General features: G+C 72.9%; 51 protein-coding genes, 1 tRNA gene and 1 other RNA gene (1 of these 53 running past the window's edge). 17 read left to right on the forward strand and 36 right to left on the reverse strand.

Annotated elements, in window-relative coordinates; translation table 11 throughout:
• Positions 1 to 72: 72 nt before the first annotated feature.
• The 4 genes from AB0H28_RS08345 to AB0H28_RS08360 form a co-directional block, all read right to left on the reverse strand.
• Positions 73 to 792, reverse strand: a complete 720-nt coding sequence (locus AB0H28_RS08345) for a hypothetical protein (RefSeq protein WP_358035976.1) — start codon at positions 790 to 792, stop codon at positions 73 to 75.
• Positions 793 to 864: 72 nt separating this feature from the next.
• Positions 865 to 1,071, reverse strand: a complete 207-nt coding sequence (locus tag AB0H28_RS08350; RefSeq protein WP_358035978.1) for a hypothetical protein — start codon at positions 1,069 to 1,071, stop codon at positions 865 to 867.
• Between the two features lie 366 nt (positions 1,072 to 1,437).
• A tRNA-Ala gene (locus tag AB0H28_RS08355) sits at positions 1,438 to 1,510 on the reverse strand.
• An 89-nt stretch (positions 1,511 to 1,599) separates the two neighbouring features.
• A complete protein-coding gene (locus AB0H28_RS08360; RefSeq protein WP_358036597.1) occupies positions 1,600 to 2,190 on the reverse strand; it encodes a YqgE/AlgH family protein in 591 nt (196 codons plus the stop codon).
• A 149-nt stretch (positions 2,191 to 2,339) separates the two neighbouring features.
• On the opposite strand from AB0H28_RS08360, the gene AB0H28_RS08365 reads away from it, so the two are divergent.
• Complete coding sequence (locus AB0H28_RS08365) at positions 2,340 to 3,140, forward strand: S-methyl-5'-thioadenosine phosphorylase (RefSeq protein ID WP_358035980.1); 801 nt, start codon at positions 2,340 to 2,342, stop codon at positions 3,138 to 3,140.
• Positions 3,141 to 3,229: 89 nt separating this feature from the next.
• Positions 3,230 to 4,825, forward strand: coding sequence for a benzoylformate decarboxylase (gene mdlC, locus AB0H28_RS08370; protein WP_358035982.1), 1,596 nt, complete (start codon positions 3,230 to 3,232; stop codon positions 4,823 to 4,825).
• Position 4,826: 1 nt separating this feature from the next.
• Here mdlC and AB0H28_RS08375 read toward each other — a convergent pair whose 3' ends face one another.
• From AB0H28_RS08375 to pruA, 9 genes are all read right to left on the reverse strand, one after another.
• The gene (locus AB0H28_RS08375) at positions 4,827 to 5,780 is read right to left on the reverse strand and encodes a hypothetical protein (protein WP_358036599.1); all 954 of its coding nucleotides are present in this window, start codon (positions 5,778 to 5,780) and stop codon (positions 4,827 to 4,829) included.
• Between the two features lie 141 nt (positions 5,781 to 5,921).
• Positions 5,922 to 6,320 (reverse strand): hypothetical protein, encoded by a 399-nt coding sequence (locus AB0H28_RS08380; protein WP_358035984.1) that lies wholly within the window; start codon positions 6,318 to 6,320, stop codon positions 5,922 to 5,924.
• Between the two features lie 182 nt (positions 6,321 to 6,502).
• Positions 6,503 to 6,878: a transfer-messenger RNA gene (ssrA, locus tag AB0H28_RS08385) on the reverse strand.
• Between the two features lie 106 nt (positions 6,879 to 6,984).
• Positions 6,985 to 7,464 carry an SsrA-binding protein SmpB gene (gene smpB / locus AB0H28_RS08390; RefSeq protein ID WP_358035986.1) on the reverse strand — a complete coding sequence of 160 codons (480 nt, stop codon included), beginning with the start codon at positions 7,462 to 7,464 and terminating at the stop codon, positions 6,985 to 6,987.
• A gap of 128 nt (positions 7,465 to 7,592) precedes the next feature.
• Positions 7,593 to 8,468, reverse strand: coding sequence for a permease-like cell division protein FtsX (gene ftsX / locus AB0H28_RS08395; RefSeq protein ID WP_358035988.1), 876 nt, complete (start codon positions 8,466 to 8,468; stop codon positions 7,593 to 7,595).
• 66 nt (positions 8,469 to 8,534) lie between these two features.
• Entirely contained in the window at positions 8,535 to 9,215 is a 681-nt protein-coding gene (ftsE, locus tag AB0H28_RS08400) for a cell division ATP-binding protein FtsE (RefSeq protein WP_013284225.1), read from the reverse strand.
• 118 nt (positions 9,216 to 9,333) lie between these two features.
• Entirely contained in the window at positions 9,334 to 10,455 is a 1,122-nt protein-coding gene (prfB, locus tag AB0H28_RS08405; RefSeq protein WP_358035990.1) for a peptide chain release factor 2, read from the reverse strand.
• Positions 10,456 to 10,500: 45 nt separating this feature from the next.
• Positions 10,501 to 11,016, reverse strand: coding sequence for a PadR family transcriptional regulator (locus AB0H28_RS08410; protein ID WP_358035992.1), 516 nt, complete (start codon positions 11,014 to 11,016; stop codon positions 10,501 to 10,503).
• 152 nt (positions 11,017 to 11,168) lie between these two features.
• Positions 11,169 to 12,797, reverse strand: a complete 1,629-nt coding sequence (gene pruA, locus AB0H28_RS08415; RefSeq protein ID WP_358035994.1) for an L-glutamate gamma-semialdehyde dehydrogenase — start codon at positions 12,795 to 12,797, stop codon at positions 11,169 to 11,171.
• A gap of 302 nt (positions 12,798 to 13,099) precedes the next feature.
• Between pruA and AB0H28_RS08420 the strand changes: the two genes are divergently transcribed.
• The gene (locus tag AB0H28_RS08420) at positions 13,100 to 14,110 is read left to right on the forward strand and encodes a hypothetical protein (RefSeq protein WP_358035996.1); all 1,011 of its coding nucleotides are present in this window, start codon (positions 13,100 to 13,102) and stop codon (positions 14,108 to 14,110) included.
• A gap of 10 nt (positions 14,111 to 14,120) precedes the next feature.
• On the opposite strand, the gene AB0H28_RS08425 is transcribed toward AB0H28_RS08420, so the two are convergent.
• Positions 14,121 to 14,630: a hypothetical protein gene (locus tag AB0H28_RS08425; protein ID WP_358035998.1), complete on the reverse strand. Its 510-nt coding sequence runs from the start codon at positions 14,628 to 14,630 to the stop codon at positions 14,121 to 14,123.
• Between the two features lie 197 nt (positions 14,631 to 14,827).
• On the opposite strand from AB0H28_RS08425, the gene AB0H28_RS08430 reads away from it, so the two are divergent.
• Positions 14,828 to 15,055, forward strand: a complete 228-nt coding sequence (locus AB0H28_RS08430; RefSeq protein ID WP_114919504.1) for a helix-turn-helix domain-containing protein — start codon at positions 14,828 to 14,830, stop codon at positions 15,053 to 15,055.
• A 102-nt stretch (positions 15,056 to 15,157) separates the two neighbouring features.
• On the forward strand, positions 15,158 to 15,832 hold the full coding sequence (locus AB0H28_RS08435; protein WP_358036000.1) for an Rv3235 family protein: 675 nt from the start codon (positions 15,158 to 15,160) through the stop codon (positions 15,830 to 15,832).
• A 180-nt stretch (positions 15,833 to 16,012) separates the two neighbouring features.
• On the opposite strand, the gene secA is transcribed toward AB0H28_RS08435, so the two are convergent.
• Positions 16,013 to 18,919 carry a preprotein translocase subunit SecA gene (gene secA, locus AB0H28_RS08440; protein ID WP_358036002.1) on the reverse strand — a complete coding sequence of 969 codons (2,907 nt, stop codon included), beginning with the start codon at positions 18,917 to 18,919 and terminating at the stop codon, positions 16,013 to 16,015.
• Positions 18,920 to 19,089: 170 nt separating this feature from the next.
• Between secA and AB0H28_RS08445 the strand changes: the two genes are divergently transcribed.
• A complete protein-coding gene (locus AB0H28_RS08445) occupies positions 19,090 to 20,247 on the forward strand; it encodes a GNAT family N-acetyltransferase (protein WP_358036004.1) in 1,158 nt (385 codons plus the stop codon).
• Positions 20,244 to 21,350 (forward strand): GNAT family N-acetyltransferase, encoded by a 1,107-nt coding sequence (locus AB0H28_RS08450; protein ID WP_358036006.1) that lies wholly within the window; start codon positions 20,244 to 20,246, stop codon positions 21,348 to 21,350. Before AB0H28_RS08445 ends, AB0H28_RS08450 begins: the two co-directional genes overlap by 4 nt.
• A gap of 41 nt (positions 21,351 to 21,391) precedes the next feature.
• On the opposite strand, the gene raiA is transcribed toward AB0H28_RS08450, so the two are convergent.
• The 5 genes from raiA to mtrA all read right to left on the reverse strand — a co-directional run bounded on the left by raiA (position 21,392) and on the right by mtrA (position 27,285).
• Entirely contained in the window at positions 21,392 to 22,036 is a 645-nt protein-coding gene (gene raiA, locus AB0H28_RS08455; protein WP_358036008.1) for a ribosome-associated translation inhibitor RaiA, read from the reverse strand.
• 251 nt (positions 22,037 to 22,287) lie between these two features.
• On the reverse strand, positions 22,288 to 22,989 hold the full coding sequence (locus tag AB0H28_RS08460; protein ID WP_358036010.1) for a ComF family protein: 702 nt from the start codon (positions 22,987 to 22,989) through the stop codon (positions 22,288 to 22,290).
• Positions 22,990 to 22,998: 9 nt separating this feature from the next.
• On the reverse strand, positions 22,999 to 24,816 hold the full coding sequence (locus AB0H28_RS08465) for an LpqB family beta-propeller domain-containing protein (protein WP_358036012.1): 1,818 nt from the start codon (positions 24,814 to 24,816) through the stop codon (positions 22,999 to 23,001).
• Complete coding sequence (gene mtrB / locus AB0H28_RS08470; RefSeq protein WP_358036601.1) at positions 24,813 to 26,504, reverse strand: MtrAB system histidine kinase MtrB; 1,692 nt, start codon at positions 26,502 to 26,504, stop codon at positions 24,813 to 24,815. The genes AB0H28_RS08465 and mtrB overlap by 4 nt, the downstream gene beginning before the upstream one ends.
• A gap of 91 nt (positions 26,505 to 26,595) precedes the next feature.
• Positions 26,596 to 27,285: an MtrAB system response regulator MtrA gene (mtrA, locus tag AB0H28_RS08475; RefSeq protein ID WP_091060316.1), complete on the reverse strand. Its 690-nt coding sequence runs from the start codon at positions 27,283 to 27,285 to the stop codon at positions 26,596 to 26,598.
• Positions 27,286 to 27,495: 210 nt separating this feature from the next.
• Here mtrA and AB0H28_RS08480 point away from each other — a divergent pair, with 210 nt between their 5' ends.
• From AB0H28_RS08480 to AB0H28_RS08500, 5 genes are read left to right on the forward strand one after another with little or no spacing between them, the layout of a single operon-like run.
• Positions 27,496 to 28,338, forward strand: a complete 843-nt coding sequence (locus AB0H28_RS08480) for a hypothetical protein (RefSeq protein ID WP_358036015.1) — start codon at positions 27,496 to 27,498, stop codon at positions 28,336 to 28,338.
• Complete coding sequence (locus AB0H28_RS08485; protein ID WP_358036017.1) at positions 28,335 to 28,967, forward strand: DUF4129 domain-containing protein; 633 nt, start codon at positions 28,335 to 28,337, stop codon at positions 28,965 to 28,967. The genes AB0H28_RS08480 and AB0H28_RS08485 overlap by 4 nt, the downstream gene beginning before the upstream one ends.
• Positions 28,964 to 30,232, forward strand: coding sequence for a DUF4350 domain-containing protein (locus AB0H28_RS08490; RefSeq protein WP_358036019.1), 1,269 nt, complete (start codon positions 28,964 to 28,966; stop codon positions 30,230 to 30,232). Before AB0H28_RS08485 ends, AB0H28_RS08490 begins: the two co-directional genes overlap by 4 nt.
• Entirely contained in the window at positions 30,229 to 31,218 is a 990-nt protein-coding gene (locus AB0H28_RS08495) for a MoxR family ATPase (RefSeq protein ID WP_358036021.1), read from the forward strand. Before AB0H28_RS08490 ends, AB0H28_RS08495 begins: the two co-directional genes overlap by 4 nt.
• The gene (locus AB0H28_RS08500) at positions 31,215 to 32,525 is read left to right on the forward strand and encodes a DUF58 domain-containing protein (RefSeq protein WP_358036023.1); all 1,311 of its coding nucleotides are present in this window, start codon (positions 31,215 to 31,217) and stop codon (positions 32,523 to 32,525) included. Before AB0H28_RS08495 ends, AB0H28_RS08500 begins: the two co-directional genes overlap by 4 nt.
• 65 nt (positions 32,526 to 32,590) lie before the next feature.
• Here the strand turns inward: AB0H28_RS08500 and AB0H28_RS08505 are convergent, their stop codons facing one another.
• The gene (locus AB0H28_RS08505; RefSeq protein WP_358036025.1) at positions 32,591 to 33,553 is read right to left on the reverse strand and encodes a stage II sporulation protein M; all 963 of its coding nucleotides are present in this window, start codon (positions 33,551 to 33,553) and stop codon (positions 32,591 to 32,593) included.
• Between the two features lie 42 nt (positions 33,554 to 33,595).
• On the opposite strand from AB0H28_RS08505, the gene AB0H28_RS08510 reads away from it, so the two are divergent.
• Complete coding sequence (locus tag AB0H28_RS08510; RefSeq protein ID WP_358036027.1) at positions 33,596 to 34,519, forward strand: RDD family protein; 924 nt, start codon at positions 33,596 to 33,598, stop codon at positions 34,517 to 34,519.
• 10 nt (positions 34,520 to 34,529) lie between these two features.
• On the opposite strand, the gene efeB is transcribed toward AB0H28_RS08510, so the two are convergent.
• From efeB to efeU, 3 genes are read right to left on the reverse strand one after another with little or no spacing between them, the layout of a single operon-like run.
• Positions 34,530 to 35,852, reverse strand: a complete 1,323-nt coding sequence (efeB, locus tag AB0H28_RS08515) for an iron uptake transporter deferrochelatase/peroxidase subunit (RefSeq protein ID WP_358036029.1) — start codon at positions 35,850 to 35,852, stop codon at positions 34,530 to 34,532.
• Entirely contained in the window at positions 35,849 to 36,979 is a 1,131-nt protein-coding gene (efeO, locus tag AB0H28_RS08520) for an iron uptake system protein EfeO (protein ID WP_358036031.1), read from the reverse strand. The genes efeB and efeO overlap by 4 nt, the downstream gene beginning before the upstream one ends.
• A 29-nt stretch (positions 36,980 to 37,008) precedes the next feature.
• Positions 37,009 to 38,013 carry an iron uptake transporter permease EfeU gene (gene efeU, locus AB0H28_RS08525; RefSeq protein ID WP_358036033.1) on the reverse strand — a complete coding sequence of 335 codons (1,005 nt, stop codon included), beginning with the start codon at positions 38,011 to 38,013 and terminating at the stop codon, positions 37,009 to 37,011.
• 181 nt (positions 38,014 to 38,194) lie between these two features.
• Here efeU and AB0H28_RS08530 point away from each other — a divergent pair, with 181 nt between their 5' ends.
• On the forward strand, positions 38,195 to 39,556 hold the full coding sequence (locus AB0H28_RS08530; RefSeq protein ID WP_358036035.1) for an ATP-binding protein: 1,362 nt from the start codon (positions 38,195 to 38,197) through the stop codon (positions 39,554 to 39,556).
• A gap of 60 nt (positions 39,557 to 39,616) precedes the next feature.
• On the opposite strand, the gene ahcY is transcribed toward AB0H28_RS08530, so the two are convergent.
• The 11 genes from ahcY to AB0H28_RS08585 form a co-directional block, all read right to left on the reverse strand.
• Entirely contained in the window at positions 39,617 to 41,116 is a 1,500-nt protein-coding gene (gene ahcY, locus AB0H28_RS08535) for an adenosylhomocysteinase (RefSeq protein ID WP_358036037.1), read from the reverse strand.
• 276 nt (positions 41,117 to 41,392) lie between these two features.
• A complete protein-coding gene (gene manA, locus AB0H28_RS08540; protein ID WP_358036039.1) occupies positions 41,393 to 42,553 on the reverse strand; it encodes a mannose-6-phosphate isomerase, class I in 1,161 nt (386 codons plus the stop codon).
• 3 nt (positions 42,554 to 42,556) lie between these two features.
• Positions 42,557 to 43,597 (reverse strand): cation diffusion facilitator family transporter, encoded by a 1,041-nt coding sequence (locus AB0H28_RS08545; RefSeq protein WP_358036041.1) that lies wholly within the window; start codon positions 43,595 to 43,597, stop codon positions 42,557 to 42,559.
• 28 nt (positions 43,598 to 43,625) lie between these two features.
• Positions 43,626 to 44,822 carry an SIS domain-containing protein gene (locus tag AB0H28_RS08550; protein ID WP_358036043.1) on the reverse strand — a complete coding sequence of 399 codons (1,197 nt, stop codon included), beginning with the start codon at positions 44,820 to 44,822 and terminating at the stop codon, positions 43,626 to 43,628.
• Positions 44,819 to 45,025 (reverse strand): Trm112 family protein, encoded by a 207-nt coding sequence (locus AB0H28_RS08555; protein WP_358036045.1) that lies wholly within the window; start codon positions 45,023 to 45,025, stop codon positions 44,819 to 44,821. Before AB0H28_RS08555 ends, AB0H28_RS08550 begins: the two co-directional genes overlap by 4 nt.
• 182 nt (positions 45,026 to 45,207) lie before the next feature.
• Positions 45,208 to 46,155, reverse strand: coding sequence for a hypothetical protein (locus tag AB0H28_RS08560; RefSeq protein WP_358036047.1), 948 nt, complete (start codon positions 46,153 to 46,155; stop codon positions 45,208 to 45,210).
• Between the two features lie 113 nt (positions 46,156 to 46,268).
• Entirely contained in the window at positions 46,269 to 46,952 is a 684-nt protein-coding gene (gene nfi / locus AB0H28_RS08565; RefSeq protein ID WP_358036049.1) for a deoxyribonuclease V, read from the reverse strand.
• Complete coding sequence (locus AB0H28_RS08570; RefSeq protein WP_358036051.1) at positions 46,949 to 47,416, reverse strand: hypothetical protein; 468 nt, start codon at positions 47,414 to 47,416, stop codon at positions 46,949 to 46,951. Before AB0H28_RS08570 ends, nfi begins: the two co-directional genes overlap by 4 nt.
• Positions 47,413 to 51,651 carry a toxin glutamine deamidase domain-containing protein gene (locus AB0H28_RS08575; RefSeq protein ID WP_358036603.1) on the reverse strand — a complete coding sequence of 1,413 codons (4,239 nt, stop codon included), beginning with the start codon at positions 51,649 to 51,651 and terminating at the stop codon, positions 47,413 to 47,415. Before AB0H28_RS08575 ends, AB0H28_RS08570 begins: the two co-directional genes overlap by 4 nt.
• 24 nt (positions 51,652 to 51,675) lie before the next feature.
• Positions 51,676 to 52,032 (reverse strand): hypothetical protein, encoded by a 357-nt coding sequence (locus AB0H28_RS08580; protein WP_358036053.1) that lies wholly within the window; start codon positions 52,030 to 52,032, stop codon positions 51,676 to 51,678.
• Between the two features lie 3 nt (positions 52,033 to 52,035).
• Positions 52,036 to 52,449 (reverse strand): YbaB/EbfC family nucleoid-associated protein, encoded by a 414-nt coding sequence (locus AB0H28_RS08585; protein ID WP_358036055.1) that lies wholly within the window; start codon positions 52,447 to 52,449, stop codon positions 52,036 to 52,038.
• 81 nt (positions 52,450 to 52,530) lie between these two features.
• On the opposite strand from AB0H28_RS08585, the gene AB0H28_RS08590 reads away from it, so the two are divergent.
• Complete coding sequence (locus tag AB0H28_RS08590) at positions 52,531 to 53,763, forward strand: SUKH-3 domain-containing protein (protein WP_358036057.1); 1,233 nt, start codon at positions 52,531 to 52,533, stop codon at positions 53,761 to 53,763.
• 47 nt (positions 53,764 to 53,810) lie between these two features.
• On the opposite strand, the gene AB0H28_RS08595 is transcribed toward AB0H28_RS08590, so the two are convergent.
• Entirely contained in the window at positions 53,811 to 54,470 is a 660-nt protein-coding gene (locus AB0H28_RS08595) for a hypothetical protein (RefSeq protein ID WP_358036059.1), read from the reverse strand.
• 181 nt (positions 54,471 to 54,651) lie between these two features.
• Between AB0H28_RS08595 and AB0H28_RS08600 the strand changes: the two genes are divergently transcribed.
• Both AB0H28_RS08600 and AB0H28_RS08605 read left to right on the forward strand, forming a co-directional pair.
• The gene (locus AB0H28_RS08600; protein ID WP_358036061.1) at positions 54,652 to 55,068 is read left to right on the forward strand and encodes a hypothetical protein; all 417 of its coding nucleotides are present in this window, start codon (positions 54,652 to 54,654) and stop codon (positions 55,066 to 55,068) included.
• Positions 55,069 to 55,210: 142 nt separating this feature from the next.
• Positions 55,211 to 57,671, forward strand: the 5' portion of a protein-coding gene (locus tag AB0H28_RS08605) for a hypothetical protein (protein WP_358036063.1). It continues 359 nt past the right edge of the window; only the first 2,461 of its 2,820 coding nucleotides appear in the window; it begins with the start codon at positions 55,211 to 55,213; the stop codon falls past the right edge of the window.

The raw sequence follows: 57,671 nt of genomic DNA on the forward strand, positions 1-57,671 counted from the left end.
CTGAACGCCTTCCAGATCACCTTCGAAGGCCGGCTCACCCCGGCCAACCACTGACCACCTCAACAACCAAGATCAGCCGTTAACTTGACAGACCCGCAGGTCCGGCGTCACCTCAACCTCTGCACGCACCACCCCCGCCCGGTAGTCGTTGACCGTGGAGAGCGGTTGTGCTTGGCGACACGCCTCCACCTCAGGTGACGTCAACGCGCACGCTGGCAGGGAGACCAACTGGAGGCGGGAATCCCAGTCGGCGCCGTAGGCGTGCCGGAACGCCGAATAGTCCAGTTCAAACTTGACCCGGCCTGCCTCACTTCGGCCATCCGCCCGCGCCACCTTCACCGCCAGCGGAAAACCAGCCCGCCGCGCCGCAGCCCGATCTAACACCCGCACAGCTACCCGAGGAGGGACAGCGGCATCGCCAACCGCTCCCGGAGCCGCTCTCGCCGACGCCGCACCGGGAGCGATGGCGACCGGCAGTCCGCCGACCTTCGTTCGCGCAGGCAGCCGCCGCGACCCGTCAGCCGACAGCGGTAGATCCACCACCGCGGCAGCCGCAGACGGCCACGACACCGGCGCTGGTTTGAACTTCTCCATCGCGGGCAACGCAGCCTTCTTCGGCTTCAGCGCAGACACCGGCACCGAGCGATCCCGCGCCACCCCATCCGCCGACGGCTTCGGCGCCGCCTGAGCCGGCACAAACGGCAGCAAGGACAAGCCCACCGCCACCGCGGTCGGCAACGCCCCACGCCGCACCAGCCAACCCAGTCGCGCGAACAACCGCGAAGAACCCATCGCACTCACCACGTCGCCCCCGAATCCACGAGCCAAGTGATCGAGGACGCTAAGATCACCGTCCCTTTGGCGTCAAGGCCCGAACACAACTGGTGAGGATGACGCGCCCAGAACCGGACAGATACAGTCGTCGATTTCACCAAGAGCGACCGAGAGGAGACCCCGGCCCGCCGCCACCTCTGTAGATGCGCCAAGATCGCTGCTGTCCGTCATGGCGTAGCTGCGGCGTTGCGGGGAGATCCAGATGCTGGTGTACTGCTCGTCCTGCTGCAGACGCACCCAGAGGCTGTGCGGGCCGCAGCCAGAGCCAACCCGTGAGCGCCGAGCTAATCTTTCGGCAGCACGCGCTGAATCAGGTCGAAATACCCTTTTCCTGTGGAAGAATAGGTGGCGAAAACGACATTCGGCATATGTCGACTTAGTAAGCACCTGCGCGGCGTGATCACGCCCCACATTTTCGCTCTTGCAAGCCTCTGCACCACGGGCCTTACAAAGCACCAGGTAGAGCGCCGTCCGGAACCGGTTGCCGATCTTGTCGCCCGGGCGGGAGTGTGGGGCGCAGCCGTGACGAAATCTGTGATCAAAAGATCGAGAAAAGCGGCACCTCTCGATGAGAGGTGCCGCTTGACCTGCACAAACACAAGGTGGAGCCGAGGGGACTCGAACCCCTGACCCCCACACTGCCAGTGTGGTGCGCTACCAGCTGCGCCACGGCCCCTTGCGGTCGTCCCCGGTCGCCCGGGCACGGGAAGAACTATACACACGCCGCCCGGCATGGTCATCTCGCGGGGGTCCCCCACGGCGGGGTCAGTTGAGCGCTACGTCGGGCGGGAAGTGGGCCACCGCCGCCATCATGCCGCCCTGCCGGCGCAGCACCATCGGCCACAGGTCGTCCGGCCGGTCGACGAAGGCGTCGCCGGGCAGCGCGTCCAGCACGAACCAGGACCCCTCCTCGATCTCCCGCTCCAGTTGGCCGGCGCCCCAGCCGGAGTAGCCGGCGAAGACCCGGATCCCGCCGACGGCGTCGCGTAGCCGCTCCGGGTCGACCGAGAGGTCGATGGTGCCGACCGCGCCGGAGACCTGGTGGAAGCCCTTCACCGACGTGACCGGGTGGCGCATCCGGGCCAGGCAGATCGCCGAGTCGGGCTGGACCGGGCCGCCCTCGAAGAGCACCGCGGGCTCGCGCGCCAGGTCGCTCCAGTCGCCGAGGACGTCGGCCACCGGGACCTCGGTGGCCCGGTTCAGCACCACGCCGAGGGCGCCGCCGGGCTCGTGGGCGACCAGCAGCACGACGGTACGGTCGAAGTTCGGGTCCTTGAGCACGGGCGTCGCGACCAGCAGTCGTCCGGTCATCGACTCCATGGCTCGGCCACCGATCGCCTGCCCCTCACCCTGCATGTCCGACACCCGTCAGTCGTGCGCCCGTGCGGGCCCGACGCCGTCGACCGTCCACCCTGTCGACGCCATGTCACGCACCATAGCCTGCGTCCCGCCCGCTGGCTAAGGTCTGAGCGGCGGGTGGTCGCGACGGATCGAGGGAGTGTTCGATGGTGGCTGGGGCCGAGCTTGCGGTGATCGGCGGGTCGGGTCTCTACGCCCTGCTGGACGGCGTGGAGCACGTCGTGGACACCCCGTACGGCGCGCCGTCGGATCCGGTCACGATCGCCGAGGTGGGCGGGCGCCGGGTGGCGTTCCTGCCCCGGCACGGGCGCGACCACCGCCACCCGCCGCACCGGATCCCCTACCGGGCCAATCTCTGGGCGTTGCGCTCCCTCGGCGTACGCCAGGTGTTGGCGCCCTGCGCGGTCGGCGGGCTGCGGCCGGAGCTGGGCCCGGGCACGTTCGTGGTGCCGGACCAGTTGATCGACCGCACCAGTGGGCGGGCGCAGACCTACTACGACCGGGGCGCGGTGCACGTCTCCTTCGCCGACCCGTACTGCCCGGCGGGGCGGCGGGCGCTGCTGGACGCGGCGGCCGGCCGGGGTGTGCCGGCGGTGGACGGCGGGACGGTGGTGGTGGTCGAGGGTCCGCGCTTCTCGACCCGGGCGGAGTCGCGCTGGTTCGCCTCGATCGGCGGCACGGTGGTCAACATGACCGGGCACCCGGAGGCGGTGCTCGCCCGCGAGCTGGCGCTCTGCTACACGTCGATCGCGCTGGTCACCGACCTGGACGCGGGCGTCGAGGCGGGCGGGTCGGTGACCCAGGAGGAGGTGTTCCGGGTCTTCGGGGAGAACACCGACCGGCTGCGCGCGCTGCTGCTGGACGCGGTCGCCGCGCTGCCCACCGAGCGGGCGTGCCCGTGCGGGGACACGCTGGAGGGCATCACGCTGCCGTTCCCGCTGCCCTGAGCCCGGGCGAAGCGCCCGAAAAGTCGGCTTCCGCCCGCTAGATTCGGTGGGTCGGGAGGCGGCCCGGCCCGGGACGGAGGCAGCCGGCGATGGCGACGGTGCGCGAGGCGACCTACGATCTGCTGCGCGCGCTCGGGTTGACCACCGTCTTCGGCAACCCCGGCTCGACCGAGGAGCCGTTCCTCGCCGACTTCCCGGCCGACTTCCACTACGTGCACGCGCTCCAGGAGGCGTCCGCGGTCGCCATGGCCGACGGCTACGCCCAGGGCACCGGCCGGCCCGCGCACGTCAACCTGCACACCGCGCCCGGCACCGGCAACGGCATGGGCAACCTGGTCACCGCCTGGCACAACCGGACCCCGCTGATCGTCAGCGCCGGCCAGCAGACCCGCGAGATGCTGCTGATCGAACCCCGGCTGGCCAGCCCCCGGGCGGTCGAGCTGGCCCAGCCGTACGTCAAGTGGGCGCACGAGCCGGCCCGCGCGCAGGACATCCCGGCGGCCTTCATGCGGGCGTACGCCTCGGCGGTGCAACCCCCCGCCGGGCCGGTCTTCCTCTCCCTGCCGATGGACGACTGGGACCGGACCGCCGACCCGCCGCCGCAGGTGCGTACCGTCGCCACCCGGATCGGGCCGGACCCGGACCGGCTGCGTGGCTTCGCCACCGCGCTGGCCGCCGCCCGCGCGCCGGCGCTGGTGCTGGGCGCGGCGGTGGACCGCGCCGACGCCTGGCCGGCCGCCGTCGCGCTGGCCGAGCGGCTGGCCGCCCCGGTCTGGGCGGCCCCCGCGCCGGAGCGCGGCGTCTTCCCCGAGCGCCACCCGCAGTTCCGGGGCGTGCTGCCGTACGCGATCGGGCCGCTGTCGGAGGCGCTGCGCGGCCACGACACGGTGCTGGTGGTCGGCGCTCCGGTGTTCCGCTACTACCCGCACGTGCCGGGCGACTACCTGCCCGGCGACGCCCGGCTGCTGCACGTCACCGACGACCCCGACGAGGCGGCCCGGGCGCCGGTCGGGGAGAGCCTGCTCGGCGACGCCGGGCTGACCATGGCCGCGCTGGTCGAGGCACTCCCATCGGCGGACCGGCCGGCACCACCGCCCCGGGGGCAGCCCGCGCCGCCGGCGCCGGCCGAACCGCCCGACGCGGACGTGCTCTTCGCCGCGCTGGCGGATGCCTGGCCGGCCGACGGCGTGCTGGTGCAGGAGTCACCGTCCAACCTGTCCGCGCTGCGCCGCCGGCTCTGGCTCGACCGGCCGCGCTCCTACTTCACCATGGCCAGCGGCGGCCTGGGCTTCGGCCTGCCGGCGGCGGTGGGCCTGGCGCTCGCCGAGCGGGACACCGGGCGCTGTCGACCGGTGGTCGCGGTAATCGGCGACGGCTCGTTCCACTACTCGGTGCAGGCGTTGTGGACCGCGGCGCGGCTGCGGCTGCCGCTCGCCGTCGTGGTGCCGGTGAACCAGCAGTACGCGATCCTCAAGGCGTTCGCCGAGCTGAAGCACACGCCGGGCGTGCCGGCGCTGGACCTGCCGGGCCTGGACGTCGCCGCGGTGGCCCGCGGCTACGGCTGCGCGGCCGTCGCGGAGGTGTCGCCGGACGGGCTCGGCGCGGCGCTGGCCGAGGCGTTCGCCGCGGACCGGCCGACCGTGCTGGCGGCGCCGATCAGCACCGAGGTGCCCCGGATCCTGTGAGTCAGCCGGCCCGGACGATCAGCGGAGCGCCGGTGCCGACGTCCAGCACGGTCCGGTCGCCGAGCGGGGCGGCGAGCGTGACGCGCACCGGTTTCAGGACGAGCTGATCGGTGCACATCCCGGTAGCCCTGACCACCGCGGCACCGACCACCACCACGTCCGGCCGTTCCAGCAGCAGCGGGGTGGGCGCGCCATCGCAGGCCCCGACGCCGACCACGTAGTCGAGCCGGTCGCCCGTCACCGCCCGCAGCTCCTGCGCGCCGACCAGACCGTCCGGCAGCGGCCGGGCGTCCGCCGCGCCGCCGGGCACCTCGCCGACCGCGCGCGGCGCGACCGCGAGCCGGGCCGCGGGTACGGCCAGCTCGTCCACGGTGAACAGCCAGGCGGGCACGTCGACCCGGCCCCGGCTGGTCCACACCGGTGCGCTGCCGAGCCGTGCCGCGGTCACGGTGAGCGGGATGCACGGCGTCGGCGCGGTCGTGGACACCGGGTCGTCCGGGCCGGGCTCGACGGTGGGGCCGCCCACCCCCGGCCGGCCGGGCGCGCTCGGCCGCCCGTCGCAGGTCGGCGGGTCTCCCCGGTCCAGTTGGGCGTAGGCGTCGGCGGCGCTGACCAGCGGCACCCGCAGCACGCCGTCGGGGAACCGGATCGTGCCGTCCGGCGGCACGGCGGCCGGCATCGGGATCTGGTCCCGGTACCAGCCGGCGGCGAAGGCCACCTTCGTCTCGTCGGTGAAGCCCGGGTCGCCGGTGAGCACGGTGGCGTCCTGGAGCGGAACGTATCCGTCGCGCCACTGCGGCCCCGGACGCCAACTCCCGGCCACCTCCTCGGCCCGTTGGGTGAACGCCCGCCGCTGCTCGCCACCACCGGACGGCACCGCCCCCGATCCGCCCCCCGCCCCCGCACACCCCGAGAGCCCCACCAACAGCCCGAGCAAAGCAAGAAGTCGCCGCACCCAGTTCCGACGCACCACCACCCCCTCCGGTTCCCACCGCCCTGCCGCCCCCCACCGACCTGTTTCACGGAAACAGTGGCCATCTGGCCGCGAATAGCCACTGTTTCCGTGAAACAGGGTGGGCAGGGAGGGGTGGGTGGCTCAGTCCTCGCCGCCGAGGTCCGTTTGGTACGCCTCCCAGAGGAGGTCGGCGCCGCGCCGTCGGTGCCGATCGAGCGCGCGCAGCAGGTCGGCGGTCTGCTCCCGTAGTTCCTCGGCCGAGATCGACGGCAGCCCGGCGGCGTGCTGGAGCGCGGCCAGCGCCGCGACGATCGCGGTGTGCTCGCCGACCAGCAGGCGGACGCCCCGGTGCAGCCGGGGCGCGGTGCGCAGCAGGTCGGCGTACCGGCCGGAGGGCCCTTCGGTGGCCCGGACGTGCTCGGTGAAGCCGCGGCGGAGCGGGCCGAGCTGGACGGCGAGCTGCTCCCGCCACCGCGGCCCCGGGGCGGCCAGGGCCTCGCTGAGCACGGTGGTCGGCTGCTGGATCGGACGGGTGACCATCAGGCACCTCCCGCGCTGCGCGCGAAAAACCGCGTATTGCGATGGTGAGCCCGCGCGCCCGCCCTGTCCAGCCGTCGGGTCGACCTCATCTGACTCATCCGCACCAGCCGCCCCGAGCGCGTCGGCAGCACCGGAAGACGACTGTGCGCCCCGGTCCGGTGGACCGGGGCGCACAGCTCGGGTGGTGGAGGTGCCGGGAATCGAACCCGGGTCCTTCGCCGGTTTGTCAGGGCTTCTCCGAGCGCAGCTCGCTGTGCCTCTACTCGGCCCCACCGCTCACGCGAGCAAGTTGGTGTGACGGGCCCAGTCGCTGATTGATCTCGCCGCACGGACCCCGCGACCGGGTCCGATTGGCCAGCCTTCTAGCTGATGCCGGCTAGCTGGGTCGAAGGCGCTCCCAGGCCGACAGACTTGCTACTCGCCTCAGGCGGCGAGAGCGAAGTCAGCGCGATTGTTCTTGGCGCTTATTGGTTTCCGACGACCGATTTTCGAGACGACGTCGGCTTCCTCGGCTCGCTTCCCCTGTCGCTGCGTACGAAGTCGAAACCAGTCACCCCCTCGACAGGCCACCGCTTGTGGTGGCACCGACAAGCGTAACGCCTGCCGCAACCGGATTCATCCCGAGGCCGGCCGGCGAGCCGTCAACCGGGACGAACCGGATGTTTCAGTCGTCCATCCCCTTGCCGCGCCGACCCGCCGCACGCTGGATCTCCCGGTCGGCGTCCCGCTTGGCGAGGTCCTGCCGCTTGTCGTACGACTTCTTACCCCGGGCCAGGCCGATCTCCACCTTCGCCCAGCCGTCGGAGAAGTAGACCTGCAACGGCACCAACGTCAGGCCGCTCTCCTTGAGCTTGCCCAGCAGCCGGTTGATCTCCAGCTTGTTGAGCAGCAGCTTGCGCGTCCGCCGGGGCTCGTGGTTGGTCCAGGTGCCCTGCGCGTACTCCGGGATGTGCATGCCGTGCAGGTAGAGCTCGCCGTCCCGCTCCTGGGCGAACGCGTCGACGAGCGACGCCCGCCCGGCCCGCAGGGACTTGACCTCGGTGCCGGTCAACGCCATGCCCGCCTCGTAGGTGTCCAGGACGGCGTAGTCGTGACGTGCCTTCTTGTTGGAGGCGACCACCTTGCGCCCCTTCTCCCGTGGCACCGGCGCCACCCCCTTCCGATCGCCCCCCGACCGGCGTCGGCGAGCGAAGATCATGCTACCGGAAGCACAAGAGCCCTCCCGCGCCGTTTATTCCGGCGCGGGAGGGCTCCGCGGAGAGCGTGCGGAAGCTAGACCCGCAGGTAGAAGCGGAGCGTGACCCATGCGGTGATCGCGCTGACCAGACCGCCGACGGCGGCCATCAGCGGGAAGGTCAGGAAGATCTCGGACCAGGAGATCGGGGTGATCAGCCCCTCCAGGGCCGCCATCGAACTGCCGGCCGCCACTGTCTTCACACCGATCAGCGCGAGCAGGCCGAGGATCGAGCCGATCAGGCCGGCCACCACCGCCTCCAGCACGAACGGCGCCTGGATGAACCAGTTGGAGGCGCCGACCAGCTTCATGACCGCGACCTCACGCCGCTTGCTGTACGCGGCCACCTGGATGGTGTTCGCGACCAGCAGCAGGGCGGCGGCGGCCATCACGATCGCCAGCGCCAGCGCGCCGTTCTGGATGCCGCTGAGCACGCCGAAGACCTTGTCGAGCAGCTTGGACTGGTCGACGATCGTGTCGATGCCCTCGGCGGTCTTGTACTGGTCGTAGATCTGCTTGTACTGCTGCGGGTCGTTCAGCGTGATCCGGAACGACTCCGGGAGCTGGTCGGCCTTGACCGCGTTCACCAGGTCGGGCGCATCGGCGTACATCTGCTGGAAGCGCTTGTACGCCTGCTCCTTGTCGACGAACTCGACGTCCTTGACCAGCGGGTCGGCCTTCAGCTTGGCGTCGAGCGCCTCGCGCTGCTCCGGCGGCGCGTCCGTCTTCAGGAAGATCGAGACCTGGACGTTCTCGTAGTAGAGATCCTTCATGTCGCCGACCTTCTGGTACAGAAGGCCGCTGCCGCCGAGCATGAACAGCGACACCGCCATGGTGATGATCATGGCGACCGTCATGGTGACGTTGCGCCACAGTCCGACCAGTACCTCGGACAGGACGTACTTCATCCGCATCGGGATATTCCTCCGGCTCTCCGGCGTGAGGTGTTCGTCGTCAGGGTCTACGCGCCGTCGTCAGGCTCAGCCGTAGACGCCGCGTGCCTGGTCGCGCACGATCCGACCGCTCTCGATCTCGATGACCCGGCGGCGCATCTGGTTCACGATGTTGGAGTCGTGGGTGACCATCACGACGGTCGTGCCGGTGCGGTTGATCCGGTCCAGCAGGCGCATGATCTCGATCGAGGTGTCCGGGTCCAGGTTTCCGGTCGGCTCGTCGGCCAGCAGGATCAGCGGCCGGTTCACGAACGCCCGGGCCACCGCGACTCGCTGCTGCTCACCACCGGAGAGCTCGTGCGGGTATCGGTGCTCCTTGCCACCGAGACCCACCAACTCCAGCACCTCCGGCACGACCCGCCGGGCGACCGCCTTCGTCTTGCCGATCACCTCGAGCGCGAACGCCACGTTCTCGTACGCGGTGCGGTTCGGCAGCAGCCGGAAGTCCTGGAACACACAGCCGATGGAACGCCGGAAGTGGGGTCGCTTCCAGGACCGCATCGACGTGACGTCCTTGCCGTTGACCACGACGCGGCCCTTGTTGGGGGTCACCTCGTGCAGCAGCAACTTGATGATGGTGGACTTGCCGGAGCCGGATGGACCGATGAAGAAGACGAACTCGCCCTTCTCGATCGAGACGGACACGTTGTCGAGCGAAGGCCGGGACGCCTTCGGGTACGTCTTCGTCACTTGCTCAAGCTGAATCACGGGTCGAGAGTCTACGCGGTGTAACCGCAGAGCCAAGCCCCACGCCCCTCGGATGCGGTGCGCGTCATCGATTTACCGGGTCAGCACGAGATCGACGACGCGCTGAGTCCGACCGTGATCACGCACCGTCAGCGGTGAGCTGTTGCTGCTTCCGCCAGCGGATTCCCGCCTCGATGAAGCTGTCCAGCTCGCCGTCGAAGACCGCGGACGGATTGCCCGTCTCCTGCTCGGTACGCAGATCCTTCACCATCTGATAAGGATGCAGGACGTACGACCGCATCTGGTCGCCCCACGAGCCGGCGGCGTCGGTCTTCAGGCCGGCCATCTTGGCCTGCTCCTCCTGCCGCTTGCGCTCCAGCAGCCGGGCCTGGAGCACCCGCAACGCCGACGCCTTGTTCTGCAACTGGGACTTCTCGTTCTGGCAGGTGACCACGATGCCGGTGGGGATGTGCGTGATCCGGACCGCCGAGTCGGTGGTGTTGACGCTCTGCCCGCCCGGACCGGACGAGCGGTAGACGTCGATCCGCATCTCGTTCTCGGGGATGTCGATGTGGTCGGTCTGCTCCACCACCGGCAGCACCTCGACGCCGGCGAAGCTGGTCTGCCGGCGGCCCTGGTTGTCGAACGGGCTGATCCGCACCAACCGGTGCGTGCCGGACTCCACACTGAGCGTGCCGAACGCGTAGGGCACCTTCACCGTGAAGGTGGCCGACTTCAGGCCCGCCTCCTCGGCGTACGACGTCTCGTAGACCTCGGTCGGGTAGCCGTGCCGCTCCGCCCAGCGCAGGTACATCCGCAGCAGCATCTCGGCGAAGTCCGCCGCGTCCACGCCGCCGGCGCCGGCCCGGATGGCGACCAGCGCCTCCCGGGAGTCGTACTCGCCGGAGAGCAGCGTGCGGACCTCCATCTCCTGGATGGCCTCGGTCAGCCCGGTGATCTCCGACTCGACCTCGGTCAGCACGCCCGGGTCGGACTCCGCCTCGGCCAGTTCCAGCAGCACCCCGGCGTCGTCGAGCCGGGAGCGCAGGTCGCCCAGCCGGCCGATCTCGCCGTTGACGTACGACAGCTGCGACGTCACCTGCTGCGCCTTGGCCTGGTCGTCCCACAGATCGGGCGCGGACGCCTCCTGCTCCAGGCGGGCCTTCTGCTCGCGCAGCTTGTCGAGGTCGAGCACGGCCTCGATGTTGCGCAGCGTGGCGTCGAGTTCCTTGAGCTGTTCGGCGTAATCGGCAGCGGTCACGACAGACAACAGTACTGCGTCGGTCCGTCAACCTCGCGCAGGTGGTCAGCCGACCGGTGCGGACTTCAGCCAGGACAGCGCCGCCCGGTGGTAGGCGACGGCGAACTCCAGCGCGCTCGCGTCGTAGCTGTCGCCCTCCTTCTTCGCGTTCTTGACCTGCTCCCGCACCGCCGCCAGCGCCTCGGTGTGGTATTCGTTCGCCGAGGCGTACAGGTTCTTGAGCTGGCTCGACGAGTGCAGGTTGCCGAAGGCCATCCGTAGCGCGATCGGGTTGCGGATGGTGTCCTTGCCGGGATTCTCCGCCAGCCAGCGGGAGAATGTCCGTTTCCCGGCCGCCGTGAGCGCGTACGGCTGGCTCATCCGCGGCCCCGGCTTGCCGAGGCGCACCAGACCCTTCTCGGCCAGGACCGGAAGCTCCCGGTAGACCTGGCTACGGGTCATCGACCAGTACGGCGCCAGCCGGCGCTCGGCAGCGGTCATCAACTGACCGCCAGTCATCGGGCCGTCGTGCAGCAGACCCAGCAGGGCCGCCGCCGTCGGGTTGACTCCGGAATCCGCCATGCCCTCTAAGCTGCCACTTTGTCGGCTCTGGCGTCCAGGATTTGCCGTTTTCGCCACTCCTGGACTGGTCCGATGTGCACCGTGCACCGACGACAGTAAGGAGGGGCCCCTTCTTAACAGACGTCTGTTAAGAAGGGGCCCCTCCTTACACCTCAGCCCATGTGCGGGTAGGTGTGGTCGGTCGGGGGGACGAAGGTCTCCTTGATCGTCCGCGGCGACGTCCAGCGGACCAGGTTGTGCCAGGAGCCGGCCTTGTCGTTGGTGCCGCTGGCCCGGGCGCCGCCGAACGGCTGCTGCCCGACCACCGCGCCGGTCGGCTTGTCGTTGATGTAGAAGTTGCCGGCCGCGTACCGCATCTTCTCCGCCACCCGGTCGACCACCCGGCGGTCGGTCGCGAAGATCGACCCGGTCAGCGCGTACGGCGCGATCGACTCGGCCTGGCCGACCACCTCGTCGAACCGGGCGTCGTCGAAGACGTGCACGCCGAGGATCGGGCCGAAGTATTCGGTGGTGAACGTCTCGTGCGCCGCGTCCGAGCACTCGAACAGCGTCGGCCGGACGAAGTATCCGACCGAGTCGTCGGCGGTGCCGCCGGCCAGGACCCGGCAACTGTCGTCGCCCTTGATCAGCTCCAGCGCGGCGGTGTGCCGGCCGAACGCCTTGTCGTCGATCACCGCGCCGCCGAAGTTGCCGAAGTCGGTCACGTCGCCGTAGGTCAGCGCGTCGGCGGAGGCGGCGAGCCGGTCCCGCAGCCCACCTTCCCAGATCGACCGAGGGATGTACGCCCGCGAGGCGGCCGAGCACTTCTGCCCCTGGTATTCGTAGGCGCCCCGCAGCAGCGCGGTGTGCAGCGCGTCCACGTCGGCGCTGGTGTGCGCCACCACGAAGTCCTTGCCGCCGGTCTCGCCGACCAGGCGGGGATAGCCCCGGTAGCGGGCGATGTTGTCCCCGACGGTGCGCCACAGGTGCTGGAAGACCTTCGTGGAGCCGGTGAAGTGGATGCCGGCCAGGTCGGGGTCGGCGAGCACGACGTCGGAGACCTCCTCGCCGCGCCCGGTGACCATGTTGATCACACCGGGCGGCAGGCCGGCCGCCTCGAACAGCCGCATGGTGAAGTGCGCGGCGAACTGCTGGGTCGGACCCGGCTTCCAGACCACGGTGTTGCCGAGCATGGCCGGCGCGGACGGCAGGTTGCCGGCGATCGCGGTGAAGTTGAACGGGGTGACCGCGTAGACGAAGCCCTCCAGCGGCCGGTGGTCGAACCGGTTCCACACGCCGGCGGAGGACATCGGCTGCTCGGCCAGGAGCCGGCGGGCGAAGTGGACGTTGAACCGGAGGAAGTCGATCAGCTCACAGGCGGCGTCGATTTCGGCCTGCACCGCGGTCTTCGACTGGCCGAGCATGGTGGCCGCGTTGAGCGTGTCCCGCCAGGGGCCGGCCAGCAGGTCGGCGGCACGCAGGAAGATCGCGGCCCGCTCCTCGAACGGCAACGCCCGCCACATCGGCGCGGCGTCCTTGGCCGCCTGGACCGCGGCGCGCGCGTCGTCGTGGGTGGCGTGCCCGGTGACACCGAGCACGTGCGCGTGCTTGTGCGGCTGGACCACGTCGATCGACTCGCCGCCGGCCATCCGCTGCTCGCCGGCGATGGTCATCGGCAGTTCGATCCGCTCGGCGGCCAGTTCGGCGAGTCGCCGCTGGAGCCGCTCCCGGTCGGCGCTGCCGGGCTCGTAGGTGTGGACCGGCTCGTTGCGCGGCTCGGGGACGGAGAAGACGGCGTCCATCACAGGCTCCTGTGCGATCTCGACGGCGATGGCGAAACCGGACCCGCGGGCTCCGGCCGGGCGGCCGGGTGCCGGACACCGCACGGCGGACCGGTCGCGGCGGCGGGACCTGCGCCGATTGTTTCACGCGACCCGGTCGGCGACCCGGGCTCCCCGGCGGCGGCCCGGGAGGCGCAGAGCCCCACCTCGGCGAGGTGGTGTCGATCAGGGCCGATGCTCGCCCGGGCGGGCGCCGCGCGACGCGTACGCTGGGTGGTCGGTGACCCGGCGCGGGAGAACCGGCGTCCGTCGAAGGGGAGACGATGAGCAACCAGCCCGGCAGCTCCACGGCCGCGGACCCGGACCGGCCGGCGGACGTCGAGCCGCCCGCCACCGACCAGGCCGACGACGCCACGCCGGCCACCGGCCGGCCGGGCCACGCGCCGGGCGCGCTGCCGCTGGGCGTGCTCTCGCTCGCCTGGCTGGTGGCCATGCTCTGGTCGACCCGGGAGGCGATCACCTCGACCGCGGCCGGGGTCACCGCGATCAGCCTCTCCGCGTACGCCCTGCCCGGCGTGATCACCGCGGCGCTGGTCACCGGCGCGGCGCTCGCGCTGGCCGCCACCAACCGGCTCGACCGCCCCTCGCTGCGCTTCCTGGCCACCGTCGGCACCGGGCTGCTGGTGGGGCTCGCCGCCGCGGTGGCGATCAACCTGACGTACGCCGACAACGCCACCACCAACACCATCGCCGGCACCACTGCCGCCGCCGCGATCATCGGCGGGGCGACGGCCGGGGCGCGCCAGGCGCGGGTGGTCGCCGGGATCGCCGCCGCCACGCTCACCGCGCAGGTCTTCGTGGTGCTGTTCAGCCGGGCCCGGGACCCGCTCTCCGAGCTGTTCGGCGCCGGGGAGACACAGCAGTCGGTGCTCGACGCCGCCAAGTGGGTGTCCCGCACCGAGTCGCTGCTCGCCGGCCTGCTCGCCGGGCTGGTCGCCTACCTCTACCTCGCCTGGTCACGCCGCCGGGCGGAGCGACCCGGCGACGCGGCGACGCCGCTGCGCTGGCCCGCGTACCTGGTCGCCGGCGCCGGCGCCGGGCTGCTCCTGCTGCTCACCGAGGTGATCATTCGGATCGGTGGGCGCGGGTTGCTCGACCTGGCCGCCGCGCTCAGCGAGGCCGACCGGGTGGCGCAGACCGCGCTCGGCACCTCCCGGGTGGACAACGGAATCTGGGTGCTCTTCGTGGGCGCGCTCACCACGCTCATCGCCTTCGGGCGCACGCTCGGCCCGCGCGTCGACGTCGACGACGAGGAGGTCGGCCCGGCGGCCTGAGCCGGTCGCCTCAGCCGACCTCGCGCAGCAGCAGGTCCAGCTCGCTCACGTCGTACCACTCCAGTTCGTGATCCTCGACCCCGTCGACGGTGAACTGGGCGTCCGGGTCACCGGCCTGCGCCTCCGCCGCCACCTCGACGGCGGTGGCCACGTCCTCGGCCGCCTCCGCGCCGTCCACGTGGATCGCCGCGATCGACGTCACCGGCACCGGCCCGACCGGGCGGATCACGCTGGACCCCAGCTCGCCGTCGCCCCGGCCGACCGCGCCGGCGGGCAGATCGGCCGAGACCACCACCCGCCGCCGGGGCGCGTTCGGATCGGCCCGCAGCAGGAGCAGCGCGTCCTGGGCGGCGCGGGTGAACGCCACGTATTCCAGTTCTTCCTCGTCGCCCTCGGCATACCACTCGCGCAGCTCCGGGGTGACGGCGTGCGCCGCCTCGACGGTCAGGCCCTCGTCGCGCAGCCGGGCGAGCATCGGCACGGTCCCCGGCAGGTACACCCGGACAACCTCGTCGGTCAACGGTCTCTCCCCGCGCTCTCCGCCGCTCGCCGGCGGGTGCCGGCTCCGGGCGCCGATCATGCCGTACGCCGTGACCGTCATACACCCCGGAGCGGCCCAGGAGAAGTCTCCCGCCGGTGTGTCCGCCGACGCCGGCCTGGGCGGTGTCGTCATCTGATGGCAAACTGAGGCAAACGAAGTCAACCCCGGGAGTCACCGTGGAGTCGAGGTTCCTGCTGTTGTCCGACGTCGCCGCCGAGCTGAACGTATCGGACTCGCAGGTCTACCACATGGTGCGAAGCGGGGAGCTGCCCGCGATCAAGATCGGTGGCCGGGGCCAGTGGCGGGTCGAGCGTGCGCGGCTGGAGGAGTACATCGAGCGCAAGTACGCCGAGACGGCCGAGTGGGTCCGCGGCAACCCGCTCGGCGAGCGCGACGGCGAGTGATCCCGCACTGACCGTGTGCCATTGACGCGCCACGTTGCCATGCCCGATGATGAGGTTCTGTCGCAGGCAAACAAAGGCAAACGCAAGGATTCGAGGGCTGACATGGTCGACACTCGCCGTCCCCGGTCGCCGCGTCCACCGGTCCGTCTCCGGCCCGCCCCGCCGCTCGACCCGCCCTGCACGGACGAGGACTCGGCCTGGGGTCATGCCGGTCAACTCGCCCTCGACCTGCTCGACCACCGTCGCCGGGATCCGGGGCGGCCCGCCGGCCGCGCCCCGGACCACGCCCCCGGCTGGCCCCGCTGGTCCACCTCCGGCGCACCCCACGGCCCCGCCCCGGGCGAAGGCGGCACGCACCGCGGCGCGACCGTGAGCGGGGACGGGTTCGGACGGCCGGTCGCCGCCGGGCCACCACCGTCCGCCCTCGCCACCGCCACGCCCGAGGCCGCCCGGGCGGCCCACCGGTTCGTCCGCACGTTCCTGGAGATCGTCAACGGCTTCCGGCCGCCCGGGCAGCTCCGACCGCTCTGCCTGCCCGAGGCCGCCGCCCAGGTGTCGGCCGAGCTGACCAGGGCGGCCCGCCGGGTGACCCCGGTCCGCCGCCGCACCGCCCGGCCGGCACTGCACTTGCGCCGGCTGCGGGTCTGCGAACCCCGGTCCGGCGCGGTCGAGGCCACCGCCGTGTTCACCGGCGCCGGCGGGGCCAGTTGGGCGGTCGCCGTGCGCCTGGAACACCGCCGGGGCAACTGGCTCTGCCTCGTGCTGGACGTCCTCTGAGCATCGATCCACCACCGACCGCGCCTTGATCGGCACCGGTTCGGAAAGGTGGCTGCATCCCCGCCGCCTCCCCGAAGTGGCGCGGGCACCACCCCCGGGTGGCCGGCACCACTCCGGAGGTGGCGGGACGGCGACGGGCCCCGGCCGGTGGCCGGGGCCCGTCGGGCGAAACGCTGGCGGTCAGTTGCCGCCGTTGGGCGAGCCGTGGCAGCGCTTGTACTTCCGGCCGGAACCGCACGGGCAGGGCGCGTTGCGGGACGGGCCTTCGCCGCCGTCGACCTGGGGCGACGCGGCCCGCCGGGCGGTGCTCGAGGCGACCGCCTGGCCGCTGGCGCCGGTTGCCCCGGACGCCCGGCGCGGCGCCGAGGCGGCGGGCCGCTCCGGGGAGGGCCGGCCGATGCCCAGCGCCGGCGCCTGCTGCTCGACCCGCTCGATCACCGGCGCGCCGCGACCGGCCTCACCGTCGACGGCGGGCGCGGAGTATTGCAGGCCCTGCTGCTGCGGCGTGCGGTTGAGCCCCTTGGCCCGGATCTCGACCGGCTTCTCCAGCAGTTGCACCTCCTCGGTCTCCGGCTCGGCCTCCTCGACCTGCACCTCCAGGTTGTAGAGGAAGCCGACCGTCTCCTCCTTGATGCCGTCCATCATGGTGGCGAACATGTCGAAGCCCTCGCGCTGGTACTCGATGACCGGGTCGCGCTGGGCGTACGCCCGCAGGCTGATGCCCTCCTGGAGGTAGTCCATCTCGTACAGGTGCTCGCGCCACTTGCGGTCGATCACCTGGAGCAGGACCATCCGTTCGAGCTGGCGGACGGCCTCCTCGCCGAGCTGCTCCTCGCGCCTGTCGTACGCGGCGTTCGCGTCCTCCTTGAGGCGGGCGAGCAGGAAATCCTGGTCGAGGCCGGCGCGGGAGCCGACCTCCTCCTCCAACTCCTCGACCGTGACGCCGACCGGGTAGAGCTGCTTCAGGCTGGACCAGAGCTGGTCGAGATCCCAGTCCTCGGCGTAGCCGTCGCTGGTCGCGCCGACCACGTACGCGGTCACCACGTCGTCGATCATGTTGCGGACCTGGTCGGACAGGTCCTCGCCGTTGAGCACCCGGAGACGCTCGGCGTAGACCACCTGGCGCTGCTTGTTCAGCACCTCGTCGTACTTGAGGACGTTCTTGCGGATCTCGGCGTTCTGCCCCTCGATCTGGGCCTGGGCGCTCTTGATCTGGCGGGTGACCATCTTCGACTCGATGGGCACGTCCTCCGGGATGTTGAAGCGGTCCATCACGGCCTCGACCGCGCCGGCCCGGAACCGCTTCATCAGCTCGTCCTGCAGGGACAGGTAGAAGCGGGACTCGCCCGGGTCGCCCTGCCGGCCGGCACGACCGCGCAGCTGGTTGTCGATCCGGCGGGACTCGTGGCGTTCGGTGCCCAGCACGTAGAGCCCGCCGACGGCGGCCACCTCCTCCGCCTCGGCGTCGCAGGCCTGCTTCCAGGTCGGCAGGATCTCCTCCAGCGCCTTCGCGTATTCCTCCGGCTGCTCGACCGGGTCGAGGCCGCGCTGGCGGAGCTCGTTGGCGGCGAGGAACTCGGGGTTGCCGCCGAGCAGGATGTCGGTGCCCCGGCCGGCCATGTTGGTGGCGACCGTGACCCCGCCCTTGCGCCCGGCCTGCGCGACGATCTCCGCCTCCTTGGCGTGGAACTTCGCGTTCAACACCGAGTGCGGGATGCCGCGGCGGCGCAGCATGTGCGACAGGATCTCGGAGTTTTCCACCGAGACGGTGCCGACCAGCACCGGCTGGCCCTGCTCGTGCCGCTCGGCGATGTCCTCGACGACGGCGTTGAACTTGGCCTTCTCGGTCTTGTAGATGACGTCGGGCCGGTCCATCCGGACCATCGGCCGGTGCGTCGGGATGGTCACGACGCCGACCTTGTAGACCTTGTTGAACTCGCCCGCCTCGGTCTGGGCGGTGCCGGTCATGCCGGAGAGCTTCTCGTAGAGGCGGAAGTAGTTCTGGAGGGTGATGGTGGCCAGGGTCTGGTTCTCCTGCTTGATCTCCACCCCCTCCTTGGCCTCGATCGCCTGGTGCATGCCCTCGTTGTAGCGACGGCCGTGCAGGATGCGGCCGGTGAACTCGTCGACGATCAGGACCTCGCCGTCGCTGACGATGTAGTCCTTGTCGCGCTTGTAGAGCTCCTTGGCCTTGATCGCGTTGTTCAGGTAGCCGACCAGCGGGGTGTTTACCGACTCGTAGAGGTTGTCGATGCCGAGCCGGTCCTCGACCCGGGCCACCCCGCGCTCGGTGACCGCGATGGTGCGCTTGGCGTGGTCGACCTCGTAGTCGCCCTCGCCGTCGGTGCCGGGCTGCAGGCGGGCCACCACTGTCGCGAACTCCTGGTACCACCGGGCGGAGTGCTCGGCCGGGCCGGAGATGATCAGCGGGGTCCGGGCCTCGTCGATGAGGATCGAGTCGACCTCGTCGACCACGGCGAAGAAGTGGCCGCGCTGGACCAGCTCCTCCTTCGACCAGGCCATGTTGTCGCGCAGGTAGTCGAAGCCGAACTCGTTGTTGGTGCCGTAGGTGATGTCGCACTCGTAGGCCGCGCGGTGCTCGGTGGCGGGCCGGTTGGGCAGCACCACCCCGACGTTCAACCCGAGGAACTCGTGCACCCGGCCCATCCAGGCGGCGTCGCGCTCGGCCAGGTAGTCGTTCACGGTGATCACGTGCACGCCCTTGCCGGCGAGCGCGTTCAGGTAGACCGGCATGACCGAGGTGAGCGTCTTGCCCTCACCGGTCTTCATCTCGGCGATGTTGCCGAAGTGCAGCGCCGCCCCGCCCATCACCTGGACGTCGTAGGGCCGCTGGCCGAGCACCCGCGAGGCGGCCTCGCGGCACACCGCGAACGCCTCGGGCAGCAGGTCGTCGAGGGTCTCGCCGTCGGCGAGCCGCTCCCTGAACTGGTCGGTCATGCCGCGCAGCTCGTCGTCGCCGAGGTTGACGTAGTCGTCCTCGATCGAGTTGACGGCGGCCGCGATGGCCTTCAGCCGACGCACCATGCGGCCCTCGCCGGCGCGAAGGACCTTTTCCAGAATCGACACGGATCAACGCTCCCCTAGACGGTCTCGAACCATCGTAGGCGCTCCGACGCGGCGATGGTCACTGGTGGCGGCGGTCCGGACCCGCGAACCCGACATAACACCGCGACCGGGTGCCCGGCGGTCGCCAATCGGGTTACGCCGTCCGCGAACGATCCGGCACCATGGCTCGGATGGAGCCTGTGGAGATCGTCGAGGACGGGCTGTTGCTGCGCCCCTGGCGGGCGGCGGACGCCGACGAGGTGCACCGCGCCTGCCAGGACCCGGACATTCAGCGCTGGACCACCGTACCTCGCCCGTACCGGCCCGAACACGCCCTCGCATTCGTGACCACGGTCAGCGCGACGGCCTGGGCGCAGGACACCGGGGCGCCGCTCGCGGTCTGCGACGCCGACACCGGTGAGCTACTCGGCTCGTGCGGCCTGGTCTCCGTCGACCGGGCGCTGGACTCGGCCGAGGTGGGCTACTGGACCGCGCCGTGGGCCCGCGGCCGGGGCGTCGCGGTGCGAGCCACCCGGGCGGTGGCCCGCTGGGCGTTCCCGGCGCTGGAGCTGCGCCGGCTGACCTGGCAGGCCGAGATCGGCAACCACGCCTCCCGACTGGTCGCGCTGCGCGCCGGCTTCCGGATCGAGGGCGAGCTGCGGCTGGCCCACCCCGTCGACGGGGGTCGGCCGGAAGGGTGGATCGGCTCCCTCCTCCCGGCCGAGCTGGCCGCGCCGGGCGATCCGGTGCCGTACGGCCCGGCCACGCTCCAGGCCCGCCGGGCGGCGGTCTTCGGCCGGCCGCAGCCCGTCCTGTTCGCCACCGCCGGCGGCACCGAGCTGCGGCTGCGCGCGCTGGAGGAGAAGGACCTGGCCGAGGTCACCCGGACCTGCCAGGACGAGGAGACCGTGCGCTGGACCACGGTGCCGCATCCCTACCGGCCCGAGGACGCCGAGGGCTACCTGCGTGACCTGGTGCGGCCGGCCTGGGCCCGGGGCACCGCGGCGATGTTCACGGTGGCCGACCCGGAGGACCGCTACGTCGCCTCGGTCGACCTGCGGATCTCCGCTACCGCCCCGCTGGTCGCCGACGTCGGCTTCATGACCGCGCCGCACGCCCGGGGCCGGGGCTACCTGCCGGCCGCGCTCGCCGCGGTCTGCGCCTGGGGCTTCACCACGCTCGGCCTGGCCCGCGTCGAGTGGCGCGCCAACGTGGGCAACACCGCGTCCCGCCGGGCCGCCGAGAAGGCCGGCTTCACCGTCGAGGGCACGCTGCGCGGCGGCGTCCAGCACCGCGGCGAGCGGCAGGACGTGTGGATCGGTGGCCTGCTGCCACAGGACCTGCGGTGATCCCGGAGACGATCGAGGGGTACGGGGTACGGCTGCGGCCGACCCGGTCGACCGACGTGCCGGACCTGGTGGCCGGCTGCACCGACCCGCAGACCCGGCGGTATCTCCCGGCCCTGCCCGACCCCTACGACGCGGACAGCGCCCGGTGGTGGATCGCCGAGGGTGAGCCGGCCGTGTGGGCGGCCGGCGGCTGCGCGTACGCGGTCGCCGACCCGGAGACCGACCGGCTGGTCGGCGGCGTCGGGCTGACCCGGCTGGCGGTGGCCCGGGCCGACTTCGAGATCGGCTACTGGGTGGTGCCGTGGGCGCGCGGGCGGGGCGTGGCGACGGCCGCCACCCGGTTACTCGGCGAGCGCGCCTTCGCCACCGGAGCGGCCCGCCTGGAGCTGCTCACCCACCGGGAGAACGAGCCGAGCCAGCGGACCGCGCTGGCCTGCGGCTACCGGCACGAGGGCGTCCGCCGGGCGGCGGGCGCGGCACGCGACGGCGTACGCCACGACCTGGTCGCCTGGGTGCGGCTGGCCGACGACCCGCCCGGGCCGACCGCCCGGCTGTTGCCGGACCTGCCAAGTGGCCGGCTCTCCGACGGGGTGGTGACGCTGCGCCGGCTGGAGCCGGCGGACGCCGACGCGCTGCACCGGCTGCACACGCTGCCGGAGGTGGTGGCGAACCGGGTGCCGCCGGTGCCGCCGGACCGGGAGTCGATCGCGCGCCGCTGCCGGCTCGCGGCCGGCTACTGGCTGGCCGGCGACGCCGCCGACCTGGCGATCCTGGAGACGGCCACCGGCGCGCTGGTGGGCGGCTGCGCCCTGGGGTACGACGAGCCGGCGACCGGCCAGGCCACGCTGGGCTACAGCCTGCTGCCCGAGGCCCGCGGCCGTGGGCTGGCCGCCCGCGCGGTCCGGCTCGTCGCCGGCTGGGCCTTCGGCGTCGGAGTGGCCCGGCTCTGGGCCGGCACCCGGGTGCAGAACGTCGCGTCCCAGCGGGTGCTGGAACGCGCCGGCTTCCAGCGGGAGGGGCTGCTGCGCGGGCGGGTGCCGGGCGCGGCGGGTGAGCGCACCGACTCGGTGGTCTTCGGGCGGCTGGCCTCGGACCGGGACTGATCCGGGGCCCCGCGCGGGGCCCCGGATCGGCGCTCGATGGGTCAGGCGTCGAGCGAGATGATCCCGTAGTCGTAGGCGCGGCGGCGGTAGACCACGCTCGGACGGCCGGACTCCTTGTCCAGGAACAGATAGAAGTCGTGGCCGACCAGCTCCATCTGGAACAACGCGTCGTCGACGGTCATCGGTTCGGCGGGGTGGACCTTCTCCCGGGCGATGTGCCACGGCTGGTCGTCGGGCTCGGAGTGGGCGCTCGGATCGGGGCGTTCGGCGACGGCGGTGGCCGTGCCGTGGCCGTTCGACGCCGCCAGCCCCGGCCCGTCGAGGTCGACCACCGGCAGGCCGGCGGTCGCGGCGGCCACCGAGATCGGCGCGTGCCGCCCGCGGTGCACCCGGCGGCGGTCGGCCGCCCGGCGGAAGCGGGTGTCCAGCTTGGCGATGGCGGCGTCGAGCGCGCTGTAGAAGTCGTTCGTGCAGGCCTCGGCCCGGATCACCGGGCCGCGCGTCACGCAGGTGATCTCCACCCGCTGGCAGTGGTCGGCCTGGCGCGGATTGCGCTCGTGGAACAACTCGACATCCACGCGAATGAGCTTGTGGTCGTAGCGTTCGATCTTCGCGAGCTTCTCGGCTACGTGCACCCGGTAATGGTCCGGCACTTCGACGTTACGGCCCTTGACCACGATGTCCACGTGACCTCCCTTGTTCGGACGGTCGTTCGGTCCGGATCTGCCGGCCGACGCGCCTGGGAGAGCCCCGCTCGGCGTCGACCGGTGGTGTTCGGCTACGCCTCCTTCCGGTGCCGGGGGAAGGTTGGCATCCTCACTACCCCCCGACACCGAAACGCTAACTCCTGTTGGGCCACCAGTCACCCCCGGTTGCCGAGAGCGGTCGCGAAATTTAACACCTCATACACCATGGGGTGAAAGGGATGCACGAAGCGTCACCGGGGCCGCCGCTTTTGCGTTGCGGCGAGCACCACCGCGACCTTTGGCGTCATTCCCGCGCCGCGCAATTTCCGGCTCACCGTCGCCAGCGTGGCGCCGGTGGTGACGATGTCGTCGAGCAGCACCACGGTTCCGGCCGGCACCGCCGACACCGGCCGACGCACCCGGAACGCCGCCTCGGCCGCCGCGGCCCGGCCGGCGCTGTCCAGCGCCACCGAGTCCGGCCGGGGCGACGCCCGCAGCGGACGCCGCACGCGCACCGGCCAACCGGCCGCGCGCAGCCGGGCCGCGGCGGGACGCACCAACCGTTCCAGATGGTCGCCGTACCGCGCCCGGGCCGCCCGGGCGGTGTCCGGCACCGCCACCAGGGTCACCGCGCCCGGCTGCCCCACCGCCACGGCCACCACCTCGGCCAGCAACGCGCCCAGCGGCCGGGCCAGCCCGTGCCGGCCCCGCTCCTTGTACGCCAGCAGGCCCTCGCGCAACGCCCCGGCGTAGGGCCCGAGCGCGACGCAGGGTGGCAGGCCGGGCGGAGCCGGATCGGGCCGGGTCGCCCCGGGACGCAACGCCCCCAGCTCGTCGACGCAGCGCGGACAGAAGCCCTGCCGCAGCCCCGCGGAACGCGCCGCACAGCCGGCACACCCGGCCGGCAGCACCAGATCGGTCAGATCCGACCAGAGCCCACCCAGGTCCGGCACCGCGCCGCCTCAGTAGAGGAAGAAGGGTGCGGTCGGGTTGACCACCCGACTGCCCGCCGGCAGGTCCAGCACCTGCTGGCGCTTGATGAACTCGAACGGGTTGTTCCGGTAGGCCGCGCCGTTCGTCTCGTACATGAAGGAGAACGCGGGCAACCCACGGTCGCCGCTGCCCGGGTATCCCGCCAGCTGGGTCACCGCGGCGCCGACCTCGGTCTTGAGCGGGGATTCGAAGCCCCCGTCGACGCTGAGCTGGTGGATGACCGAGCGGCGGTCCGGGTCGTTGCCGGCGAGGACCAGTTGGTCCTCGGAGATCCAGTCGACGGCCGTGACACCGGTGAGCAGCGTGGGCAGCCGGCGCGGTTGCCCCAGGCTGACCCCGCCGCCCTCGACGTTCACCGCCGCGACGTAGACCGCGCCGCCGCTCACCAGCGCGATCCGGTGCCCGTCCAGGGCCCCGGCCACCGCCACCACGCTGCCGGCCGCGCTCAGCGGAACCGGATCGAGGACGCCCGCACCGTCGAACCGGTAGAGCTTGCCGTCGGCCGCCACCAGGCCCGCCGGCTGCGCGTCGTCGAGCGAACGCAGCCAGGTGGGCCGGCTCATCGTGCCGAACGTCGGGTCACCGGTATTGAGCACCGCGACCTCCTCGCCACCGGTGCCCACCTTGAGCCGGAGCCGCTGCTGGGGGGCGGCCACCACGAGCGCGGCGAGCAACCGCTCGTCGACGCGGGCGATCGACGCGGAGACGACGTTGCGGTTCTCGGCGGGCGGGAGCGGAACGGTGCCCCGCCGTTCGCTGCCCAACCCGAGGGGGTGGATGACACCGTCGTAGACGCTGAACCGGGTCGGATCCGCGCCCCGCGGGTACGCGTCGTGGGTGGCCCGTTCCCGCTCCAGGTCGACGGTGAGCCGCTTCTGGTTCTGGATCTTCAGGTCGAGCTGCCCGGTCAGCTCCGGCAGCGACCACGCCAGCTGGGTGCCGAGCCGGGCCAGCCGCCCCTCGTTGGCCCCGGGCATGTCCAGGTTGACCTCCCACTGGGAGTTCCCACCGGTGGCGTTGTTGATCGGCCGGGTGCGATCGGGCAACCCGGTCACCCCGGGCGCCAGCCAGTCGGACGGGCCCCCGGCCAGCCACTTCACCACCTCGGTGACGAGACGCTCGGTCGGCACCGCCGGCAGGTAGCGCAGATCGGGCACCAGGCGGGTCAGGTCCGAGTTCCAGAAGTAGACCTTGTGCTGGCGGTAGTATTCGCGCAGGGCCGAGTCGCTGGTCAGCAGCACGTTCGGCAGGCGGGTGATCAGCAGCCCGGTCCCGGTGGGCTCGGCCCGACGCAGCTCGAAGACGTACTCCGTCTCGGTGGCCGTCGGCGGGCCCAATGTCCCGTCGGCGCGCAGCACGCCGACCTGCTGCACCTTGAGCCGGACCGTGCTGGTGCCCTGGTTGTTCGGCGGGGTGCTCTCGGGCTTCGACCGCAGCCGGACCACGGTCAACTCGATCTCGCTGGTCTGCGGCTTGCCCGGGAGTTGGTCGCGGGCCTCGTCGGCGAGGAACGTCCGGGCCCGCGCGTAGGCCGCGTCGCGCTCCCCGGCAGCCGCCGCCCGCAGGTAGTTCTCGATGAACGGCACCGGCTCGTCGCTGTCGGTCGGGGCCGGCGGCGAGGCCGGGGGGCCGTTGAGCGAGCCGGGCTCGGCGACGGGCACCGAGCCGTCGATCTGGACGTCGGTCTCGGCCGGGATGCCGCAGCCGGCGGGGAGCAGCAGCACGCCGGCCAGCAGCCCGACCACCAGACGCCGGGCCCGCCGTCCCGGCCGGTTCCGCACGCTCATGGCCGGGCCTCCGCGGGCTGGGCCTGGGCGGGCTCGGCGTCGGCGGGGCCGACGGCCAGCGTGCCGGCGCCGCTGCCCGGGCCGATGGCGAGCGGGCCGCCGTCGCGCGGGCCGCCGAACGGCAGGGTGGCGTCGGCCGGGACCAGCCGCAGCGGCGAGGTGGTGAGCCGGTCACCGGCCCGGGCCGGCAGGGTCAGCCGGAACTGGGCGCCCTGCCCCGGCGCGCCCCACGCCTCCAGCCAGCCGCCGTGCAGCCGGGCGTCCTCCAGGCTGATCGACAGGCCCAGGCCGGTGCCACCGGTCTGTCGGGCCCGGGACGGGTCGGCGCGCCAGAACCGGTTGAAGACCAACTTCTCCTCGCCCGGCTTGAGGCCCACGCCGTGGTCCCGCACGGTGACCGCCACGGCGCTCGGGTCCATGCCCAGGGTGATCCGCACCGGTCTGGCCTCGCCGTGCTCGACCGCGTTGCCGACCAGGTTGCGCAGCACCCGCTCGACGCGGCGCGGATCGACCTCGGCGATCACCGGCGTGCCCGGCAGGTCCAGCTCGATCGCGACCCCGACCCGCTCGGCCAGCCCGGCCAGCCGCTCGGTCACCCGGTGCACCACCGGCACCAGATCGGTCGGTTCGCTGTCCAGCACCGCGAAGCCGGCGTCGAACCGGCTGATCTCCAGCAGGTCGGTGAGCAGCTCCTCGAACCGGTCCAGCTCGGCCTGGAGCAGCTCGGCGCTGCGGGCCACCGCCGGGTCGAACCCGTCGCGCTCGGTGAAGATCAGGTCGGCCGCCATCCGCACCGTGGTCAACGGGGTACGCAGCTCGTGCGAGACGTCCGAGGTGAACCGGCGTTGCAGCCGCGACATCTCCTCCAGCCGGAGGATCTGCCGTTGCAGGTTCGTCGCCATCTGGTTGAACGAGGCGGCGAGCAGGGCCAGGTCGTCCTCGCCGGAGACCACCATCCGCTGGTCGAGGAGCCCGGCGGAGAGCCGCTGGGCGGTGCGCGCGGCGACCCGGACCGGAGTGACCACCAGGCGGGTCACCAGGGCGGCCAGCAGGCCGAGCAGGAGCACCAGGGCGACGCCGGTGGCGACCACCGTCGCGCGGGCGTCGGCCGCCGTGGCGTCCTGGCGGGCCAGGGGTACGAGGTAGTAGAGCTCGACCTGGCCGAACTTGGTCGGCACCGGCGAGCCGTAGACCAGGTATTTCGTGCGCTCACCGCCGCCGAGCGTGCCGGTGCGGATCTGGTGGGCGACCTTGCCGGAGCCCACGGCGCCGCGCAGTTCCTCGCCGATCAGCGACCGGACCGGCACGTCGGGGGACACCCGCGGCTCGATGAACTCGGCGAAGTCGTCGGCGGTGATCGCCACCACGACGCCGCTGGTCTGCGTCGGGTCCCCGCCGGCCAGGTAGTTGACCGTGCCGTCGATGGTGTCCTGGAGCTGGGCCTCCTGCGGCTGGCTGTAGAGGTTGAACTGCTTCGCGGCGTACTCGCTGCCGTTGCTCAGCCGCAGCCGGACGTCGGTCTCGGCGTTCTGCAGCAGGATGCCGGTGATCTTGTCGGCGATCAGGTAGGCGAAACCGCCCACCAGCAGACTCGACGCCACGAGGGTGATGGTGACCACGCGGACCTGGAGCGACCGCCGCCAGGTCTGGCGCACGCCGGCGGCGAGCCGGGCCGACCGACCGGTCAGCTCGCGCCGGAGTGCCCGCGCGGCGGGCAGCCGGCGGGACGTCTGAGGCGGCGGGTCGGGCAGCGAGGCGGTCAGCACAGTGCTGCCCAGGTTATCCGGTGCCCGCCTTGTAGCCCACGCCCCGAACCGTGAGGATGATTTCGGGTCGCTCCGGATCCGGTTCGATCTTGGCGCGTAGCCGCTGCACGTGCACGTTGACCAGCCGGGTGTCGGCGGCGTGCCGGTAGCCCCACACCTGCTCGAGCAGCACCTCGCGGGTGAAGACCTGGCGCGGCTTGCGGGCGAGCGCGACCAGCAGGTCGAACTCCAGCGGCGTCAGCTTCACCTCCTCGGCGTCGCGGCTGACCGTGTGCGCCGGGACGTCGATGGTGATCTGGTTGCCGGGCGGCCCGATGGTGAGCAGCTCCGGCGCGACGTCCTCGCCGCGACGCAGCCGGGCCCGCATCCGGGCCACCAGCTCCTTCGGCTTGAAGGGTTTGACCACGTAGTCGTCGGCGCCGGACTCCAGCCCCAGCACCACGTCGACGGTGTCGCTCTTGGCGGTCAGCATCACGATGGGCACACCGGACTCGGCCCGGATCGCCCGGGCCACGTCGATGCCGCTCATGCCGGGCAGCATCAGATCGAGCAGGACGATGTCGGGCCGGCTGTCGCGGAACGCGGCCAATGCCCGTTCTCCGTCGGCGACGAAGGACGGCACGAAGCCCTCGCTGCGCAGCACGATGCCGAGCATCTCGGCAAGGGCGGGGTCGTCGTCGACCACGAGTACGCGGGCTCTCATGGGGTTTATCGTTCCATCCCCGTTCGGTCGGAGGTCGGAGTCTTTCCGGCACGGTAGCGCCGAGCGGGCCCGGGCACCACAGCCGGCGGCGCGCCCGGCCAGCGTGGCACGCCACGGCGGACAGGTCCACCGGATGCGAACCCGCCGTGCAACCATGATCCCCGGGTGTCGCCCCACCCGCCACCTCCGCCCCGCCGCCCAGGAGTACGCGTGTCCGACGCCGGCCCGATCACGGTGCTCCCGCGCCGCCCGCTGACCGTCGGCGAACTGCTGGACGCCGCCGTGCTGCTGCTGCGTGACCAGGCCCGGGTCCTCCTTCCGCTCGCCGTCGCGCTGGCCCTCGCCGAGCAGGCCGTGCTCTACCCGATGCGGGTGCTGGCCGGCGCCCACCCGCCGGGCTGGTGGCCGGGCGACGAGGGCCGGTTCGGCTGGTACTGGCTGTTGCTCGCGGTCGGCGCCGGCATCGAGGCGATGATCATCGCGGTGCTGGGCAACCCGGCCGCGCGCGGTGGCGCGGCGGCGCTGCTCGGCCGCCGCCTGGCGCCGTCGGAACTGCTGCGCGCGGCCCGCCCGGCCGCGACAGCGCTCACCGCGGTCACGGTCGGGCTGGTCGTCGGCGTCGCCGGGCTGGCCGGGCCGGCCTGGTTCGTGGCGTACGCGCTGGTCGGCCTGGTGGTGCCGGTGCTGGTGCTCGACGGGGTGCCGGCGCACCGGGCGCCGGGGCGGGCGGTCCGGCTGGCCGGCCGGGTCGGCGGGCGCGCCGCCGCCGTCCGACTGCTCGGCTACCTCGGTTGGTGGCTGGTCCGCGTCGGCATCGGCTCGGGCGTTCCCTACGGGCTCGGGCTGCTGGGCCTGTTCGACGTGTCGGCCTGGGCGCTGCCGGTCGCCGTCGCCGCCCACGTGGCCGTGAACGCGGTCGCGTACCCGGCGTTGGCCTGCCTGGACGCGGTGCTGCACCTGGAGACCCGGATCCGCACCGAGGGGTTGGACATCCGGCTCTCCCGGGCGCCGGAAGACGTACCGGAGCCCGTGCTGCTGGCGGCCCAGCGGTGAGCCGGTGGTGGACCGAGACGGTCGCCGCGCTCGGCGACGTGGTGCCCCTGCCGCTGGTCGCGTTGCTCCTGCTGGTCGCCGCGTTGCTCACCGCCCTGGCGTGGTATTCGTTCCCAGCCTGGGTGCCCCGCCGGTGGCCCCGGTTCACGCTGCCCCGGCTCCGCCGGCCCCGGCTGCCCCGGTTCCGGCTGACCCGCTTCCGGCTGCCCCGGTTCCGGCTACCGCGTCCGCGCCGGCCCGCCCGCCGGCGCCGGACCGAACCGCCGCCGGCGCGCGTCCCCGCCCCCCGGGAGGCGCCGGCCGGTGCGGTCGACGGCCTCGGCACGGCCGACCGGCTGGCCGCCGAGGGCCGGTACGCCGAGGCGGTCCGGGAACGCCTGCGCGAGATGGTCCGGCTGCTGGTCACGCGGCAGTTGGTGGAGCCACGGGCCGGGCTGACCGTGACCGAGGTGACCGAGGCGGCGACCCGGAACCGGCCGGCGCTGCGGCCCACCCTGCACGCCGCCGGCATGATCTTCTCCGACCTCTGGTATGCCCAACGCCCCGCCACCGCCGGTCACGACCAGCGGATGCGGGCTCTCGCCGCCGACCTGCGTCGCGAGCTGACCGGCGAGGAGGAACGGCGGTGACCGCGACCTCGGCATCGGTGCGCCGCCGCTGGCCCCGGGTCGTCGCCCCGCTCGGGCTGGGCCTGCTGCTGATCGTGACCACCGTGATCCTGCACGAGGTGGACCAGCCCGACCCGCGCGAACGCGGCTTCCTCTCCCCCGTCGCCACCGACGACGACGGCGCAAGCCGGCTCGCCGGTGCGCTGGCGGCGCAGGGGGTGCCGGTGCGCCGGGCGACCGACACCGCCGCCGCGCTGCGCACCGCCCGCGCGGCACCCAGCACCCTGTTCGTGCCGGCCCCCGCGCTGGTGCACCCGGACACCCTGGTCGACCTGACCGGGTTGCCGCCGGGCAGCCGGCTGGTGCTGGTCCAGCCGTCCCGCCGCGTCCTGAGGGAACTGGACACGCCTGTCGCACCCACCGTCCGCCGCTGGGCCACCCGGGCCCTGCCCCCGGACGCCGACGGCGCGCCGTGCCGGCTGCCCGAGGCCGCCCGCGCCGGCACCGCCGCGGTCGACCAGCAGCGGTACGCCGGGCCGGAGCGCGCCGACCGCTGCTACGGCGGCGCGCTGCTGCGGGTCCCCGGCGGCACCGAGGTGGTGCTGGTGGGGGCCAGCGACCCGTTCCGCAACGACCGGATCGACGAGTGGGGCAACCGGGCCCTCGCCACCGGCCTGCTCGGCGGCGGCCGTCAGGTGGTGTGGCTGGACCTGCCCGCGCCCGAGGCGGAGCCGACCCGGGCCAGCCCGTCGCCGACCACCGAGATCGGCGGGACGCCCACGCCCGGTGGGACCGCCGAGGCACGCCCCACCCGGGCCGATCCGCCGCCGCGCGGCGAGAACCCGCTGTGGGACGCGTTCCCGGCCTGGTTCTGGGCGATCCTGGCACAGCTCGCCGTGGCCGGGCTGCTGGCGGTCCTGTGGCGGGCCCGCCGGCTCGGGCCACCGGTGGCGGAACCGCTGCCGGTCAGCGTCCGGTCCGCCGAGACCGTCCGCGGCCGGGCCCGGCTCTACCGGCGGGCGGGCGCACGGGACACCGTCGCCGCGACGCTGCGGGACGCCGCGCTGGACCGCATCCTGCCCCGGCTCAACCTGCCGCCCGACACACCGGACGACGAGGTGACGGCCCGGGTCGCCGCCGGCACCGGTGACGACCCGCAACGGGTGGCCGAGCTGCTGCACGGCCCGGCGCCGGCCGACGACCGGGAGCTGCTGGAGCTGGCCCGTGAGCTGGACACGCTGACCCGTACCCTGGCCCCGCATCCGAACGAAGGAGAACCCCGGTGACCGGACCCGTCATCGCCGCCGCGTCGCCCACCGCCGGGTCGGACGCCCGCGCCGCCCTGCACCGGCTGCGTGCCGAGGTGGGCAAGGCGGTCGTCGGGCAGGACGCCGTGGTCACCGGCCTGGTGATCGCGCTGCTCTGCCGGGGGCACGTGCTGCTGGAGGGCGTGCCGGGGGTGGCCAAGACGCTGCTGGTACGCACCCTCGCCACCGCGCTCGACCTGGACTCCAAGCGGGTGCAGTTCACCCCCGACCTGATGCCCGGCGACGTCACCGGCTCGCTGATCTTCGACCCGCGCACCGCCGCGTTCACCTTCCGCGAGGGGCCGGTCTTCACCAACCTGCTCCTCGCCGACGAGATCAACCGGACCCCGCCCAAGACCCAGTCGGCGCTGCTGGAGGTGATGGAGGAGCGGCAGGTGTCCGTCGAGGGCGAGCGCCGCCCGCTGCCCGAGCCGTTCATCGTCGCGGCCACCCAGAACCCGGTCGAGTACGAGGGGACCTACCCGCTGCCCGAGGCGCAGCTCGACCGCTTCCTGCTCAAGTTGACGGTGCCGCTGCCCGGACGGGACGAGGAGCTGGGGGTGCTCCGCGCGCACCACGCCGGCTTCGACCCGCGCGACCTGCGCGCCGCGGGCGTACGACCGGTGGCGGGCGCGGCCGACCTGGCCGCCGCCCGGGCGGAGGCGCACGCGGTGCACGTGGCCGAACCGGTGCTCGGCTACATCGTGGACCTCTGCCGCGGCACCCGGTCCACGCCCGCCCTGGAGCTGGGCGCGTCGCCCCGGGGCGCCACCGCGCTGCTCGCCGCCGCGAAGGCGTGGTCCTGGCTGGCCGGGCGCGACCACGTCACCCCGGACGACGTGAAGGCGGTCGCCCGGCCCACGCTGCGCCACCGGCTCCGGCCCCGGCCGGAGGTGGAGCTGGAGGGCGTCACGGTGGACGCCGTGCTGGACTCGGTGCTGGCCACCGTGCCGACGCCGCGATGACCTGGCGGGCGGGCCTGCTGCTCGCGGCGGGCGCCGCGACGCTGCCGGCCTGGCCGGCGCCGTTCCTCGGCGTCGCCGTGCTGACCGCGGCGGTGCTGCTGCTGGTGGCCCTCGACCGGGCGCTCGCGGTTGCGCCGCACGCGCTCGTGGTGAGCCGCGCCGGCGACCGGACGGTCCGGCTCGGCGGCACCGCCACGGTCACCCTGCACCTGGCGAATCCCACCGACCGCACGCTGCGCGCCCAGGTGCGCGACGCCTGGGTGCCCTCGGCCGGGGCGCGACCCGACCGGCCCGCGCACGAGGTGCTGACCGTCTCGCCGGGCGACACGGCCACCCTGCCGGTCCACCTCACCCCGACCCGTCGCGGCGACCGGCCGGCGGTGGCGCTGACCGTACGCTCACTCGGGCCGATGCGGCTGGGTTTCCGGCAGCGGGCCGGACGCCCTGCCACCCCGGCCTGGACGCTGCGGGTGCTGCCGCGCTTCGACTCCCGGCGGCACCTGCCGGAGAAGTTGGCGCGGCTGCGGGTCATCGACGGCGTCCAGGTGACGCGCGGGCGCGGCCACGGCACCGAGTTCGACACCCTGCGGGAGTACGCGGTCGGCGACGACGTCCGGTCGATCGACTGGCGGGCCAGCGCGCGCCGCGCCGACGTGCTGGTCCGCACCTGGCGCCCGGAGCGAGACCGGCGGCTCGTCTGTGTGCTGGACACCGGCCGCACGTCGGCGGTCCGGCTCGGCGACGAGCCGCGGCTGGACACCGCCATCGATGCGGCGTTGCTGCTCACCGCGCTGGCCGTCCGGGCCGGCGACCGGGTCGACCTGCTGGCCGTGGACACCGCCGTGCGGGCCCGGGTGACCGGCAGCGGCCGACCGGCGCTGCTCCCCCGGCTGGTCGAGGCGGTGGCTCCGCTCCAGCCGGCGCTGGCCGAGACCGACTTCGAACTGATCGCCGCCGAAGTGCTGCGTCGCGAGCGGCGTCGCAGCCTGGTGGTGCTCTTCACCGCCCTGGACCCGGGCGCGCTGCGGGACGGGCTGCTGCCGGTCCTGCCCCGGCTGGCGGGCCGGCACCGGGTGATGGTGGCGGCCACGCACGACCCGGTGCTGACCGGGCTCGCCACGGCTACCCCGGCCGGCCCCGACGACCCGTACGCGGCCGCGTCGGCGTGGCGTGCGCTCGGCGAGCGGGACCGGGTGCGCGCGGCCCTGTCCCGGCACGGCGTGACAGTGCTGGACGTCCCCGCCGACCGCCTAGCGCCCACCGTGGCCGACATCTACCTACGCCTCAAGTCCGCCGGCCAACTCTGACCCTGCCCGCCCTGATTCACGGAAACAGTGGCTGTGGCGGGCTCCTTGGCCACTGTTTCCGTGAATCAGCGGCCAGCGGTGGCGGTGGCGCGGCGAGCGGCGTGGTGGCCCAGGAGGAGGGCGTAGGCCAGGAAGGCCGCCCAGACCGTGGCGCCGGCCGCCACCCGCGCGGCCGTCGGCAGCGGAGCCGGGGTGACGAACGCCTCCAGCAACGCGGACACCGCGAACAGCCCGACCAGTCCGGCCGCGACCACGATGGCCGCCCGTCCGGCCTCGGCGACCGCCCGGCCCCGGCCGAGATGCGCGGGTGGGGCGATCCACGCCCACGCGGTGCGCAGTCCGACCCCGGCGGCGATGTGGATGCCGGTCAGCTCCAGCAGGCCGTGCGGCGTGATCAGGCCGAAGAAGACGTCCGCCCGGTCGTAGGAGATCATCACCCCGCCCACCACGCCGAGGTTCAGCGCGTTCTGCCACAGCAGCCAGAACACCGGCAGCACCAGCACGCCGGCGGCCAGGCACTGGGCCGCCAGCCAGGCGTTGTGCGTCCACAGGTGGAAGGCGAACGTCGGCGCGGCGAACTCGGTGTAGTAGCCGGCGAAGCCGGAGTCGACGAGTTCCCGGGCCGACTCGGCGCCGACGAACGCGGCGGCGGTGTCCGGGTGGCCGGCGACGAACCAGATGAGGAACGCGGTCAGCGCGCTGAACCCGGTGGCGACGCCGCACCACCACGGCCAGGCCCGGTAGAGCGCGGCCGGCAGGTCGGCCAGCACGAACCGGCGCACCGACGCCCAGGAGGGCCGGGGGCGGCCGGTGATCCGGGCCCGGGCGGCGAGGACCAGCTGGGACAGACGCCCGACCAGCGCCGGCTCGGGGGCCCGGCTGCGCAGCGTGGAGAGGTGGGTGGCGGTCCGCTGGTAGAGCAGGACCAGCTCGTCGACCTCGGCCGCGTCCAGCCGACGCCGGCCGGTCAACTGCTCCAGCCGTCGCCACTCGCCCACGTGCTCCGCCGCGTACGCGTCGAGATCCACTCGTGCCTCCCCCGTCCGGCGTCCATGGTGTTCACTGTCGGGGTGCGCGCGCAACCTCCGCAGCCCTCCGGGTGGGCCGACGCCGGTCTGGTCAGCGGCGAGGCGGTGGAGCTGGACGTCCGCGTCGCCCGGCTGGGCTCCCGGGTGCTCGCCCTGCTGGTCGACCTGGTGGTCCAGGTCGGCCTCGCGCTCGTGCTCGGCGCGGCGCTGTCGCTGCTGGTGCTCGCGCTGCCGCCGGACGCGCTGGACGCCGCCCTGGCCGGCGGCCTCCAGGTCGTCCTGCTGGTGCTGGTGTTCGTCGGCTATCCGGTGGTGATGGAACGGTTCGCCGGTGGCCGGACGGTGGGCAAGCTGGCGGTGGGGCTCCGGGTGGTGCGGGACGACGGCGGGCCGGTCGGCGTCGGCCAGTCGCTCACCCGGGCGCTGGTCGGCGTCGCGGTGGAGTGGCCCGGCCTGGTGCTGCCGCTGCTGAGCTGGGCGGCGACCGTGACGGTGATGCTCACCGACGCGCGCGGCCGGCGGCTCGGCGACCTGGTGGCCGGCACGCTCGTGGTGCACACCCGGGGCGCCGCGGTGTGGCGTCCGCTGCCGCCGGCCGTGCCCCCGCTGGCCGCCTGGGCGGCCACGCTCGACCTGACCCGGGTGGACGACGGGCTGGCCCTGGCCGTCCGGCAGTACGTGGACCGGTTGCCGCAGCTCACCGCGCCGGAGACGGCCCGGCTGGGCCGGGAACTGTGGGCGGAGGTGGCCGCCGTGACCTCACCGCCGCCGCCGTGGCGCGCGCCGGAGTGGGCCTACCTGACCGCCGTGCTGGCCGAACGAGGGCGGCGGGCGGCGTACCGGCTGGGTCGCACCCGCGTGGTCGCCGACACGCTCTGGCCGGAGCTGGCCCCGGCGCCGCCGGTCTCGACCCCGCTGCGGCGGGCCGCGCCCGAGCCCACCGCGCCGGAGACGGTATGCCGCTGAGCGCAGCCGCTCAGGAGAACAGCGCCCGGCCCCACCAGTCGGCCGCGTCGCGCACGCCCGGCGGGCAGGCGAACAGCCCGCTGGAGACGTGCCGCAGGTATTCGTTCATCGCGTCGGTGCGGGCCAGCCGGGTCTGGATCGGCACGAACTGCTTGCGCGGGTCCCGCTGGTAGGCGATGAAGAACAGCCCGGCGTCGAGCCGGCCCAGCCCGTCGGAGCCGTCCACGAAGTTGTAGCCGCGACGCAGCAGCCGGGCGCCGCCGTTCTGGTCCGGGTGGGCGAGCCGCACGTGCGCGTTCTCCGCGATGACCGGCTGGCCGTCCTCGCCCTTGGCGACGAAGTCCGGCTCGTCGAACTCGTCGCGCCGGCCCAACGGGGCGCCACTGCCCTTGGTCCGGCCGGTGATCATCTCCTGCTCGGCCAGCGGGCTGCGGTCCCAGGTCTCGATCAGCATCCGGATCTTGCGGGTGACCAGGTAGGAGCCGCCGGCCATCCAGTCCGGGCCGTCGCCCGGCTGCACCCAGAGCTGCTCGCGGAGCAGACCGGCGTCCTCGGCCTTGAGGTTGGCGGTGCCGTCCTTGAAGCCGAACAGGTTGCGCGGCGTGGCCTGGTCGCGCGAGGTCGACGAGGTACGCCCGAAGCCGAGCTGCGACCAGCGGACGCTGACCACGCCCATGCCGATCCGGGCCAGGTTGCGGATGGCGTGCACCGCCACCTGCGGGTCGTTGGCGCAGGCCTGGACGCAGATGTCGCCGCCGGACAGCTCCGGCTTGAGCGCGTCACCGGCGAAGTGCGGCAGCTCGGCCAACGCGGCGGGACGGCGGTCGGCGAGGCCGAAGCGGTCCCGCCCCTGGGCGTCGCGGAACAGCGACGGGCCGAAGCCCACCGTGACGGTGAGCTGGGACGGGGGCAGCCCGAGCGCCTCGCCGGTGTCGTCCGGCGGGGCCTCCGGCATGCCGTCGACCGCGCCGATCAGGCCGGCGTCCTTGCCGGCGGTCATCCGCGCCGCGGCGGCGGTCCACTCCTGGAGCATCGCGACCAGCCGGTCCCGGTCCTTGGTGACCACGTCGAACGCGACGAAGTGCAGCCGGTCCTGGGCCGCGGTGGTGATGCCGGCCTGGTGCTCGCCGAGGAACGGCACGGCCCCGGCGGCCGTCTCGGTGGCCGACGCCTGGCGACCACCGGCGATCAGCGCGCCCGCGCCGGCCGCCACCGCGCCGACACCGGCCGCGCCGACACCGGCCAGGGTCATCGCCCGCCGTCGGGAGACGCCGCGCCCGGTCTGCTGCTTGTTCGGCTCGCTCGTCGCGTCACCGGCCGCCCGGCTGGTCATCGCGCCACGGCCGCCGGGATCTTGCTGACCGGCTCGGCCAGCGCGTTGATGCGGTCCGACAACTCCTTCAGCTCGGCCTTGCTGAGCTGGGTGTGCAGCTTCCAACCGTCGCCGGCCCGGTGCTTGCCGAGCGCGGCCTCGACGTTGGCGAACTCGGCGTCGAGCTGCTTGACCAGGTCCGGCGCGCGCTGCTCCAACGCGGGGCGCAGTGCGGCGACGGCTGCCTTCGAGCCCTCCAGGTTGGCGTTGAAGTCCCAGAGGTCGGTGTGCGAGTAGCGCTCCTCCTCGCCGGTGATCTTGCCGCTGGCGACCTCGTCGAGCAGCGCCTTCGCGCCGTTGGCGAGCTGGAGCGGGGTGAGCTTCTCGGCGTCGGCCTTGGCCACGATCGCCTTGACGTCGACCAGGAGCTGGTCGGCGATGGCGCCGTCCTTGCTCACGTCGCCGGCGGTCCAGAGGTCCTTCTCGATCCGGTGGAAGCCGGTGAACTCCATGCCCTCCTCGACCACCTCCTCACGGCCGTCGATCTTCGGGTCGAGGTCGCCGAAGCTCTCCGCGACCGGCTCGATCCGCTCCCAGTAGGTGCGGGCCACCGGGTAGAGCGCCTTGGCCTTCGCCACGTCGTTGGCCTTGACCGCGGCCACGAACTCCTCGGTCTTGGTCAGCAGCGCGGCGGTCTGGCTGCGCACGTAGCGCTGGTAGCTGGCGGTGGCCTCGGCCAGCGCGGCGTCCGGGGCGACGCTCGCGGCGGTGCCGCTGACCTTCAGCGCGCCCCGGATGCCCCGGCCGCTCATGCCCGGCTTGCAGGCGGTCTCGTACGTCCCGGCGGGCAGCTCGACCCGCAGTTCCCGGCTCAGTCCGGGGGCGATGTTCTCGACCTCGCCCATCACCCGGTCACCGGCGGCGTAGACGTAGAACTCGTTGACCTTGGAGCCGGAGTTGGTCACCTTGAACGTCACCTGGCCGGCGTCGAGCGCGGTGCGGCCGACCTCGCAGGCGGTGTCGGTGGCCTTGACGGCGACCGGGCCGCCCGCGGTGGCGTCGGCGTCGTCACCGCCCCCGCAGCCGGCCAGTCCGGCGACGGCGAGCAGCCCGGCGGCGGCGGACGCGGCGAATCGAGTGGTACGCATCGGTGCGGTTCTCCTCGGAGGCGGGCGGATCAGGCGCGCGGGGACGGGGCGACGGCGGCCGGTTGCGGCCGTGCGGCCGGTGCGGTGCTCTCGGCCGGGGCGGCGGGCTCGGCGCGCGTCGTCGCGGGCTCGACCGGGGGCGTGGCGGGCTCGGCGCGCGTCGCGGCCGGCTCGGTCGAGGTCGCGGCGGGCGCGTTCGGGCCGGCGGAAGGCTTGGCCGGGCCGGCGGACGGCTTGCGCAGGAACAGCGCGAGGACCGGCACCGCGTAGGCGACCCAGGCGATCAACTCCAGCACGGTCGGCGCGGCGGTGATGTTGAACATGCCGGCGAGCAGCGCGCCGTACCAGGCGTTCGGGTCCAGCGTGGCGGAGATGTCGAAGGCCTGGTTGGTCAGGCCGGGCAGCACGCCGGCCTCCTGGAAGTCGTGCACGCCGTACTTGAGGATGCCGGCGGCGACCAGGATCAGCAGCGCGCCGGTCCAGGTGAAGAAGCGGCTCAGGTTGATCTTCAGGGCGCTGCGGTAGAGCCCGAAGCCGATCACCACGGCGGTGACGATGCCACCGATCAGGGCGAGCAGCGAGCCCGCCCCGGTGCCACCGGCCACGCTCTCGGCCGCCGCGTAGAAGATCAGCGCGGTCTCCAGGCCCTCCCGGACCACCGCGAGGAAGGCCATGCCGGCGACCGCCAGGGAGCCGACCGCGAGCGCCTCGGTGAGCTTGCCGCGCAGTTCACCCGCGATGGACCGGGCCGCCCTGCGCATCCAGAAGATCATCCAGGTCACGAACACCACGGCGGCGACCGACGTGATCGCCTCGAACAACTCGCGCGACTCGGAGGTGCGCAGCAGCGAGGTGGAGGTGTACTGGATCAGCGAGCCGAAGACGACGGAGAGCGCCACGGCCGCGCCGACACCGGCCCAGACCTGGGGCAGCCGGTCACGCCGCTGCGACTTCACCAGGAAGGCGACCAGGATGCTGACCACCAGGGTCGCTTCCAGGCCCTCCCGCAGGCCGATCAGGTACGTGGCGAACATCAGTTACTCCGCAGTCAGTCAGGCATGCCTCAGTTAACTTAGGGCAGCCATACCTTCCTCCTGATTCGGGCCGGACGTCAAGTCGTTCACGGCAACGTCACTCCACACCGCGCGCGGCGGCCCGGCTGGCGGCCCGCCCCGAGGTCGATATGGTGGCCGGAGCCACGGCGACGGGGGCGAGATGACCGACCGATTCGACGCGGCCGACTTCGGCCGGCAGTTCCAACAGTTCATGCGGGCGATGTCCCGACTCGCCCCGGACCCGCCGCCGGGACCCTTGTTCGACCGCCTGGAACGGCATCTCGGGCGGAGTCCGCTCGACCTGCCGGTGGTGACGGCGGCCTTCCCGCCGCACGAGCACGCCAACGTGGCGATCGCCCTCGACACGCTGACGTCCGCCAGGAGCGAGCCGACCGCGCTCATCGGGGTGCGAAGCCCGGGCCGGGAGTACGCCGGCCTCGGCGACATCGTGGACGGTGCCGCACGGCACCAGTACGGGCTGGGCGCCGCCGACTACCAGAGCCTGCCGGTCGGGGTCGACGCGCAGCGCAGTTGCGTGTCCTTCGGGATCTTCCTGACCACCTCGGGTGACCGTCCGATCGCCGTGCTGCTGCGGGTGGGCAACCGGCGCACCGGAAAGCCCCGGGTGCTGGTCGAGGTCCTGGCCCCCGAGCCCGACGTCGGCCAGGAACTGCTGGCCGAACTGCGGGCGCACCTCGATCGCGTCAACATCCACCGGGGACACCTGATCTCGTTCGATCCGGGCCGGGACGGGGAGCCGGTCGGGTCGGTCCGGTTCCACCGACGCCAGGTGGTGCCCGCCGCGTCCGTCGTCCTGCCGGACGGCGCCCTCGCCTCGCTCGACCGGCAGGTGCACGGCGTCGAGGAGCACCGGGCGGCGCTGCTCGCCGCCGGCCACCGCCTGCGGCGCGGGGTGTTGCTGCACGGCCCGCCGGGCACCGGCAAGACGCTCGTCGTGCGCCACCTGATCTCGCGCCTGCCGGGTCACACCGCCGTCGTCCTCAGTGGTCGGCAACTCGACCTCGTCCGGGAGGCGTGTGACCTCGCCCGGCGGGCGGCACCCGCGGTGGTGGTGCTCGAGGACGGCGACCTGGTGGCCCAGGATCGGCGGTCCGGCGACCGCAACCCGGTCCTGTTCGACATCCTCGACGAGATGGACGGCACCGCCGAGGACGCCGACCTGACCTTCGTGCTCACCACCAACCATCCCGGCGCCCTGGAGGACGCCCTGGCCCGGCGACCCGGCCGCATCGACCTCGCGGTCGAGGTGCCGCTGCCCGACGCCGACAGTCGCCAGCGACTACTGACCGTGCACGGACGCGATCTCGAACTCTCCGAGACCGAACGCGCGGAGATGGTGGCGATGACCGCCGGGGTGACGGGAGCGTTCTTCCCCGAATTGGCCCGGCGTGCCACCGTGGCGGCGCTGACCGACGGCATTTCCAGGGCGCGCTATCCGCAGGTGCGGCGGGCGGCGCTGGACATGTTCTCGCATCAGCTCTCCACCGATGATGCAGACTGACCCGTCGACGTCGGTCGGCCCATCCCGGGCCGGGTGGTCACCCGGCCCGGGCGGCGTCGATCAGTAGCGGTAGTGCTCCGACTTGAACGGGCCCTCCGGGGAGACGCCCAGGTAGGCGGCCTGCTCCTTGGTCAGCGTGGTCAGCTTGGCGCCGAGCGCGCCCAGGTGCAGGCGGGCGACCTTCTCGTCGAGGTGCTTGGGCAGCACGTAGACGCCGATCGGGTATTCGTCGGTCTTGGTGAACAGCTCGATCTGCGCGATGGTCTGGTTGGCGAACGAGTTCGACATCACGAAGCTCGGGTGCCCGGTCGCGTTGCCCAGGTTCAGCAGGCGGCCCTCGGAGAGCACGATGATCGCGTGCCCGTCGTCGAAGCGCCACACGTCGACCTGGGGCTTGATGTTCTCCCGGGTGACGTCGCCGCGCTTGGCCAGGCCGGCCATGTCGATCTCGTTGTCGAAGTGGCCGATGTTGCCGACGATGGCCTGGTGCTTCATCCGGGCCATGTGCTCGTTGGTGATCACGTCGAAGCAGCCGGTCGCGGTGATGAAGATGTCGGCCTGCTCGACCACGTCGTCGAGCGTGGCGACCTGGTAGCCGTCCATCGCCGCCTGCAGCGCGCAGATCGGGTCGACTTCGGTCACCACGACCCGGGCGCCCTGGCCGCGCAGCGACTCCGCGCAGCCCTTGCCCACGTCGCCGTAGCCCATGACGACCGCCATCTTGCCGCCGATCAGCACGTCGGTGGCCCGGTTGATGCCGTCGATGAGCGAGTGGCGGCAGCCGTACTTGTTGTCGAACTTGCTCTTGGTCACCGAGTCGTTGACGTTGATCGCCGGGAAGAGCAGGGTGCCGGCGCGGTGCATCTCGTAGAGCCGGTGCACGCCGGTGGTGGTCTCCTCGGTGACGCCCTTGATGCCGGCGGCGATCCGGGTCCAGCGCTGGTTGTCCTCGGCGAGCGAGCGGTGCAGCAGTTCGAGGATGACCGCGAATTCCTCGGAGTCGGCGGACTCGACCGGCGGCACGGCCCCGGCCGACTCGAACTCGGCGCCCTTGTGGACGAGCAGGGTGGCGTCGCCGCCGTCGTCGAGGATCATGTTGGGGCCCTGCCCATCCGGCCAGGCGAGCACCTGTTCGGTGCACCACCAGTATTCCGGCAGGCTCTCGCCCTTCCAGGCGTAGACCGGGACGCCGGCCGGCGCCTCCGGAGTGCCCTCGGGGCCGACCACGATCGCGGCGGCGGCGTGGTCCTGGGTGGAGAAGATGTTGCAGGACGCCCAGCGGACCTGCGCGCCGAGCGCGACAAGCGTCTCGATCAGGACGGCGGTCTGGACGGTCATGTGCAGCGATCCGGTGATGCGGGCGCCGGCGAGCGGCTGGGCGTCGGCGAACTCGCGCCGGATCGCCATCAGGCCGGGCATCTCGTGCTCCGCGAGCCGGATCTCCTTGCGGCCGAACTCGGCGAGCGACAGATCCGCCACCTTGTAGTCGCCCTCGGCGAGGGTGCTCGGCCGGGCGCCGGACGACGGGCCGCTGGTGGCCGCCGGGAGGGTGCTGGTCATGGAAGCTCCTGTCGAAGGAAGTGCTGCGCAGCCTTCCACCTTACGCGCGTGAAGCCGCTCACCCGGGGCCGGTTGGTGGAGGGCCGGTGGAGGAACGCTGGACAGCGCACGGGGCGGTCGGTCGTGAACGGACTTTCCGCCCACGGCCCGGCCGCCCCGTGCATCCCCCCGGTTTGGTTCCCCGCGCGTTCCCGGACTTTCGTCGCGACAACGCTGCGCACCCATGAAGTTACAGTGAGTGCGCGCGGCGTGCGGTCGTTTCCGGAAATCGGCGGATCAGCGCAGGCCGCACGTCGCCACGAACGCCTCGCCGTCCCCGGCCAGCGCGAGCGGACCACCGGCCGCCGTGCCGACCGCGGACTGGCCCGCGCCCAGGGTCACCACGCCGACACCGTCGTCCACGGACAGCTTGCCGGCCCGGCACAGCACCACCCGCGGCCCGGGCAGCGTCAGCCGCGCCGCCGGCGCCCCCGCCCTCACCGTCACCCGGTGCAACGCGAAGTCCTCCACCGGCACCGGCCAGGTCAGCACGCCGGGCGCCACCGGCTCCGGCCGGAGGACCGGGTCGGCCAGCACCTCGAAGCGCAGCACCCGCAACAACTCATCCACGTCGACGTGCTTCGGGGTGAGCCCGCCGCGCAGCACGTTGTCGCTGGCCGCCATGATCTCGACACCGGTGCCGCGCAGGTAGGCGTGCAGGTTGCCGGCCGGCATCCAGATCCCGTCCCCCGGCGCCAGCCGCACGTGGTGCAGCAGCAGGGCCACCACCACGCCCGGATCGGCCGGGTACCCGGCGGCGAGCGTGCGCACCAGCGCGGCGTCCGGTGCCGCCGGCCCGGCGGTCGCCGCGGCCAACACGGCCGCCACCAGCCCCGCGCGCTCCGCCTCCGGCCAGCTCAACAGCAGGCGTACGGCCTCCCGCAGACCCGCCGGCCCGGTGCGCAACGCGGTCACCACCGGTTCCAGCGCGGGTACGCCGAACCCGGCGATCACCGCCGCCGACTCGGCCGGGTCGCGGAAGCCGCAGAGCGCCTCGAACTCCGACAGCGCCACCAGCAGCTCCGGCTTGTGGTACGGGTCGACGTAGTTGACCCGGCCGTCGTCGGCCGCGTGCCCGGCCCGCGCCTGCTCGGCGTCGGGATGCGCCTGAAGGCTCAGCGGCGCGTCCGCGGCCAGCACCTTCAACAGGAACGGCAGCCGGGTGCCGAACCGGCCGACCAGCCGCTCACCCAGCCAGTGCCCCGGCTCGGCCACCAGCAGCTCGGTGAGGCTCACCGGCCGGCCGTCCCGGTCGACAGTCGCCGGGGCCCCCGGATGGGCGCCCAACCACAGCTCGGCCTCCGGCCCGTCGCTCGGCACCGGCCGGCCCTGCAACGCGGCGATCGCGGTCCGCGATCCCCAGGCGTAGTCCCGGATCCGGCCCTGCAACAGCTCCATCGGTCAGCTCCCGGGTCGTCCGACCACCTCGTCGACTGCCGCGGTCTGCGGCGCGGTCTCGTCGGCGTCGTCCACCACGGCCTCCGGCACCGCGGTGCCGGCCGCCTGGCCGGTGCCCGCCCGCTGCGCCGCCGAGCTCCAGATGTCCGGCTCCAGATAGATCACCCGAGCGATCGGCACGTCGCGGCGGATCCGCGCCTCGACGGCATTGATGCCCCGGGCCAGTTCCTCGGCGCTCTCGCAGGCCGGCACCGCGATCTTCGCGGCCACCATCAGCTCCTCCGGGCCGAGGTAGAGCGTCTTCATGTGGATGATCCGCTCGACCTCCGGGCCGCCGGTGACGGCCTGCTCGATCTTGGCCAGCTCGCTCCGCTCGGCACCCTCGCCGAGCAGCAGGCTCTTCGTCTCGATCGCCAGCGTGATCGCGATGATCACCAGCAGCACCCCGATCATCGCGGTGCCGGCGGCGTCCCACATGCCGTTGCCGGTGGCCAGCGTCATGCCGACGCCGAAGAGCGCGAAGACCAGACCGACGAGCGCGCCGAAATCCTCCAGCAGCACCACCGGCAGCTCCGGGGCCTTGGCCCGGCGGATGAACCGGACCCAGGTCTGCTTGCCCCGGATCGGGTTCGACTCCTTGATCGCGGTGCGGAACGACAAGCCCTCCATCACGATCGCGGCGAGCAGCACCACCACCGGCACCCACTGCCAGCTCTCGATCGGGTGCGGGTCGGCCGCCTTGTGGTAGGCCTCGTAGAGCGCGAACAGGCCACCGAGGCTGAACAGCACGATCGCCACGATGAACGCGTAGATGTAGCGCTCCCGGCCGTACCCGAACGGGTGCTGCGGCGTGGCCTCCCGCTTGGCCCGCCGGCCGCCGATCAGCAGCAGCCCCTGGTTGCCGGAGTCGGCCACCGAGTGGATCGACTCCGCCAGCATCGACGAGGAACCGGTCAGCAGGAACGCGATGAACTTGGTGACGGCGATGCCGAGGTTCGCCGCCAGGGCGGCGGTGATCGCCTTGGTGCCCCCGTTTGCGCTCATACCCCGCCTCGCTCGATGCCGCACGTGCTCACTGGTTTGCCAGCTCCTTCATTTCCGTGATGGCCGGGACCGCCATCGGGTCCAGCCCGTGTGCCAGGGCGAGGTAGATCGAGGCGAAGTCGGGGACCGCCACCAGCGACGCGAGCCGCTCCAGCGCGGAGCCCCCCTCGGCGGTCACCACGTCGCAGCGCACCCCGCGCCGCTCGGCGAGCGTCTGCACCGCGTCCGCGCGGCGCTCCTCCACCGCCAGCGGCTCGTCGGTGTCGTCCTCGGCGTTGAGCCCACCGTCGCGCAGCAGCACCAGCCGCAGCCGGATGCCGTCGTCGTCACCGTCGCCGGGGTCGGCGAAGATGTCCCGCTCACCCTCCGCCAGCCCGCCGAACACGCCGTCGAGCAGGCCCACCCGGCCCCGGCCGGCCTCACCCAGCGCGCCGCTGACCACCGGGTAGCGGGCGTTCGCCGACAATGTGTCACCGAACCGGCGGGCGGCCACCGTGGCCAGCGGGGATGAGCCCCAGACGATCGGGATCGACCCGGACAGGCCCAACGCCAGGGACTTCGCCGGGTTGACGAAGGACTCGGCGGTCGGCCGGCACCGGTCGGCGTCGGCGTCCAGCCGGGCCGCGGTCTCGGCCAGGTCCGCCTCGTTGACCTTCACGAGGCCGAGCGTACGGGCGGCCAGCAGAACCGGCACGGTGAGCGCCCACAGACTGGCCCGGGCCGGGGCACGCCGGGGCACCGGGATGAACGGCGCCCGGGCCCGCTCGGCCACCGACTGGAGTTGCGAGTCCGGAGCGCCGACCGCGACCAGCCGGGCCCCGCGCCGGTGCGCCGCCTCGGCCGCACCCAACGCCTCCGGGCTGCGGCCGGACGCACTCACCGCGATGACCACGTCCGCCGCGCCCACCCAGCCCGGCACGCCGGCGCTGCGATGCGGAATGACCGGCACCGGGCAACGCGGCCCGGCGACCGTGGCCAGCACGTCCCCGGTACGCCCGGCGGTGCCGATGCCGGCGATGACCACCGCCCGCGGGCGCCCGTCGTCGCCGAGCACCGACAGGTTCGCCTCGGCGGCCAGCGCCGCGGACTCGCGCACCTGGGCACCGGCCGAGGCGGTGAACCGGAGCATGCCGCCCGGATCACGCTCGGCCAGCAGAGCGGGGTCGTCCAGCAGGGTCTCGTCCGCGTGCCGGTGTCCGCTGACCCCGGCCGTACCGTCCATCACCGCGACGACCCGCCCCGCGCGTCGTCGGTCGCCGGCCCGCCCCGGGCCTCGTCCAGAAGCAGCACCGGCACGTCGTCGCGCACCTCGAAGACGCGACCGCACTCCGTGCAGGTGAGCGTCTGCGCCTGCGGGTCGTAGTCGAGCGGGGCGTGGTGCGTGTCCGGGCAGGCGAGGATCTCGAGCAACTGCGGGTCCAGGGCCACGGCGCGGCTCCTTCCACGTATGCGGTCTCACCGGTCGGCGGTGCCGTCCGGCGCACGCGATCTTAACGGCGAACCCGCCCCGGCACCGGGCCCCGTTCGACACCCGCCGATCGGCCCGGCGACCCGGTCGGGTCACCGCCACTCACGGTCACCGTAACCCCGGTGACCCGCCGGGTTCCGGCTCAGTCCGGCATGCGGGGCAACACGCTCGTGGCGTCCTCGGCCGCCGTCGCCGGAGGCCCGCCGTAGACGTTGCCGGGCGGGCGGGCCGGCGGGCCGCCGCCGTACACCGTCGGGGACGGTCCGGGCGTTCCCGAGCGGTAGGTGGTGCTGCTGCGGGGCAGCGGGACCGGCGGTTGGTCGGCGGCCGGGCCGCCGTCCGTCCGGTCCGCCCGGCTGCGGCGCACCAGCAGGACGATGAGTGCGGCGCCGACCAGCACCAGCGCGATGCCGAACCACATGACGAGGGAACCTCCGAAGGACGACTCGTCGGCGGCGGCGCCGGCCGCCGGGTCGACGGCGGCGACCACCGGTGACGTGCCGGCCGTCTCGGCCACCGTCGACGCGGCCGGGCTGGGCGTGGGTGTCGGCGAGGGCTTGCGTGAGGGCGTCGGGCTCGGGCTCGGGCTCCGCTCCGCACCCACCAGCCGGGCCGACCGGCCGGCCCGGGCGAGCACCTGACCGTTGGCGGCACGCGCCTCACCGGCCAGTTCCAGCCGCCCACCCACGGCACCGGCCAGGAATGTCACCCGGTAGCGCACGGTGGCGCCCTTGCCCTTGCAGAGTGGCCGGTCGACCGGCGCCACCTGGGCCGAGGTGACCACACCGCCGCCACCGGAAACCGGCACCCCCACCCAGCGGCCGGCGGTCGCCACCTGCACCCGGACCTGCTCCGGGCGCAGTCCGTCCAGCCTCAGCCCGAGCACGGTGCGCAGCAGCACACAACCGGCGGTGCGCTTGCGTACCTCGATCGACACCGCCCCCGCCGACCCGCCGGCGGTGAAGCTGCCCGCCGAGCGCAGCCCCACCCGGTCGCCCTCGGCCGCCGCCGGGGACGCCGGGGCGGCCACCAGAGCACCCAGCAACGCGCCGACCGTGGCCCAGCGCCCCGCGTGCCGCCTCACCGACATCTCCACCTCACCGTTTCCGTCCCGGACGGGATCCGCCGGTCAGGTTACTACCGGGCCACCCGCACCCCCGCTCATCGAACGCTCGACATGTGTGCCGCGACACGCGGGCGCCGTCAGCCCCGGTCGCCACCGGCCGCGAGCACCCGCCGGCAGAGCCGGTCGGCGGTCCGGGTGGTCTCCGGCAGCCGGTAACGCGGCGTCAGGGCCAGTACCCACCGCACCGCCTCGTCCAACCCGATCCGGTGCCCGACGCTGACGAAAACCGGCCGGGTCCCGTCCCGGGTCCGTAACACCTGCCCGACCACCTCGTCGCCGTCGCGCAGGGCGGACCGGTCGCCGCGTCGGGGGCCCGGCTCCGTCCACGACCCGACCAGCGGCGTCTTGCCCACCCCGATCGCCGGCAGCCCGGTCACCAGACCCAGGTGGCAGGCCAGCCCGAACCGGCGCGGATGCGCCACCCCGTGCCCGTCGCAGACCAGCAGCTCGGGCCGGACGGTCAGCAAGTCCAGCGCCGCCAACAGCGCCGGCATCTCGCGGAACGCGAACAGCCCCGGCACGTACGGGAAGGCCGGCCGGCCCACGTGCACCGCCTCGTCCACCACGTCGAGACTGACGGCGTCCAGGACGGTGACGGCCGCCGCGAGACGGTCGCCGCTCGGTGCGTACGCGACGTCCAGCCCGGCCACCGTCGCGGGCGCGCTCGGTCCCGGCCCGACCAGCTCGACCCGGGACCGCAACTCCTCCTGTACGCGGCTCGCCTCGGCCGCGTCGGCCGGCGGCCGGTACGGCACTGTCACGGCCGCTCGGTGTCCCCGCCCGTCGCGGCGCTCGCGATGGTGGGGTCGGCTCCGGGATCACCGGCCCGCTGGAGCTGCTCCTCGAACATCACGAAGGTCCGCCGCCGAATGCCCGTGACGAGCGCCGCCTCCTCCGGGGTGTACGCGCGCCTCTCGGCGATGGCCTGCTCCTCGATCGCCCGCACGGTCTCATAGAGCGCGAACACCGGCCCTTCGCCCGTCAGGCTCAGACTCCGTTCCTCCTCGACACGCTGCACGAACCGGTCAGCCGAGCGGACGAAGACCTCGCCCCCCATGGCGAAAACGATCTCGTCGACGATGTCGTTGGCCGCCTGCCATCCGCCCGTCCTCCGATCCAACCGCCACGCGGTCAGGGCACCCTCCGTTGTGAGCACGATCTTCACCGGGGTGTCGTAGTAGTCGTAGTAGCCGGCGAAGCTGAGCCCGTCCGCCGCTTCTGTCATTGGTCCCCACCGCTCAGGGTCGATCGAAGCGCGTTCCAGAAGTGTTCGCGTTGGCGTCGGGCGATGCCCTTCCGGAGCGCTGATTCCGTGACAGAGAGGCTACGGCCCTCGCCCCGAGGCACCGCTTCCAGGTCACGCCGCACCTCGAACAGGGCATGCTCCCAATCCGCCACCTGATCCAGCGCGGCGAGTTGCAACCGGAATTCGCCGATATGGCCAGTGGAGGTTCGCACTAAGAACTGGATATCTCGATATCCGCTGTCCTGTGGGTTGCGGAACCGATCCTCGAATCTCGCCACTCGAAGACGTGGATCGCTGTGGAGACTTGCCAGCCCGGCGTAGAGATCATCTAAGGTCTGGTAGGAGATTCTGCCAGCGGCGAGATCGCGCAAACGGTTGGCGTGTCCACCGCTTCGCGCGATCTTGTCCTCGGCTCGGGCACGATCCTTCGGCCCGGGCCGCGGTTTGTACTCGGCCCCGTTCACCGAGAGACCAGCCAACTCACGACCAAACCGGTCCAGTTCGCTCTGCGCGACGACCGCATCTCGATACATCTGGTCCAGGTAGGACTTTCGGTACGCCGGGTCACCAGATCGAGCGTTGTCAAAACCTGGCTGGAGGGCCAATGGGCGCTCGCCCTCGAATCGAAGGCTTACCGCCACCTGTTCTCGCGTCAGTGGTGTCGGCTCAACAGCAGGCGTCGGTGCGGAGGACACAGTCCGCGCGCCTCGTACTCGGATTTCCTGGAGTACGTCACCGAGCACGTCTATGGCCTGCTGGTGGCTGGCCAGGTGGTGCAGGGTCACCGGCCTGGCCGTCAGGGAGTTGGCGAGTTCCGGTGTCGCCAGGATCATCCGGACCAGGTCAGGTCGCTCGGCGAGCTGCCGCACCAGGGCCTCGGCCAGCAACTCCTCACGCCGTGGCGGCGCCTCCCAGCTCTGGTCGAGCATCCGTTGCACGCGCGGGTCGGCGAGGAGCCGGCTCAGGTCACCGGCTGCGCTCTCGTCCAGCCCCGGCACGAGCCGTCGCAGCGTCGGCCCGTCGGCGTGCTGCGCCAGCTCGACCGGCGTCACTCCGGCGGCGAAGGTGTCGTCCAGGCTGCTACTCGCGGCCACCGCGTCGCGCACGTAGAGGCCGGCGGCGATCCGGGTCGCGTGTGCCTCGCGGTGCTTCCCGCGTACCTGATCCGGCCCCGGCTCGACAGGTGGCGTGCCTCCCGGCGGCCGGTGGACGGTCGTCGACTCGCCGAGCAGGTGAACGCCGTTGCGGTCCGGCGCGGTCCCGCCGTGTTGGGGCGGCGGTGCCGGAAGCCGGGGCGATGCCGGGCGATGCCGGGGCTCGGGCAGCACGTTGTAGTTGCCGGGTGGCCGCCCGGTGAGCGGCATCGGACGGCCGTCCGGGCCGAGGACCAGGGCGTCCACGTCCACCACATTGCCGGGGAACGGGACCCCGCTGTGGCGGTAGAGTGGCTGACCCGCCACTGTCCCGCTCTGCGGATCCAGGTAGAGGACGGTGCCGTCCTGGTTGAGCGCCACCCAGGCGTGCGAGCCGCCGCCCTCGAAGCTGGTGATGAGGAAGGCGTAGCTGCCGTGACCGCCCGTCGCCAGTTGCGCGTGCAGGTCGCGGTATCCGCGTTCGACCAGCCTCCGACGGTCACCGGCGACGCCGGACCGGTCGGGCACGCACAAGTCCTGGAACCGCCCCCCGGTCGTCTGCTCGACCCGCAGCGGACCGTCCACCTCGCCGCCGACCGGCCGACGGACGTCGCCTGCCAGGTAGCCGTCGAAGGTACGCGGCGCGGCGACCCGCGGCCGGGCGTGCACCCACGTCTCGAACAGCGACAGCGTGCAGTCGAGACAGTTGATGCCCCGGGTGGCGTCGGCGGAAGGCCCACCGTCGTTCGCGAGCCGGAACCACCCACCACGGCGGGGGTCGGCGGTGCGGACCACGCCACCGCCCGGATCGCGGGGCATCTGCCGTTCGAGGTCGGTCTGGTGCAGTGCGAGCGGAGGCCGGAGACCGCCACGGCGGCCGTAGGGACGCGACCGGTCGGCAGGTGGTGGATGGCCGTGACCACTGAGCGCCGATTCGTCGGCCGTCTCCACTGCGCCGAGCGCCAGGTCGGCCACGTCGTCGTTGATCCGGTGGAAGTCGAGGTCGTCCTCGACCATCACCCGTTCCGGCAGGCGCTCGCCGGCGCGTACCGCATCCGCCTCATCGACCGCCCGGTAGTGCAGCCGCTCCCGCAGCCGCCCCTCCCGCACGTGCTGGTCGGCAAGGTGGTGCTGCCCGGCCTGGCGCAGTTCGTGACCCCGCGTCAGGAGCCAGCGCGTCGCATCGTAGTGCTGCTCGGCGATATCACGTAGCTCCCTGACCTGCGACTGCCGCCGGTTCTCCTCGTGCAGGGCCCGCTGCGACGACAGATAGCCCTGGTAACGACGCCGGTCCAGCGCCTCACGATCGGCCGTCAGACGCACGGTGCGCTGTTGCGGGGTCTCGCGGTGCGCGGCCTGCGGGTCGGCCGGCCCGCGGAAGGGGGCCGCGAAATCCGTCGAGGGACGCGGCGGAGCCAACGTCTCCAACAGCGGGAAGCGGGGATTCGGAACCGGCCGGGAGTCCGGCCCGGCAGCCGGCGCCGCTGGCCTCGGAGCGACCTGTGGATGGGAGGGTGCGGCCGTGGGCGAGTTGACCTGGCCATCACCGCCTCCCGTGATGATTCGGTCCGGGGCGGCCGGCGCCGAGTGCGGATGATCTTTGACGGGTGGGGGCAGTGTCCCCGGCGCCGCTGCCGCCTGCATCGCAGTGGCCCCAGGTGGAGCACTCATCTCGGGCTGGGCCGGTGTCGGGCTGCTGCGGGTGTCGGTCGGACCGGCGAGTGAGGCACCTGCGATCGGCGCATCGAGAGTCACGGCGGAAAGCGTCGGGGCGGCGGCGAGCGCGGAATGTGCCGGGGCGGTCGTCATCATGGCGGGGCCGGTGGTCTGCGAGGTGGGCAGGGGTGTGGCGGTCGGCTCCTGCGCCATTCGAGGGTGATGCGTCGCGGTCACGGCATCGTCGACCGACAATGCCACCGAAGGCGCGGTCGCTGCCGGGCCTGTCCGGACGTGATCGGTGGTCGGGACGTCATTCTGAACGGACACGGGCGGTTCGGGCGGTCGATGCGCCGGGATCGACGTGGTCAACTCGGTGCCGGACAACAGATCCAAGCCCAACGGCGGAGCAGTGAGGCCGTCGAGCCTCCCGTCGAGCCGGTGGTGCAACGCCGTGTCGGCCTGCCCGGTGGCGGAGCCGCTCACACCGGAGGCCGCGGCGCGGGCCAGGTCCTCCAACGACGGGCCCTGGCCGGTGGCCAGCCCGGCTGCGGTCTCCGCGATGCTCTCGCCGGCCATCTCCCGACCGAAGTGCTCCCCGATGCGGGTGAACCGCCCGGACGCATGCCGGCCGAGGCCGGCGAGAGGGGCTGCCGCGCCACCGGCGAAACCGCCGAGCCCCGACGCGCCCACGTCGGTCAGGTCGAGGCCGTCGCGCCGGCCGGTGGAGTTCTGATACGCCTGGGTGGCCAGGCTGGTGCCCGCCTCCTGCCCGGCCTCGACGAGGCCACCGAGAACCGCTTTGCGGGCGAGCCCGCGGGCGCCGCTCTTGACGATCTCCTTGGCGGCCCGCTCGCCCGCCTCCTTCATGCCTTCCTTGATCGCCTTGCGGGCCAGTTGGGCCACCAGCCGTTTGAAGATCTGCTGCACCGCGACCCGGGTGGCGGCGATCGCGGCCCCCGCCGCCGGTGAGGCGGCGCCCAGGGTGAGCGCGGTGACCACCACGAGGGACAGCAGTTCCACGACCAGGATCCCCAACTCGATCCAGGCTTCCAGTTTCGCGCCCTCGATGTCGCAGCCGCAGGAGTCGACCAGCCGCCCCAACTCGTCGGTGGCCGCCGTCAGGACGTGCAGCGGGGCGTCCTCGCCGCCGGCCACCTTGTCCCACGCCGTGTCGAACGCGCGAGCCACCAGGCCGACACCGCCGTAGCCGCTCTTCACCTCGCCAGCGGCGGTGACGGCGTCATCACGTGGCCCGGTCAGGACGCCGGCCACGCCGTACCACTGGTCGGCCAGATCCCAGACGGCGCGCTCGTTGCCCTCGGGCCACTCCACGCCGACCACCCAGTCGAGCGCCTCGTGGATCCAGCCGGGCACGTCCCAGGGGCAGTAGTCGAGCGGATGCGGGATCGGGCTGGGCAGCATGCTCACGCGCGGATCCTCCGGTGGTCAGCGCCAGGGCCGATGCGGATCGTGCCGTTGGTGTGGGATCTGCCCGAGGTCACGGGCGTTGCCCAGGTCCGTCTCGACGGTCGCGGCGACCGAGCGGACCACGTCGGAGCCGACCCCTTCGAGCGACCGGCCGAGCAACTCCCACGCCCGCAGCAGTGTCTCGGCGTAGCCCTGGTAGTGCTTGTCGAAAGCGGCGCCGATGTCGTCCCGCCCCCACGGTCTCTGCCCACCCGCCGCGGCGATCGGGGCACCGGTCTCCCGCCGCGCGCGGGTCACGGCCCTGCCGGTTGCGGCCAGGTCGGCGCCACCGCGCCGGGCCCGCTCCGCGTCCAGCCAGATCTCCTCCCCGGCCACCGGTCACTCGCCGCGCGAGGCGACGGCGTCAGCCCGGCCCAGCAGCGCGCCGAAGTCATGGGTACGCAGGAAGTCGACCGACGGCGAGCCGGGCGGCAGATAACCGGAGACCAGGTCGCGGGTGGCGGTGCCGGCAGCGGCGGAGGCCCGCAGCACCGTGTCGGTGATTTTGCGGCTCAGTGCCCGGGCGTCACGTTCGTGGAACACGGCCGCACTGATCTCGACGCTAATCAGCTCGCCACGCGCCCCGACCACCGCAGTGACCTGACCGTCGTCGGAGCGTTCCGTCACCCGCAACTCGGCCAGCCTGGCCTGGAGTTCGTCCAGCCCGGACCGCAGGCGCTGGTACTGGCCGTACACGTCGTCGAATCGCGCGCGCAGCGCACGGTTCGCATCCCGGTCCGCACTCTCGGCCACCGCAGCTCCCCTTCCGTCACCGTGGGTAGGGCCGACCATACCGGGTGCCACGAAGTCCGTGGGGTCCAGTAATTTCAGGTGGTGATCGAGCGACAACAGGCCGAGCAGATCGCCTCCGTCTGGGCCCGGCGGGACTCCGACCGCCTCGGTGTCCCCTGCTCGCCGGTGGTCAAGGAGTTCGACCTGGGCTACGTGATCGTCTCCACCGTGTCCACCGAGGCGCGGGCCCTGCCCGGCGACCTGCCGACCACGGTCATCGACAAGGAGACCGGCGAGTTGTCCACCTGGCCCCGGATCCCGGCGGACGCGGTCGAGCGGATGTACCGGCAACGCCGGCCGGCCGCACCGCGCGCTCGGCGCACCGTGGACCCGGCCGGGCAACTGCTCCGCGAGCTGACCCGGCTGCCCACCCCCGGCGGCGCGGCCCACCTCACGCTGGACGGCCGGCTCCACGTTGCGCAGGGTGCCAAGGGCGACGTCGAGCTGCACCACCATCCGCTCGTCCGGTCCTACCTGGACGAGCTGCCCGCGGGCCACCTCGTCCGGGGCGGCGAGCGGCACGCCGAGATGATCGTCGTCTCCGACGCCCTGCACGAGCACGACCACCGCCGCACCGCCGACGGGCTGCCACCGATGACCGTCGCGCAGGCGCGCGAGTTGCTGGCCGCCGGCCGGATCGAGGTGTTCCGGAGCCGCGAAGCGGGTGACCCGGCCGGCGGCCAGGCCAACCTGCCCTGCGACTCGTGCATCGCGTTCCTGGTCCGTTTCGCCGTCCTTCCCCGGTCCGACCTGGCCTTCGTCGAGCAGTGGCGGCCCGAGTCGCGCACCCTCGTCCAACCTGGACGATTTCCGGACGAGGTGGCGCATGCGCTGACGGACGGGGGGTGGCAGCTCAGCATGTTCAACGAAGCACTCGCGTTGGGTGCGATCGCCGAGACAAGGGAGATCGCGGGGCAGCACCACCGACATGAGGTCTTCTCGGCCGCCGAGGAGGCGCTCACCGCGTTCCCTGCCATCCTGAGTAGGCGACGCGGGCCTGGGGAGCAGGTGTGGATCAGCCGCTTCTCGACGAATCCGCTCCGCGTCGCGCACACCGCCGACACCCTCGCCGATTTCGGCGCGGTCCTGGGCGCCCGCCTCTTCCCGTTGGGCAGCGAACGTCAGGAGAGCGTCCTGGCAGTCGACGAGCACGGCCGGGTCTTCGCGCTCGACCAGGCCGGCGAGTGGTTCCTCGGCGCCGACATCGACGCCGCCCTCACCACCCTGCTGCTCGGCCGCGCCCCCGCCCGGGTGCGCGACGACGGTAGCTGGTGAGCCGCCCCGACCGGACACCCCGCGGCTCACCCCGACCGCTGCGGGCCTCAGCGCAGCAACTGCACCACGTTGCGGCGCACCAGGTTCTTGCCCGGCTCGCGGATCGCGGCCATGGCCGCCGCGTTCAGCAGCACACAACTGCCCGAGGGCCCGGTGACCGTCACGGTCACGGCCAGGTCGTTGTCCAGGTTGGTCACCCGCAGCCGGGTACCCACCGGGAACTGGCCGCTGGTGGCGGCCGGCGGCCCGTCCTCGGCGGAGAACGTGATCGCCCCGGTGCAGGCGCTGCCGCCGACCGGCTGGGCGTTGCCCGGCCGGGTCTCGACCGGCCGGTCCTCACCGGGCACCGGGGCGAGGCCGTCGAGGCGTTCCACCACGTTGCGGCGGATGACGTTCTTGCCCGGCTCGCGGATCAGGTCCATGGCGGCGGCGTTGAGCAGCACGCAACTGCCCGCCGTCCCGGTGACCGTCACGGTCGCCACCTTGTCGTTGTCCAGGTTCGTCACCCGCAGCCGGGTGCCCACCGGGAACCGGTCGCTGGTCGCCGCCGGCGGACCGCCCTCGGCCGAGAAGGTGACCGAACCGGCGCAGACCGCTCGTCCGGCCGGCGCGGTCTGCGCGAAACCCATCCCCGTGCCCACCGAGACGACCACGCTGGCGGCCACCGCCACGGTCGCCGCCAGCACGTGCTTGCGCTGCACCTTCACGTTCTCTCCCGTCGTCGGTGTCGTTCGACGCCTGGTACGGATGAGAGGGCCGGACCGTTCATCGCATCGCGGCTATCGACACGGAGAGCGACCAACCACGTTCTGTCCGAGATCTTGCAGCTCACGCCCGGCATGCCGGTGGGATCCTGAGGCCCACACCACAGCCGACAGGAGTCCGCGCATGTTCGTCGCTCTCGTCACCGCCGTCACCGTCGGGCTCGCGCCGGGCGCCACCGTCGTCGCCGCCGCACCCACGATCTCGGTCGACCGCCTCGGCACCGCCGATGTCCGCGCCCACACCGCCACGATCGGTGGCCGGTACGACTGCGGCGACGAGCGCGGCCTGGCGTACATCGAGGTCCACCTGGGCCAGCGGGTACGGCGTGCCTCGATCGCCGGCTTCGGCTTCGGCGTGATCGGCGCGTGCACCGACGAGCGCACCGCCGGCACTTGGACGGCGACCATCCCCGCCGACCGGGGCGCCTTCCGGGGCGGCCCGGCCACCGCCATCGCGCGCCTGGTCGTCGAGCCCAACTCGCTCACCGAGACCACCGAACCGGTGCGCCTCGTCGCGGGTTGTGCCCACCGGCGGGCGTGAGCCGACGATGACGGCGCTGTGACAGAAGTCGTATCGGATAGCTGACAGGACAGCGGTTTCGACCAGCAATCGACCGTTTCCTCGGCAGATCCGTCCGAGCAAGGGATCGAGTTTCCCCGCTGTTCTGTCCCACAGTGTCGGCATGTCCTCTTCGACCTCTCGGAAACTGCGCACCCTGGCCGCCGCCGTCTCGGCACTCGGCCTCGCGATCGTGGCGGTGGTCTGGGGTCTGCGCGGTGTCGAGGTGACCAGTTGGCTGGCCGGTGTCGGCAGCTTCGTGGCGGCCGTCGCGTCACTGTCGGCCGGCACCGGCGGCCAGCTCCCCCGTCGGCTGGGGCACCGTTTCACCGCCCGCCTCGGCGGGAAGATCCGCAGGATCGTTCTCTCCGGTGACGGTGACAGCACGTTCCGCGCCACGACCGGCGGCGTGATCGAGGACGTCCGGGCGACCGCGGCGCCGGTCACGCCGACGCCGCTTCCCGAGCCGGCTCCGGCGCGGGAGGTCGTCGCCGCCACCGAGCCCGTCATCCAGGTGGTCGACGGTCTGATCGACCGCGGCGAGCAGTTGCGTACGGTGCTGGCCGGCATCCGCGAGACCGGCCGGGGAACCTTCGCGGTGGTCGGCGGGCACGGCATGGGCAAGACCTCGTTCCTGACCATGCTGCGCGACGCCGTCCGGCGGGAGTTCCCGGACGCGGTGCTGATGCCGATGCGACCGCAGGAGTCACCGGAGGTGTACGGGCTCAGCGAGGCGTACAGCGGCCAGTACGGGCCGGCGGTCACCCCCGCCGTCGCGGCCCTGCTCCTGGACAAGTCGACACAGTTCCTCGGTGACCTGGTGCAGGACGTGATCGGTCAGTTCGGCACGTTCGCCGTCGCCAAGGAGGGGGCGCCGCGGGCGAGCACCGTCACGATGAACAACACGTTCGTCGCGAAGTCCTGGGGCGCCATCTCCAACGCCCAGGTCGACGTCAACGTGCAGGGTCCGGCGGAGAGCCCCCTCGAACGGTTGAGTCGGGCCCAGCGCGGCATCGACGACGCCTTCCTCACCGACTGGCGCGCGTTCCTGGCCGGCCGGCGGGCGGTCCTCATTCTCGACGGGTTCGAGACGCTCATCGACGACGCGGTGGGGCAGTGGTTCGTGCGGCTCGCCCGGCGCCTGCCGGACACCGCCGTGGTGCTGTCGCTGGTGCCGCGGGAGTATGCCGAGCACGGCCGCCGGGTCCTGGATCCGGATCTCATCGAGGAACTGCCACGGTTCACGGTGGCGGAGGCGCATTCCTACCTGACGTACCACTTCGGCGACCGGGCCGGCGTCCGCCTCGCGCAGGCCGTCACGACGTTCACCGGCGGCCATCCGTACGGGCTCCGGCTCGTCACCCAGTTCATCACCGCCCATCTCGACGAGGCGCTGGTCCCGGGCCGCCTGCGGGAGATGCTGATCGACCTGTCCGACGGCGGTGACCCGAAGCTCGACCGGCTGGTCCGCGAGGTGATCCAACCGGACCGGAACCCGAACGTGTGGCGGGTCGCCGAGGTGGCGTCGCTGCTGAACAGCTTCGACGTGCCGATGCTCGTCGACCTGTTGGGCGGCGAGGATCCCGCGGCCGACCCGGAGCAGGTGAGCGACGCCGTACGACAGATCGAGCGACTCGGGCTGCTCGATCCGCTGTCGGTCGCCGGGCGGTTCCGCCTGCACGACTTCATCCGGCCCGCGATGTCCGAGGCGGTCCGGCGGTTCACGCCGGACCGGTGGACCCGCATCCACAGCCGCGCGGCGGCCTACTACTACCGGCAGATCACCGAGATCGAGGCGAAGACGGAGACGGCGTACGGGTCCTGGTTCAAGTACGAGGACGCCGTGTGGCAGATGCACGAGACCGACTGGATGTACCACTCCGCCCAGTTGTCCGAGGATCGGGACCTGACTCGGGCACAGTTCGTCGTGCTGTTCCTGGAGGCGTTCTGGTGGTGGGGCCTGTACGTGGACTTCGCGTTCTGCCACCAGTTGGTGGAGAGCTGGCAGCGGGCGGCCCAGGACAAGCTGGACCGGGACCTGCTGGACGAGGTCCGCCGCTTCCACCGCAACTACCCGACCGGCCCGGACAAGCCGGCGGGCGCACATTGGACGGAGGCGCGGCACGCGCTGCGGACGGTCGGAGAGCTGTGTGGGGTCCGCCACGGCTGGCGGGCTCCGGGCCGCTCCCCGGAGGCGGCGGGTGTCTACCGTCGGGCCTGGCTCTACCTGCGCCTGTTCACCGCGCACACGTTCTGGTACGACCACCGGTTCGCCGACGCCGAGAGGACCTACCGTCAGCTGGAGTCGGAGTTCGTCGACCTGGACGACGACTGGATGGTCGCCTGGCTCTACTTCGAGTGGGCGGAGGTCGCGTACGCCGCTGGCGACCACGGGTCGGCCGCGGTCCGGTGTCGCCGGTCGGGTGAGCGGATGCGCCGGCTGGCCGAGGCGGGAGAGGTCGACTCGGAGCTGCTGGCGAACGTGCACCGGCTGCTCGCCGACCTGTGGCACGACACCGATCCGGTCGCCGCCGCGCGCGAGTACGGGCAGGCGGTGAAGCGGGCCTTCGTGTTCCACCGCATGG

The organism is Micromonospora sp. NPDC050980, from assembly GCF_040653835.1.
In the GTDB taxonomy this organism is placed as follows: Bacteria; Actinomycetota; Actinomycetes; order Mycobacteriales; family Micromonosporaceae; genus Micromonospora.

Coding starts and splice junctions, on each gene's coding strand:
- AB0H28_RS08570 (WP_358036051.1), bottom strand. CDS start 47,416: ATGACAGAAGCGGCGGACGGGCTCAGCTTCGCCGGCTACTACGACTAC.
- AB0H28_RS08445 (WP_358036004.1), top strand. CDS start 19,090: ATGGAGCCTGTGGAGATCGTCGAGGACGGGCTGTTGCTGCGCCCCTGG.
- ahcY (WP_358036037.1), bottom strand. CDS start 41,116: ATGACCAGCACCCTCCCGGCGGCCACCAGCGGCCCGTCGTCCGGCGCC.
- mtrA (WP_091060316.1), bottom strand. CDS start 27,285: ATGAGAGCCCGCGTACTCGTGGTCGACGACGACCCCGCCCTTGCCGAG.
- AB0H28_RS08380 (WP_358035984.1), bottom strand. CDS start 6,320: ATGGTCACCCGTCCGATCCAGCAGCCGACCACCGTGCTCAGCGAGGCC.
- AB0H28_RS08530 (WP_358036035.1), top strand. CDS start 38,195: ATGACCGACCGATTCGACGCGGCCGACTTCGGCCGGCAGTTCCAACAG.
- AB0H28_RS08435 (WP_358036000.1), top strand. CDS start 15,158: ATGGTCGACACTCGCCGTCCCCGGTCGCCGCGTCCACCGGTCCGTCTC.
- AB0H28_RS08575 (WP_358036603.1), bottom strand. CDS start 51,651: ATGCTGCCCAGCCCGATCCCGCATCCGCTCGACTACTGCCCCTGGGAC.
- AB0H28_RS08500 (WP_358036023.1), top strand. CDS start 31,215: ATGACCTGGCGGGCGGGCCTGCTGCTCGCGGCGGGCGCCGCGACGCTG.
- AB0H28_RS08465 (WP_358036012.1), bottom strand. CDS start 24,816: ATGAGCGTGCGGAACCGGCCGGGACGGCGGGCCCGGCGTCTGGTGGTC.
- AB0H28_RS08600 (WP_358036061.1), top strand. CDS start 54,652: ATGTTCGTCGCTCTCGTCACCGCCGTCACCGTCGGGCTCGCGCCGGGC.
- efeU (WP_358036033.1), bottom strand. CDS start 38,013: ATGTTCGCCACGTACCTGATCGGCCTGCGGGAGGGCCTGGAAGCGACC.
- AB0H28_RS08545 (WP_358036041.1), bottom strand. CDS start 43,597: ATGAGCGCAAACGGGGGCACCAAGGCGATCACCGCCGCCCTGGCGGCG.
- efeB (WP_358036029.1), bottom strand. CDS start 35,852: ATGACCAGCCGGGCGGCCGGTGACGCGACGAGCGAGCCGAACAAGCAG.
- manA (WP_358036039.1), bottom strand. CDS start 42,553: ATGGAGCTGTTGCAGGGCCGGATCCGGGACTACGCCTGGGGATCGCGG.
- AB0H28_RS08345 (WP_358035976.1), bottom strand. CDS start 792: ATGGGTTCTTCGCGGTTGTTCGCGCGACTGGGTTGGCTGGTGCGGCGT.
- mdlC (WP_358035982.1), top strand. CDS start 3,230: ATGGCGACGGTGCGCGAGGCGACCTACGATCTGCTGCGCGCGCTCGGG.
- ftsX (WP_358035988.1), bottom strand. CDS start 8,468: ATGCGGATGAAGTACGTCCTGTCCGAGGTACTGGTCGGACTGTGGCGC.
- efeO (WP_358036031.1), bottom strand. CDS start 36,979: ATGCGTACCACTCGATTCGCCGCGTCCGCCGCCGCCGGGCTGCTCGCC.
- AB0H28_RS08360 (WP_358036597.1), bottom strand. CDS start 2,190: ATGCAGGGTGAGGGGCAGGCGATCGGTGGCCGAGCCATGGAGTCGATG.
- pruA (WP_358035994.1), bottom strand. CDS start 12,797: ATGGACGCCGTCTTCTCCGTCCCCGAGCCGCGCAACGAGCCGGTCCAC.
- AB0H28_RS08560 (WP_358036047.1), bottom strand. CDS start 46,155: ATGTCGGTGAGGCGGCACGCGGGGCGCTGGGCCACGGTCGGCGCGTTG.
- AB0H28_RS08420 (WP_358035996.1), top strand. CDS start 13,100: ATGAGCAACCAGCCCGGCAGCTCCACGGCCGCGGACCCGGACCGGCCG.
- AB0H28_RS08410 (WP_358035992.1), bottom strand. CDS start 11,016: ATGGCGGATTCCGGAGTCAACCCGACGGCGGCGGCCCTGCTGGGTCTG.
- AB0H28_RS08365 (WP_358035980.1), top strand. CDS start 2,340: ATGGTGGCTGGGGCCGAGCTTGCGGTGATCGGCGGGTCGGGTCTCTAC.